At 69.1% G+C, this 56,028-nt stretch carries 53 protein-coding genes, 3 tRNA genes and 1 other RNA gene (2 of these 57 only partly in view); 30 read left to right on the top strand and 27 right to left on the bottom strand.

Annotated elements, in window-relative coordinates; genetic code table 11:
- The 3 genes in view from Adu01nite_RS35930 to bagB are tightly spaced (at most 45 nt apart) and all read left to right on the top strand, a layout consistent with a single transcriptional unit that may run on beyond the window.
- Positions 1–381 carry the end of an Rv0361 family membrane protein gene (locus tag Adu01nite_RS35930; RefSeq protein WP_203733761.1) on the top strand. Its footprint begins 510 nt before the window's first position, so 381 of the gene's 891 nt are visible here — the last part of the coding sequence; the start codon falls outside the window, past its left edge; the stop codon is at positions 379–381.
- 23 nt (positions 382–404) lie between these two features.
- A complete protein-coding gene (gene bagA, locus Adu01nite_RS35935; RefSeq protein WP_203733762.1) occupies positions 405–1,361 on the top strand; it encodes an ATPase BagA in 957 nt (318 codons plus the stop codon).
- 45 nt (positions 1,362–1,406) lie between these two features.
- Positions 1,407–2,546, top strand: a complete 1,140-nt coding sequence (gene bagB / locus Adu01nite_RS35940; protein WP_203733763.1) for an ArsA family ATPase — start codon at positions 1,407–1,409, stop codon at positions 2,544–2,546.
- Positions 2,547–2,548: 2 nt separating this feature from the next.
- On the opposite strand, the gene Adu01nite_RS35945 is transcribed toward bagB, so the two are convergent.
- Positions 2,549–2,851, bottom strand: coding sequence for a WhiB family transcriptional regulator (locus tag Adu01nite_RS35945; RefSeq protein WP_203733764.1), 303 nt, complete (start codon positions 2,849–2,851; stop codon positions 2,549–2,551).
- 316 nt (positions 2,852–3,167) lie between these two features.
- On the opposite strand from Adu01nite_RS35945, the gene Adu01nite_RS35950 reads away from it, so the two are divergent.
- Positions 3,168–5,585 carry a transglycosylase domain-containing protein gene (locus Adu01nite_RS35950; protein ID WP_203733765.1) on the top strand — a complete coding sequence of 806 codons (2,418 nt, stop codon included), beginning with the start codon at positions 3,168–3,170 and terminating at the stop codon, positions 5,583–5,585.
- Between the two features lie 93 nt (positions 5,586–5,678).
- Here Adu01nite_RS35950 and Adu01nite_RS35955 read toward each other — a convergent pair whose 3' ends face one another.
- Positions 5,679–6,719, bottom strand: a complete 1,041-nt coding sequence (locus tag Adu01nite_RS35955) for an ISAs1 family transposase (protein ID WP_239132973.1) — start codon at positions 6,717–6,719, stop codon at positions 5,679–5,681.
- A gap of 44 nt (positions 6,720–6,763) precedes the next feature.
- Positions 6,764–7,051 (bottom strand): hypothetical protein, encoded by a 288-nt coding sequence (locus tag Adu01nite_RS35960; protein ID WP_203733767.1) that lies wholly within the window; start codon positions 7,049–7,051, stop codon positions 6,764–6,766.
- A 762-nt stretch (positions 7,052–7,813) separates the two neighbouring features.
- Between Adu01nite_RS35960 and Adu01nite_RS35965 the strand changes: the two genes are divergently transcribed.
- Together Adu01nite_RS35965 and Adu01nite_RS35970 are read left to right on the top strand one after the other, a co-directional pair.
- On the top strand, positions 7,814–8,671 hold the full coding sequence (locus Adu01nite_RS35965; RefSeq protein WP_203733768.1) for a helix-turn-helix domain-containing protein: 858 nt from the start codon (positions 7,814–7,816) through the stop codon (positions 8,669–8,671).
- Between the two features lie 39 nt (positions 8,672–8,710).
- On the top strand, positions 8,711–8,920 hold the full coding sequence (locus Adu01nite_RS35970; RefSeq protein ID WP_239132950.1) for a DUF397 domain-containing protein: 210 nt from the start codon (positions 8,711–8,713) through the stop codon (positions 8,918–8,920).
- A gap of 149 nt (positions 8,921–9,069) precedes the next feature.
- Here the strand turns inward: Adu01nite_RS35970 and Adu01nite_RS35975 are convergent, their stop codons facing one another.
- Positions 9,070–9,525, bottom strand: a complete 456-nt coding sequence (locus Adu01nite_RS35975; protein ID WP_203733769.1) for a GatB/YqeY domain-containing protein — start codon at positions 9,523–9,525, stop codon at positions 9,070–9,072.
- A 25-nt stretch (positions 9,526–9,550) separates the two neighbouring features.
- Here Adu01nite_RS35975 and Adu01nite_RS35980 point away from each other — a divergent pair, with 25 nt between their 5' ends.
- The 3 genes from Adu01nite_RS35980 to Adu01nite_RS35990 all read left to right on the top strand — a co-directional run bounded on the left by Adu01nite_RS35980 (position 9,551) and on the right by Adu01nite_RS35990 (position 12,124).
- On the top strand, positions 9,551–10,447 hold the full coding sequence (locus Adu01nite_RS35980) for a metallophosphoesterase (RefSeq protein WP_203733770.1): 897 nt from the start codon (positions 9,551–9,553) through the stop codon (positions 10,445–10,447).
- Positions 10,448–10,519: 72 nt separating this feature from the next.
- Positions 10,520–10,596 (top strand) — tRNA-Pro (locus Adu01nite_RS35985).
- A gap of 487 nt (positions 10,597–11,083) precedes the next feature.
- Positions 11,084–12,124 (top strand): hypothetical protein, encoded by a 1,041-nt coding sequence (locus Adu01nite_RS35990; protein ID WP_203733771.1) that lies wholly within the window; start codon positions 11,084–11,086, stop codon positions 12,122–12,124.
- A gap of 60 nt (positions 12,125–12,184) precedes the next feature.
- Here the strand turns inward: Adu01nite_RS35990 and Adu01nite_RS35995 are convergent, their stop codons facing one another.
- The 3 genes from Adu01nite_RS35995 to Adu01nite_RS36005 form a co-directional block, all read right to left on the bottom strand.
- A complete protein-coding gene (locus Adu01nite_RS35995) occupies positions 12,185–12,484 on the bottom strand; it encodes a hypothetical protein (RefSeq protein WP_203733772.1) in 300 nt (99 codons plus the stop codon).
- 79 nt (positions 12,485–12,563) lie between these two features.
- On the bottom strand, positions 12,564–14,762 hold the full coding sequence (locus Adu01nite_RS36000; RefSeq protein WP_203733773.1) for a putative bifunctional diguanylate cyclase/phosphodiesterase: 2,199 nt from the start codon (positions 14,760–14,762) through the stop codon (positions 12,564–12,566).
- Between the two features lie 5 nt (positions 14,763–14,767).
- Positions 14,768–15,928 (bottom strand): FIST signal transduction protein, encoded by a 1,161-nt coding sequence (locus tag Adu01nite_RS36005; protein ID WP_203733774.1) that lies wholly within the window; start codon positions 15,926–15,928, stop codon positions 14,768–14,770.
- A gap of 92 nt (positions 15,929–16,020) precedes the next feature.
- On the opposite strand from Adu01nite_RS36005, the gene pyrE reads away from it, so the two are divergent.
- Positions 16,021–16,539: an orotate phosphoribosyltransferase gene (pyrE, locus tag Adu01nite_RS36010; protein WP_203733775.1), complete on the top strand. Its 519-nt coding sequence runs from the start codon at positions 16,021–16,023 to the stop codon at positions 16,537–16,539.
- On the opposite strand, the gene cutA is transcribed toward pyrE, so the two are convergent.
- The 3 genes from cutA to Adu01nite_RS36025 are packed head-to-tail and all read right to left on the bottom strand — an operon-like array spanning position 16,536 to position 19,188.
- The gene (cutA, locus tag Adu01nite_RS36015; RefSeq protein ID WP_203733776.1) at positions 16,536–16,865 is read right to left on the bottom strand and encodes a divalent-cation tolerance protein CutA; all 330 of its coding nucleotides are present in this window, start codon (positions 16,863–16,865) and stop codon (positions 16,536–16,538) included. The genes pyrE and cutA overlap by 4 nt on opposite strands.
- Positions 16,862–17,914 carry an aspartate-semialdehyde dehydrogenase gene (locus tag Adu01nite_RS36020; RefSeq protein ID WP_203733777.1) on the bottom strand — a complete coding sequence of 351 codons (1,053 nt, stop codon included), beginning with the start codon at positions 17,912–17,914 and terminating at the stop codon, positions 16,862–16,864. Before Adu01nite_RS36020 ends, cutA begins: the two co-directional genes overlap by 4 nt.
- Positions 17,915–17,922: 8 nt before the next feature.
- Entirely contained in the window at positions 17,923–19,188 is a 1,266-nt protein-coding gene (locus Adu01nite_RS36025) for an aspartate kinase (RefSeq protein ID WP_203733778.1), read from the bottom strand.
- A 169-nt stretch (positions 19,189–19,357) separates the two neighbouring features.
- On the opposite strand from Adu01nite_RS36025, the gene Adu01nite_RS36030 reads away from it, so the two are divergent.
- The 4 genes from Adu01nite_RS36030 (at position 19,358) to Adu01nite_RS48195 (ending at position 23,431) form a co-directional block, all read left to right on the top strand.
- A complete protein-coding gene (locus Adu01nite_RS36030; protein WP_239132951.1) occupies positions 19,358–20,137 on the top strand; it encodes a hypothetical protein in 780 nt (259 codons plus the stop codon).
- Between the two features lie 185 nt (positions 20,138–20,322).
- A complete protein-coding gene (gene leuA, locus Adu01nite_RS36035) occupies positions 20,323–22,053 on the top strand; it encodes a 2-isopropylmalate synthase (RefSeq protein WP_203733779.1) in 1,731 nt (576 codons plus the stop codon).
- A 101-nt stretch (positions 22,054–22,154) separates the two neighbouring features.
- Positions 22,155–22,835, top strand: a complete 681-nt coding sequence (locus Adu01nite_RS36040; protein ID WP_239132952.1) for an HNH endonuclease family protein — start codon at positions 22,155–22,157, stop codon at positions 22,833–22,835.
- Entirely contained in the window at positions 22,835–23,431 is a 597-nt protein-coding gene (locus Adu01nite_RS48195; RefSeq protein ID WP_239132953.1) for a hypothetical protein, read from the top strand. The genes Adu01nite_RS36040 and Adu01nite_RS48195 overlap by 1 nt, the downstream gene beginning before the upstream one ends.
- Positions 23,432–23,696: 265 nt before the next feature.
- Here Adu01nite_RS48195 and Adu01nite_RS36050 read toward each other — a convergent pair whose 3' ends face one another.
- From Adu01nite_RS36050 to ffs, 9 genes are all read right to left on the bottom strand, one after another.
- Entirely contained in the window at positions 23,697–24,734 is a 1,038-nt protein-coding gene (locus Adu01nite_RS36050; RefSeq protein ID WP_203733780.1) for an ABC transporter ATP-binding protein, read from the bottom strand.
- Between the two features lie 17 nt (positions 24,735–24,751).
- Complete coding sequence (locus Adu01nite_RS36055; RefSeq protein WP_203733781.1) at positions 24,752–25,792, bottom strand: ABC transporter ATP-binding protein; 1,041 nt, start codon at positions 25,790–25,792, stop codon at positions 24,752–24,754.
- A 12-nt stretch (positions 25,793–25,804) separates the two neighbouring features.
- A complete protein-coding gene (locus Adu01nite_RS36060) occupies positions 25,805–26,806 on the bottom strand; it encodes an ABC transporter permease (RefSeq protein ID WP_203733782.1) in 1,002 nt (333 codons plus the stop codon).
- Between the two features lie 119 nt (positions 26,807–26,925).
- Positions 26,926–28,701 carry an ABC transporter substrate-binding protein gene (locus Adu01nite_RS36065; protein WP_239132954.1) on the bottom strand — a complete coding sequence of 592 codons (1,776 nt, stop codon included), beginning with the start codon at positions 28,699–28,701 and terminating at the stop codon, positions 26,926–26,928.
- Positions 28,702–28,774: 73 nt separating this feature from the next.
- On the bottom strand, positions 28,775–29,779 hold the full coding sequence (locus Adu01nite_RS36070; RefSeq protein WP_203733783.1) for an ABC transporter permease: 1,005 nt from the start codon (positions 29,777–29,779) through the stop codon (positions 28,775–28,777).
- A 398-nt stretch (positions 29,780–30,177) separates the two neighbouring features.
- Positions 30,178–30,771, bottom strand: coding sequence for a recombination mediator RecR (gene recR / locus Adu01nite_RS36075; protein ID WP_203733784.1), 594 nt, complete (start codon positions 30,769–30,771; stop codon positions 30,178–30,180).
- Between the two features lie 4 nt (positions 30,772–30,775).
- Positions 30,776–31,081, bottom strand: a complete 306-nt coding sequence (locus tag Adu01nite_RS36080) for a YbaB/EbfC family nucleoid-associated protein (RefSeq protein ID WP_239132974.1) — start codon at positions 31,079–31,081, stop codon at positions 30,776–30,778.
- A gap of 179 nt (positions 31,082–31,260) precedes the next feature.
- Complete coding sequence (locus tag Adu01nite_RS36085) at positions 31,261–34,500, bottom strand: DNA polymerase III subunit gamma and tau (protein WP_203733786.1); 3,240 nt, start codon at positions 34,498–34,500, stop codon at positions 31,261–31,263.
- A gap of 73 nt (positions 34,501–34,573) precedes the next feature.
- Positions 34,574–34,670, bottom strand: an RNA gene (gene ffs, locus Adu01nite_RS36090) — signal recognition particle sRNA small type.
- Positions 34,671–34,752: 82 nt separating this feature from the next.
- Between ffs and Adu01nite_RS36095 the strand changes: the two genes are divergently transcribed.
- Positions 34,753–34,840, top strand: a tRNA-Ser gene (locus tag Adu01nite_RS36095).
- Positions 34,841–34,911: 71 nt separating this feature from the next.
- Here Adu01nite_RS36095 and Adu01nite_RS36100 read toward each other — a convergent pair.
- Positions 34,912–35,253 carry an STAS domain-containing protein gene (locus tag Adu01nite_RS36100; protein WP_203733787.1) on the bottom strand — a complete coding sequence of 114 codons (342 nt, stop codon included), beginning with the start codon at positions 35,251–35,253 and terminating at the stop codon, positions 34,912–34,914.
- Positions 35,254–35,977: 724 nt separating this feature from the next.
- Positions 35,978–36,067: transfer RNA gene (locus tag Adu01nite_RS36105), tRNA-Ser, on the bottom strand.
- A gap of 116 nt (positions 36,068–36,183) precedes the next feature.
- Between Adu01nite_RS36105 and deoD the strand changes: the two genes are divergently transcribed.
- The gene (gene deoD, locus Adu01nite_RS36110; protein ID WP_203733788.1) at positions 36,184–36,900 is read left to right on the top strand and encodes a purine-nucleoside phosphorylase; all 717 of its coding nucleotides are present in this window, start codon (positions 36,184–36,186) and stop codon (positions 36,898–36,900) included.
- Positions 36,901–36,996: 96 nt separating this feature from the next.
- Here deoD and Adu01nite_RS36115 read toward each other — a convergent pair whose 3' ends face one another.
- From Adu01nite_RS36115 to Adu01nite_RS36125, 3 genes are all read right to left on the bottom strand, one after another.
- Positions 36,997–37,449: a nucleoside deaminase gene (locus tag Adu01nite_RS36115; protein ID WP_379130473.1), complete on the bottom strand. Its 453-nt coding sequence runs from the start codon at positions 37,447–37,449 to the stop codon at positions 36,997–36,999.
- Positions 37,450–37,528: 79 nt separating this feature from the next.
- A complete protein-coding gene (locus tag Adu01nite_RS36120) occupies positions 37,529–38,059 on the bottom strand; it encodes a tRNA adenosine deaminase-associated protein (RefSeq protein WP_203733790.1) in 531 nt (176 codons plus the stop codon).
- 371 nt (positions 38,060–38,430) lie between these two features.
- Complete coding sequence (locus Adu01nite_RS36125; RefSeq protein WP_203733791.1) at positions 38,431–38,832, bottom strand: hypothetical protein; 402 nt, start codon at positions 38,830–38,832, stop codon at positions 38,431–38,433.
- A gap of 103 nt (positions 38,833–38,935) precedes the next feature.
- On the opposite strand from Adu01nite_RS36125, the gene Adu01nite_RS36130 reads away from it, so the two are divergent.
- Positions 38,936–39,679: a M23 family metallopeptidase gene (locus Adu01nite_RS36130; protein ID WP_203733792.1), complete on the top strand. Its 744-nt coding sequence runs from the start codon at positions 38,936–38,938 to the stop codon at positions 39,677–39,679.
- Positions 39,680–39,749: 70 nt separating this feature from the next.
- Here Adu01nite_RS36130 and Adu01nite_RS36135 read toward each other — a convergent pair whose 3' ends face one another.
- Complete coding sequence (locus Adu01nite_RS36135; protein WP_239132955.1) at positions 39,750–40,886, bottom strand: outer membrane protein assembly factor BamB family protein; 1,137 nt, start codon at positions 40,884–40,886, stop codon at positions 39,750–39,752.
- A 124-nt stretch (positions 40,887–41,010) separates the two neighbouring features.
- On the opposite strand from Adu01nite_RS36135, the gene Adu01nite_RS36140 reads away from it, so the two are divergent.
- Positions 41,011–41,967, top strand: a complete 957-nt coding sequence (locus Adu01nite_RS36140; protein ID WP_203733793.1) for a prephenate dehydrogenase — start codon at positions 41,011–41,013, stop codon at positions 41,965–41,967.
- A gap of 35 nt (positions 41,968–42,002) precedes the next feature.
- On the top strand, positions 42,003–42,572 hold the full coding sequence (locus tag Adu01nite_RS36145; RefSeq protein WP_203733794.1) for a DinB family protein: 570 nt from the start codon (positions 42,003–42,005) through the stop codon (positions 42,570–42,572).
- On the opposite strand, the gene mtnA is transcribed toward Adu01nite_RS36145, so the two are convergent.
- Positions 42,569–43,531: an S-methyl-5-thioribose-1-phosphate isomerase gene (gene mtnA / locus Adu01nite_RS36150; protein ID WP_203733795.1), complete on the bottom strand. Its 963-nt coding sequence runs from the start codon at positions 43,529–43,531 to the stop codon at positions 42,569–42,571. The two genes, Adu01nite_RS36145 and mtnA, sit on opposite strands and share 4 nt — an antisense overlap.
- Positions 43,532–43,562: 31 nt before the next feature.
- Between mtnA and Adu01nite_RS36155 the strand changes: the two genes are divergently transcribed.
- The 10 genes from Adu01nite_RS36155 to Adu01nite_RS36200 all read left to right on the top strand — a co-directional run bounded on the left by Adu01nite_RS36155 (position 43,563) and on the right by Adu01nite_RS36200 (position 54,929).
- Positions 43,563–44,621, top strand: a complete 1,059-nt coding sequence (locus Adu01nite_RS36155; RefSeq protein WP_203733796.1) for a PHP domain-containing protein — start codon at positions 43,563–43,565, stop codon at positions 44,619–44,621.
- Positions 44,622–44,647: 26 nt separating this feature from the next.
- Positions 44,648–46,318, top strand: a complete 1,671-nt coding sequence (locus Adu01nite_RS36160) for a DUF885 domain-containing protein (RefSeq protein WP_203733797.1) — start codon at positions 44,648–44,650, stop codon at positions 46,316–46,318.
- Positions 46,319–46,823: 505 nt separating this feature from the next.
- Positions 46,824–47,900, top strand: a complete 1,077-nt coding sequence (locus Adu01nite_RS36165; RefSeq protein WP_203733798.1) for a hypothetical protein — start codon at positions 46,824–46,826, stop codon at positions 47,898–47,900.
- Complete coding sequence (locus tag Adu01nite_RS36170) at positions 47,887–50,826, top strand: sensor histidine kinase (RefSeq protein WP_203733799.1); 2,940 nt, start codon at positions 47,887–47,889, stop codon at positions 50,824–50,826. The genes Adu01nite_RS36165 and Adu01nite_RS36170 overlap by 14 nt, the downstream gene beginning before the upstream one ends.
- A complete protein-coding gene (locus Adu01nite_RS36175) occupies positions 50,823–51,290 on the top strand; it encodes a roadblock/LC7 domain-containing protein (protein WP_203733800.1) in 468 nt (155 codons plus the stop codon). The genes Adu01nite_RS36170 and Adu01nite_RS36175 overlap by 4 nt, the downstream gene beginning before the upstream one ends.
- On the top strand, positions 51,287–51,748 hold the full coding sequence (locus Adu01nite_RS36180; protein WP_203733801.1) for a DUF742 domain-containing protein: 462 nt from the start codon (positions 51,287–51,289) through the stop codon (positions 51,746–51,748). The genes Adu01nite_RS36175 and Adu01nite_RS36180 overlap by 4 nt, the downstream gene beginning before the upstream one ends.
- Positions 51,726–52,352 carry a GTP-binding protein gene (locus Adu01nite_RS36185; RefSeq protein ID WP_239132956.1) on the top strand — a complete coding sequence of 209 codons (627 nt, stop codon included), beginning with the start codon at positions 51,726–51,728 and terminating at the stop codon, positions 52,350–52,352. The genes Adu01nite_RS36180 and Adu01nite_RS36185 overlap by 23 nt, the downstream gene beginning before the upstream one ends.
- Positions 52,353–52,446: 94 nt before the next feature.
- The gene (locus Adu01nite_RS36190; RefSeq protein ID WP_203733802.1) at positions 52,447–53,331 is read left to right on the top strand and encodes a hypothetical protein; all 885 of its coding nucleotides are present in this window, start codon (positions 52,447–52,449) and stop codon (positions 53,329–53,331) included.
- A gap of 207 nt (positions 53,332–53,538) precedes the next feature.
- Entirely contained in the window at positions 53,539–54,567 is a 1,029-nt protein-coding gene (locus Adu01nite_RS36195; protein WP_203733803.1) for a UDP-N-acetylglucosamine 2-epimerase, read from the top strand.
- A gap of 11 nt (positions 54,568–54,578) precedes the next feature.
- Complete coding sequence (locus Adu01nite_RS36200; RefSeq protein ID WP_203733804.1) at positions 54,579–54,929, top strand: nuclear transport factor 2-like protein; 351 nt, start codon at positions 54,579–54,581, stop codon at positions 54,927–54,929.
- Here Adu01nite_RS36200 and Adu01nite_RS36205 read toward each other — a convergent pair.
- Complete coding sequence (locus Adu01nite_RS36205; RefSeq protein ID WP_203733805.1) at positions 54,926–55,669, bottom strand: dienelactone hydrolase family protein; 744 nt, start codon at positions 55,667–55,669, stop codon at positions 54,926–54,928. The genes Adu01nite_RS36200 and Adu01nite_RS36205 overlap by 4 nt on opposite strands.
- Before the next feature lie 88 nt (positions 55,670–55,757).
- On the opposite strand from Adu01nite_RS36205, the gene Adu01nite_RS36210 reads away from it, so the two are divergent.
- On the top strand, positions 55,758–56,028 hold the start of the coding sequence (locus Adu01nite_RS36210; protein WP_203733806.1) for a TetR/AcrR family transcriptional regulator. It continues 287 nt past the right edge of the window; 271 of the gene's 558 nt are visible here — the first part of the coding sequence; its start codon is at positions 55,758–55,760; its stop codon lies off the right edge, out of view.

Raw genomic sequence — 56,028 nt, forward strand, 5'->3', positions numbered from 1 at the left:
GGCGGCGCGGTCTCCGCCTACTTCCTGCTGCGCGACGCCGACAACCCCGGCGCGGCCGACCCGGCCACCGCGGTCAGCCGCTTCCTCACCGCCGTCTACACCCAGCAGGACGCGGCCGCCGCCGACGACCTGGTCTGCCGGGAGGCCCGCGACAAGACCAAGCTCACCGACCGGGTGGCCGAGATCCGCAGCTATTCGGACGGGTACCAGGACCCGGTCTACCGGTGGGAGGACCCGACCGTGGCCAGCTCCGGCGAGGACCGTGCGGTGGTGTCGGTGCAGCTCACGCTCACCACCGCCGACGAGAAGACGGCCAAGCAGGATCTCGAGTTCACGGTGATCCGCAAGACGGGCTGGCTGGTCTGCGAAGTAGCCGGCTGATCGACCGTCGTACCGTGGGTGTCATGGGTGAGCACGTCAACAGCAGATGGCCGGCACGGCTGCATGTCGTCACCGGCAAGGGCGGCACCGGCAAGACCACGGTGGCCGCCGCGCTGGCGCTCGGCCTCGCCGCGAGCGGGCGCCACACCCTGCTGGTCGAGGTCGAGGGACGGCAGGGCATCGCCCAGCTCTTCGAGGTCGAGCCGCTGCCCTACAAGGAGCTCCGGATCGCCCAGGTGCCCGGCGGCGGTGACGTGCGCGCGCTCGCCGTCGACCCGGAAGAGGCCCTCCTGGAATACCTGGACATGTTCTACCACCTGGGCGCGGCCGGCCGGGCGCTGCGCAAGGTGGGCGCCATCGACTTCGCCACCACCATCGCCCCCGGCCTGCGCGACGTGCTGCTCACCGGCAAGGTGAAGGAGGCGACCACCCGCTCGCAGGACGGCAGGCGGATCTACGACGCCGTGGTGCTGGACGCCCCGCCCACCGGCCGGATCGGCCGGTTCCTCAACGTCACCGCCGAGACGGCGAAGCTGGCCAAGATGGGCCCGATCAAGACGCAGAGCGACGGGGTGGCCTCGCTGCTGCGCTCGCCGATCACCTCGGTGCACGTGGTCACCCTGCTCGAGGAGATGCCGGTGCAGGAGACCCTGGACGCGATCGCCGAGCTCCAGGCGCTGAACATCTCGGTCGGCCGGATCATCGTGAACAATGCGCGCCCGGCGCTGCTCACCGCGGGCAAGGTGACCAAGGCCGAGCTCAAGCGCGGCCTGGCCGAAGCCGGGTTGCCGACCGACGCGGCCACGGTCAACGGCCTGGCCACCGAGGCGAAGGCCTACCTGACCCGGCGTGACCTGGAGGAATCGCTGCGCGCCGAGCTGGCCGAGGCCGGTCGGCCGGTGGTCGAGCTGCCGCTGCTCCCGGCCGGCATCGACCGCGCCGGGCTCGACGAGCTGGCCGCGTTGCTCATGCAGGCGTGACCCGATCTACAGGCCGCGGCGGTTACGCCTCAGTACGCTCGAAGGGTGCCCCTAACGCAAGACACCCCCCGCCTCGACGTGGACGGTCTGCTCGCTGACCCGTCCACCCGGATCATCGTGTGCTGCGGCGCCGGTGGGGTCGGCAAGACGACCACCGCGGCCGCGCTCGGCCTGCGCTCGGCCGAGGTGCACGGGCGCCGCACGGTGGTGCTGACCATCGACCCGGCCCGCCGGCTCGCCCAGTCGATGGGGCTCAGCGAGCTGGACAACACTCCCCGCCAGGTCAAGGGCATCGACGTGGCGAGCGGCGGCGAGCTGCACGCGATGATGCTCGACATGAAGCGCACCTTCGACGAGGTGGTGCAGCAGCACACCACGCCGCAGCGTGCCGCCGAGATCTTCGCGAACCCGTTCTACCAGGCCATGAGCTCGACCTTCGCCGGCACCCAGGAGTACATGGCGATGGAGAAGCTGGGCCAGCTCCGGGCCACCGACGAGTGGGACCTGATCGTGGTGGACACCCCGCCGTCCCGGTCGGCGCTCGACTTCCTGGACGCTCCGGCCCGGCTGTCCCGCTTCCTCGACGGCCGGATGCTGCGCATGCTGCTCGCCCCGTCGCGCGCCGGAAAGAGCATGTTCAGCCTGGTCACCGCGTCGTTCGGGCTGTTCTCCCGGGCGGTGCAGAAGATCCTGGGCGCGCAGCTGCTGACCGATCTGTCGGGTTTCGTGGCGGCGCTCGACTCGATGTTCGGCGGTTTCCGGCACCGGGCCGACGAGACGTACCGGATCCTGCAGGACCCGCAGACCTCGTTCCTGCTGGTGGCGGCCCCGGAGCGGGATGCCGTCCGGGAGGCCGCGTATTTCGCGGAGCGCCTGGTGGCCGAGCGGATGCCGCTGGCCGGCCTGGTCCTCAACCGGATGCACGACTCGGCGGCCGGTTCGCTGTCCGCGGAGGAGAGCGAGGTCGCCGCGGACGCCTTGACGGCGGCCGGCGACCAGGCGATCACGGCGGATGCGCTGCGTGTGCACGCCGCGCTGGTGCGGCAGACCGAGCGGGAGGCACGCGTGGCCAGGGACTTCACCGACGCGTTCCCCGCGGTCGCATCGGTGGCGGTGACGGCGCAGCCCGCCGACGTTCACGATGTCGACGGGCTACGGACGATCGGCGCGTTGCTTGCCGGTTGAGCTCAGCGGGTCGGGACGAGCACCTTGTCGGCGTTCTTCTCCCGCAGGGCGGCCTCGAACATCTTCCGCCAGCTCGCCACGTGCGGGTGGCGGCGCAGCAGTGCTCGCCGCTCCCGTTCGGTCATACCGCCCCAGACGCCGAACTCGATCCGGTTGTCCAGGGCATCGGCGAGGCACTCGTAGCGGACCGGGCAGCTGCGGCAAATCCTCTTCGCCACGTTCTGCTCGGCGCCCTGCACGAACAGCGCGTCAGGGTCGCCACTCTGACATGCCGCCATGCTCGGCCAGTCGCTGATCATCCCCATCTGTACACGTCCCCCCTTGCGTTCACCCCCTGACGTCGGCGTGCTTATGTCCCCCCAAGCAGCGCAGACGTCGTGCGATAGCTCGCCGGACCATCATGCTCTGTAGTCAGTCGATTACGCAACGTTGTCCCTCAAATACGTACAGGCCGGGCCTACCGGTCTTACCTGGCCTTCTGCGCAAAGACGGCGGCGGAGATCTCCCGAAACACCGGCCCGAACCGGCCCTGACGAGGCACAATCTTTCTGGGCGAAGCATGAGGTTCTCGAAGGGCGACCCCGTGCCGCCTTCGCGTACCCTGCTCAGGTGACCTCCTGGATGCGCAGACGCGATCACAACATCTTCGCTAACGCGACGTCGTTGCTGATCTGCGGTTTACTCGCCGGCGTCGTTGTTGCGGCCGCCGCCTTCCCGGCCGCCGCCATGTCCGGCCTGGCCGCCAAGGCCGGCGGACAGACGTTCTCGAGCCTGCCCAGTGAGCTCAAAGACTTCAGCTCCCCGCAGATCACCCGCATCTATGCGTCCGACAACAAGACGCAGATCGCGCAGTTCTACGACGAGTTCCGCAGCGACGTCCCGCTGAAGGACATGTCGAAGTACATGCCCGCGGCGATCATCGCGGCCGAGGACCGGGAGTTCTACCACCACAACGGCGTCGACCTCAAAGGCGTCGCCCGCGCGATGGTCAGCAACAACAACGGCAAGTCCAAGCAGGGCGCCTCGACGATCACCATGCAGTGGGTACGGATGTCGCTGGCCTACTCGGCGACCAACCCGCAGGAGGTCGTCGACGCCACCAAGGACACGCCCAAACGCAAGATCACCGAGATGAAGTACGCGATCCAGGTGGAGAAGGAGCTCTCGAAGGACCAGATCGTCGAGCGCTACCTGAACATCGCGCCCTTCGGCAACCAGGCGTACGGCGTCTTCGCGGCCAGCCAGATCTACTTCAACAAGAAGCCCAAGGACCTCACGATCGGCCAGGCGTCCATGCTCGCCGGCATGGTCAAGGCGCCGACCAGCTTCAACCCGACCAGCACCGAGGGTTACGACCAGATCCTCCAGCGCCGCAACAACTACGTCATCCCCGGCATGGTCGAGATGGGCGTCATCACCCAGGCCGAGGCCGACAAGGCGATGAAGGAACCCATCCCGCGCCAGGTCAAGCCGATCGGCAACGGCTGCGTGTCGGTCGCCAAGAACGCCTGGGGCTTCTTCTGCGACTACTTCTACCGCTGGTGGATGGGGCGCGAGGAGTTCGGCGAGACGGCGTACGACCGGGAGCGTCGCCTCAAGAGCGGCGGCTACCGCATCACCACGACGATGGACATCAAAGCCCAGGACGCGGCCCGTAAGAACATCAACGACAAGATCTCGGACAAGGACAAGAACGCGCTGCTGGTCGCCGCGGTCGAGCCGGGCGACGGCAAGGTCCGCGCGCTGGCCGCCAACCGCCGCTACAAGCTGGACGACTCGGCCAACCCGCAGAACAAGCTCTCCTCCGACCCGAAAAAGGCGAAGAAGGGCGTCCGCGGCACCTACCCGAACACGACGAACCCGTTGCTCAGCGGCGGCGGCGACATCACCGGCTACCAGGCCGGCTCGGTGTTCAAGATGTTCACCATGGTGGCCGCGCTGGAAAAGGGCTACCCGCTGGGCTACACGATCAATGCCCCGGTCCGCTACAAATCGGGCTACATCATCAACTCCAGCAACCCGTCCGCCTGCCCCGGCACGCACTTCTGGTGTCCGGGCAACGCGGGCGAGGGCGAGGCCGGCGTCTACAACATGTGGACCGGCTTCGGTAACTCGGTGAACACGTACTTCGTGCCCCTGCAGGAGCGGGTCGGCGCGGAGAACGTGGTGGCCGTGGCCAAGCGCTTCGGCGTGCAGTTCCGCGTCTCGTACCCGGATGCCACGTTCGCCAACGACCCGGTCTCGGCCAACCAGTGGGGCGCCTTCACCCTGGGCGTCTCGGCGTCAACCCCGCTGGACATGGCCAACGCGTACGCAACGCTGGCCGGCGACGGCATGTACTGCGAGCCCACCCCGATCGAGCAGATCGCCACCCAGGAGGGCGAGAAGCTGGACATCGGAAAGTCGCACTGCATCCGGGCAACAAGCAAGGACGTGGCCCGAGCCGCCTTGGACGCGGCCCGCTGCCCGGTAGGCGACTCGGCCCAGCTGGGCCAGTGCCACGGCACGACGGCCGGCCAGACGCACGGCGAGGTGAAGCACCCGGTGTTCGGCAAGACCGGCACCACCGACAACGACAAGACGGCGGCGCTGATCGCCGGCACCACGTCGCTGGTGGTAGCGGGCTACTTGGTAAACCCCGACTACCAGGACCACTCCGACCGCATGTCCCACGGCATCGTGAACCCCGCGGTCTGGAACACGCTGGGCGACTTCATGGACGGCAAGCCGAAGGTCCAGTTCAAGACGCCGGAAAACAAGAAGATCGCGGTAGGCGACCAGCGCTCGATCCCCGACGTAACCTGCGACTCGATCGACAGCGCCCGAAACCGCTTAGAGGGCGCCGGCTTCGAGGTGTCCGTAGGCGGCGAGGTCGATTCATCCTGCCCCGCCGGCACCGCGGCAGGCACCGACCCGAGCGGCCGCACCATCAAGGGCGGCGTGGTCATCATCCAGAAGAGCAACGGAAAGCAGAACCAGCCCCCACAGCCGGGCCAGCCAGGCCAGCCAACCGTCACCCCAACAAGACCAAGACGCTGACCGACGCATAAGAAGGGCGGGGCCGCTGCGGCCCCGCCCTTCTTGTGGTCTCCACGATGCGGCCCCAAGTTGCCTACCACGGCCGTTTCAACATCATCCGGTGAGTCCGAGGATGGTGAATGGCCTGGTCATGTTGCGGTTGGCCCAGCGGGTGGCTTCGGTGATGTCGGTGCGGCCGGCCAGGCGTAGGGCGTTGATCGCGAGGTTTCTGAGGGAGGCCAGTACGCGTGGTCCCGAGCGGGTGCGGATTCGGGAGTTGTCCTCGCGGTAGCAGGTATCGCGGATGAAGTGCAGGGTTTCGATGGACCACTGGCCACGGTTGAACGCGGCGATCTCGGCAGGTCCGGCGGCCTCGGCAGGGTGGCTGGTGACGCCCAGTTGCGCCGCGGCGGATTGCTTGCCGTCGCTGGCGGTGACGTAGCGTTCGATCAGCCAGACCTGGTTGACGTGCGGGAACGGTAGGCCGGGTGGTGCGGGAAGGACTCGGATGGTGCGGCGGGTGCTGCGGCCGTGGCCGGTCTGGGTGCTCTCGTGACCGATCGGGGTGGTAGCCCAGGGCAGGGCGTCGAAGGCGTTGAACAGGGCTGCCCGGTTCTCTTTGACCGGCAGCACGAAGTGGCCGCCTTGCTGGTGGATGAGGTCGGCGGTGGCTTTGACGGTGTGCAGGGCGTCGGCGGTGACGGTCGCCTCACGCAGATCGAGGGTTTCCAGCAGAGCGCGGGCGGTTTCTGGTTCGCGGGTCTTGGCGCCGTCGGTCGGCGCCTGGGCGATGATCACGGCGGCCGGGTCCGGGCCGGGCGTACCGGCCAGGGCGGACAGCAGATGCAGTTGCTCGCCGTCGGCGTCTATGGCACCGCGGACGGTCTTGCCGTCCAGGCGCACCTGTGTCGGTGTATCACTGCTGGTGGGAGTCTGTTCGCTGGTGCTGGTGCGCTGGGCGGTGGTCCACTCGGAGATCACCACGTCCAGGACGTCGCCGTCGGTGTCGGTGCAGACCCGCCACAGCGTCGAACGTGACGGCCGCCCGGCGGGCCGGGCCTCGACTCGCCGGTACAGGCTGTTGAGGATGTCGGCGGGGACGTCGGCGACCCAGCCGCTGATCGCGGTGTATCCCTTCCACGCCGACGCGGGCATCGTCACTCACCGCCACTATCGATCATGAAACGGCCGTGAGTTGCCTACCAGCCCTTGGGGAGGAGTTCGTGCAGCGCCGCGGCCGTACCCAAAGCCGTGAAAGTGCCGACGAGCAAAGCAATTGTGGGGCCGCTGGACCAGCCGATTGCGGTCGCCACGGCACCACCGATAAGCGTCACGAACAGTATTAACTCGTTGCGTGTGATGATGCCTCCAGCCTGACCGGCCGCGGGGCTATCCAAAGGCGAGCTGCCGGCCGCTGCAACGAAACGAGTCTTGAGATGGACGCGCTCCGCGATCCCGCCCTCCATCTCCAGCTCTATCTCAACCACCGTGCCTCCGCGACGCCACTCTTGGTCCGCACACAGTCGCTGGTGACCGGCCGCGGAAGTCGTGACGCTCAGGCCGGCGGGAGAGGACTGAGTTCCTGCGGCGATCCAGGGTTTGTCGACGGGATCTGTCTTGGCGTCAACACGAGGATCTGAATCGGCCGGGCGATCTCCCTCAGCCGGCAGAATTTTGGTGTCGGATCTCCTCACTCGAGTCAGAGACCGACGCGGAACGGAAGCGAGAAGCGCACCCGCCGCAAGGATTGTTCGAGTCGTAGCGAGTACTTGACTGTCTTTGGCCTGTTCAGACTGCTCTTGCGTCGCTACGTTTGACATGTCGGAATCCTTATTCTGGTTCACAGCGGATGGGGACGAATCGACACGAGGCGGTCCGCTGGCAGGCGGACCGCCTCCATTGCCGGTACCGAAGCCCGGCGTTCTTGGCGGGCGCGCGTAGCGCGTGTTCGAGGTCGGCGACTCAGGCGATCGGCCCGCCAAGATTTTGTTCTCGGTCTTGGCGAGTGTTCACTCTCGTCTCCAGTAGGGCGCTAGGCTAGATCCACTCGTTGGACCACAAAAGGAGACTCCGTGTAACTACGCGTAGCCTAATCATGACTGATCGTTTTGGCAATTGCCAGAGTCGGTTGCCACATGGTCTTGCCAAAGGCATTTGCCACGTGGCATCTAGACAGCTAGCATGTGGCTTGCGGCATGCTGACACCTAGCCGTGGCCATCGTCGGTCGCTGAGCCAGGAGGTTGCGATCATGCCCGGTCATCCTGGGCCACTGGTTCGCCGCCGCCAACTGGGGACAGCACTGCGCCAACATCGAATTGACGCGAAACTCAGCGTGCGAGAAGCAGCTGAGAAGCTGCTCTGCTCGCCATCGAAGATCAGCCGGATTGAGTCTGCGCAAAGAAACATTTCCCAGCGCGATGTGCGGGATTTGATGGACCTTTACAAGGTTCGCGATCCCGCCGTGCGCAGGAACCTCATGAAGCTCGCCGAGGAAAGCCGGCAGACAGCCTGGTGGACTGAATTCAATCTTCCACCGGCGCACGAGCGATTCATCGGCCTCGAAGGTTCCGCTGCGACGATATTGGATTACCAGATTGGAGCGTTGCCAGGACTACTGCAAACTCCGGAGTACGCCGCGGCCGTGATCCGCGCTTGGTCGGACGACCCCGATGTCATTCAGAACATCGTGAACGTCCGCATTACGCGGCAACGGTTCTTGGGAAAAGAGACTGCGCTGAAGTTCGTGGTCGACGAATCGGCCTTGCGTAGGCCGATCGGAAGTCCCGAGGTCATGCGCGACCAGATCCGGAAACTCATAGCGGTCGGGCCCCAGACGGACCTTCAGGTTCTCCCATTCGCCGTGGGCGCACATCAGGGCCTGATCACCGGCTTCAACATCCTGCAGTTTGCCAAATCGATGCCCGCAAGCTCAGCAGTCGACATGTCTGACGTGGTTTACCTCGAAGGCCTCCTCGACTCGGCACTCTTCCTGGAAGATCCGGATGACGTCAAGAGCTACATTCAAACGTTCACCGGACTGCAGGAAAAAGCGTTGAGTAAAGTAGAGACGATAAACTTCCTGGAAGGCATTCTCCGCGACTTGTGACGTCGGCTCGAGTGGACTGGCTCATCATGGAGAATATCGATGGACAACGAAGTTCAGATGCTGCGTGAACTTTCCTGGAAGACCTCTTCGTATTGCACCAATTCCACCTGCGTGCAGGTCGGCATGACGGAAGATTCGGTCGCTATCAGGGATTCAAAAGATCTCGATCAACGACCATTGAAGTACACAAGGGACGAGTGGCGACAGTTCATCGCCGGAGTCAAGGACGGCGAGTTCGACCTCGCCTGAAGCAACACCCATGGCCCACACTACGCGTGCGGCCCTTCGCTACGAATTGCTTGTGTTTCAGGTAGGCCTCGTTCGGAGCTGCCTGCTCTACGCGCGTGAGCCGGGTCCGGCCGCTGGTGCGGTTGGGGACGGCTCACGCGCGTACTGAATCAGGCTCCCAGCTGGCGACGGACCTCGGCTGCCACTCGGCCGCCCTCCGCTCGTCCCGCCACTGCCGCCTGGGCGGCCTTCATGGCCGGGCCCATCTGGGCCTTTCCGGTGTAACCGCCGGCCGTCAGTGCGCCGCCGACCAGCTCGGTGATCTCTGCGTCAGTGAGCTGTTTCGGCAGGTAGCGGTCGATGATCTCGCCCTCGGACTGCTCCTTCGCCGCCTGCTCCGAACGCCCGGCGTCGGCGAAGGCCGTCGCTGCCTCGCGGCGCTTCTTCGCCTCCTTGGTCAGCACGGCCAGCACCTCGTCGTCGGAGAGGGCACGTGCCTCGCTGCCGGCCACCTCGGCGTTGCGGACCGCGGACAAGGCCATCCGCAGCGTGCCGGTGGTCAGCTCGTCGCGGGACTTCATGGCGGTGTGCAGATCCTCGTTCAGGCGGTCTTTCAACGTTCCCATGGGGGGAGAAACTACTCTTGCCGTCATGCGTAAGCGCCCCTTTATCGGCCTGGCCGCAGGTGTCGTCGCGGCCGGGGCCGCCACGTTCGCCTATTCGTCGCTCGTCGAGCGGAACATGTTCACGCTGCGCCGCTTCGATGTGCCGGTGCTGGAGCCGGATGCCGAACCGCTGCGCATCCTGCACATCTCCGACCTGCACATGATGCCGTCGCAGGCGCGCAAGCAGGCCTGGGTGGCCTCCCTCGGCGGCACCGACCCCGACCTGGTCGTGGTCACCGGCGACAACATGTCCGACCCTGGGTCGGTGCCGGGGGTACTGCGGGCCCTCGACCCGTTCCTGTCGGTGCCGGGGGCGTTCGTCTTCGGGTCCAATGACTATCGCGGCCCGGTGTGGGGCAATCCGCTGCGGTATGTGCTGCCGTTCGAGCGGGAGTACGTGCAGGGTGTCGACCTGCCGGCCGAGGAACTGCGGGACGCCTTCACCGACGCGGGGTGGGCCGATCTGAACAACGCCCGCACCGTCATCAAGGCCGGTGGGCGTTCGATCGAGCTGGTCGGGGTGGACGATCCACACGTGGAGCGGGACGACTACGACTCCGTCTCCGGTCCCATCTCCGGCGGTGCCGACCTGCACATCGGCGTCACCCACACGCCGGCCACCCGGGTGCTGGACGCGATGGCTTCGGACGGCTTCTCGCTGCTCCTCGCCGGCCACACGCACGGCGGGCAGGTGTGCGTGCCGTTCTACGGGGCGCTGACCACCAACTGCGACCTGCCGCACTCAATGGCCAAGGGCCTGCACCGCTGGCCGGGCTCCGACGCCTGGCTGCACGTCTCGGCCGGCCTGGGCACCCACCCGACCGCCCCGATCCGCTTCGCGTGCCGCCCGGAGGCTTCGGTGCTGACGTTGATACCGCGCTGACCTGCGGTTTCACCCCAAGGGGGATACCGATTTCGCTGAGCGCCGGGCGTCGGATAGTATTTCCTGGCAGCTCGGGGTGTGGCGCAGCTTGGTAGCGCGCTTCGTTCGGGACGAAGAGGCCGTCGGTTCAAATCCGGCCACCCCGACCAAGAGTTTTGCCACGTCAGGACCGGACTTCCGCTTCAGGAAGCCGGTCCTGACGTGTTTCAAGACCAAGAAATTCCGAATCGTACGCGCACGCCCCGTCCCCAACCGCAGCGTCGGCGAGACCCGGCTCACGCGCGAAAGCAGGCCGCGCTGAGCTCCGTTCAGGAGTGGCACAGCATCGATCGAAAAGACCGGATGCGTCCCGCTCTGGACAGCAGTTCTGCGATGTCCAGTTACCTCCGTAACGGCGCCCTGCTCGCGGCTGCCGGCCTGCGCTGACCGCCGCCGCACCCGCCTTTCCGAACGACCAGATCACCTTCAGCGTCGACGCGCACGCCCGCTTCGACGCATGCCCTGGCCGCCTTCATGGAGATGGCCGACGGCAACCTGGCCGTCGCCGACGCCAATCACTGGTAGGGAATCGCGGTCGCACCCTCAAGTGTGGGTAACGGCAACCGATTAGCTCCCAGGACTACCCCTGGAGAGCCGATGAACTGCACCAACTGTGGTTCGCCCCTGGAGCGGCCGACTGCGTACTGCGGCACCTGCGGTATGGAGGTGTTTGCGGCCGGTCCGGAGGCGGCCCGGAATCTGCATGCCGAGCCGCATCTCGTGCCGCTTGAGTTCTCCGCGCCTGCCTATGCCATGTATGCCCCGGCACCGGGCGTGTTCGGCACGCCGCGGCCGTACGGGCCGTCCGGTGGGCTTCCGTTCGGCACCGCCCCGATCTTCTCGCCGCCGAGTGCCGTCGCGGTCGCGGACGCCCCACCCAGCGCCGTCGCGGTCGCGGAGGCGCCTCCCGGCGACCTCTCGGTCGAGGTTCCGCTCAGTGACTTCTTGCCCGAGAACGTTCCGGTCTCGCCGGCGCCGGCCGGGATGCCGCTCGATCTCGTCCCGGTCTCGCCGCCGCCCAGCGGGCTTCCCTTCAACCCCGCCGGGATTCTGTTCGACGACGCCCGGGTTTCTCCGCCCGCCGCCTGGTTCACGGTCGACGACTCCCCGATCTCGCCACCACCGGCCGGACTCACGTTCGACAACGCTCCGCTCTCGCCACCACCCGCCGGGATCACGCTCGACGTGCCGCCGGACTGGCCGCCATTTGGCAGTCCGATGCCGGGTCCTCCCTCACCGGAGACGCTCGCCGACCTGGAGCTTGTCGAGTTCGGGCTCGCCCGGCTCGGGCTCGAACACGACGGTGGCGGCGTTGCTGTCCTGGAGCACGCCCCGCCGCTGGATCCGTTCGCCGACCAGCAGACGCTGGAGTTCCCCGCCATCCAGGTCGAGGAGCCCGAACCGGCCGAAGCCATGGCGCTGGTGGAAACGGCGCCGGCGGTGAAGGAAGCCACCGACGTTCTCAGCATTGTTGGGTTTGTGCTGGCTGCGGTGGCTGTGCTGTTCTTTCCGACCGGCGTCATTGCTGTTGCCTGGGGCTTTCTGGCCGAACGGCGCGGTGAGCGGCTCGGCACGATGGCGATCAACGTTGCGGCCGGCTGCACCGTGGTCGGTGTGGTGCTGCACGCGCTTTCCTGAAAAGCAGAAGACCCGGGGGACGGCTTTACGCCGTACACCCCGGGTCGTTGAATGTGGGCTTCAGAGCGCCAGCTGCGGTCGCACCGGGACGGTGGTCACCGCTGGGCCGACGCTTCGGCCGGGGAGTTGCTGCTGCGGCACCGCGTACGGGCCGAGCATGGTCTCGACTGCGGGGGCGATCGCCGGGCGGCCGTTGAGCTGGATGAGCCGGGCGGCGCGGGCGAGAGAGCCGGTCTCGCCGTCGCGGAAGCCTTCCCGGTAACCCTTCTCGTAGCGCTCGCCTCGGCCGAGAGCTCGGCCGAGGGCGAAGCACGAGGAACCGGCGAGTGCGATCAGGAAGAACAATGCGAAGGGTGTCACGGAAATGTTCCTTCCGAGTTATTAGCACCAATTAGGCGAAAAGTACCCCAAAAGGATCTTCCATGTTGTAGCGCGGAGATCAAGTACGCGGACGGGTGACTCGATCTTCGACGAGCTGCGTGAGCAGGCGCGCGGGCAGTTCCTCGGGGTCGGTCGGGCGGCACAGGTGGTAGCCCTGGCCGTAGGCGCAACCCAGCCCGCGCAACGCCTGCAGCTGCGCGGCGTTCTCGATCCCCTCGGCCACCGTGCGCAGGCCGAGGATCTGCGCCAGCTCGACGATCGTCCGCACCAGCGCCAGGTCCTCGCCGGTCAACTCGGCCCGCGCGATGAATGCCCGGTCGATCTTCAGCTCGTCGACCGGCAATTCGCGCAGGTAGGCGAGCGACGAATAGCCCGTACCGAAATCGTCGATGGACAGCTGCACGCCGAGGCCGCGCAGCGTGTGCAGGGCCGCCTTGCCCAGGTCGGGCTCGCTCATCAGCACCGACTCGGTCAGCTCCAGCGTCACCGCACTCGACGGCAGGCCGGCGATGGCCAGGGCCCGCATCACGCTGTCGGCGAACCGGGGATGCACCAGCTGATGCCCGGAGACGTTGACGTTCAGCCCGAGGTCGGGGAACTCCCGCCGCCAGCGCGCCACCTGCTGGGCACTGGTCTCCAGCACCCACTGGCCGATGTCGACGATCAGCCCGAACTCCTCGGCGATCGGGATGAAGTCGACCGGCGAGACGAACCCGCGGGTCGGGCTGTGCCAGCGGATCAGCGCCTCGACGCCGGCCGGGCCGCCGTCGCCCAGCCGGATCAGCGGCTGGTACTGCAACCGGAACTCGCCCTCGCGCAATGCTCGCTGCAGGTCGCCGCGCAGACTCAGGTGGTCGAGCGCCTCGGAGTGCATGAACGACTCGTAGACCCGGACCCGGCCCGGACCCTCCTTCTTCGCCCGGTACATCGCGACGTCGGCGTTGTGCAGCAGCGACTCGGGCTTCTCCACGGCCTCCCGGGAGATGGCGATGCCGACGCTGGCGCCGATGAAGATCTCCCGGCCGGCCACCCGGAACGGCTCCTTGATCGCGGAGACGACCCGCTCGCCGACGATGGTGGCGGCCTCGCGCGGGGAGTCGTGCAGCAGGGCGGCGAACTCGTCCCCGCCGAGCCGGGCGGTGGTGTCGCTGGCCCGTACGCAACCGCGCAGCCGCCGCGCGACCAGCGCGAGCAGCTGATCGCCGGCTTCGTGGCCGAGGCTGTCGTTGACCGCCTTGAACCGGTCCAGGTCGATGAAGAGCACGCTGGTCGGGTCGGTCGAGGTGCCCCGGGACGCCAGCACCCGGTTGAGGATCTTGAGGAAGAGCGCCCGGTTCGGCAGGCCGGTGACCGGGTCGTGGTGGGCCTCGCGGACCGCCTCGACGGTCCGCGCGTCGGTCAGCGCCAGGCTCACCTGCTGGGCGAACGCGGCCAGCTGATCACGCTGCTCGGTGTGCTGCTCGGTGCCGCCGGGCAGGTGCGCGACCAGGCAGCCGGCCATCTCACCGGTCACCCGCACCGGAGCGGCGATCGCGGTGCCGGTCGAGTCGGGCCGGATCAGCACCGAGCCGGCCGCCATCGCGGCCCGCGCCGCCGACTCGTGGGCCGGCTCGCCGTCGGTGCCGCCGCAGGTCGACGCGACGCTCAGCCGGCGGTCCTGGCCGCCCTCGGCGAGCAGCAGCGCCACCGTGGCACCGTCGAGCAGTTCGGCCGCGCCACTGGTCACCGCGTCCAGGATCTCCGGCAGCGGCCGCCGGGCCGAGATCGCCCGCTGGATGGTCAGCAGCGACTCGACCAGCCGCTGCCGGGTCTGCGCGCTGGTCGCCTGCCGTTCCTTCTCGGCGCGCAGGTGCCGCTCGGCGGCCAGCACCCGGATGCTGCGCAACGCCAGGCCGAGCACCTGGGCCATGCCCTGCAGCATCTGCCTTTCCTCGGGGCCGAACGGTTCGTCCAGCCGGGCCACGATCAGCGCGTCCGCGTGCTCCACGCCCAGCGGGCACGGCACGGCGTAGAGCTCACCGCGGCCGATCACGTCGAGCAGGGTCTCGCCGGCCGCCACCGCGCGCAGGCGGGCTTCCGGGACGGCCGGGCCGAAGCCGTACGCGCCCAGGACCTTGCCCTCGCGCACGACCGCGCCCACCTCGGCCTCGACCATCTCGACGGCCCGCTGGACCGCATGGGTGATCGCCGTTTCCTCGTTCTCGGCCGCGTTGACCGCGGTGAAGAACTCGGTGAGCAGGTGCGTCGACCAGTTCATCCGCTTCAAGCCAGGGCCAAGGTGACGAGGGTGAGGTGATGGAGGCCGCTGGCGCCGCGGATCCGGGCGACCTCTCCGCCGGTGTAGAAACCGGCGAACGGCGCGCCGTGGAGAGCCTCCCGCATGACCGCGATCTCCTCGTCCATCCCGCCCTCGACCAGGCCGGCCCGGCGGCCGGCGCAGTCGAAGGCGAGCACGCCGAGCGGGGCGAGGCCGTCGAGCCGGGCGAGTGCCTCGGTGCACGACCAGGATGCGCCGTCGAGCAGCGCCTGCCGGTCCGCCTCCATCAGCCAGACCTGCGCGCCCTGCGGGATGTCGGCGGTGCCCCAGACCGAGCGTTCCTCGTCGTCCCCGGCGTGGATCACCCGGATGTCCTCGCCGTTGCGCCGGGACAGGCCGAGCGGCTGCAACGGCCGGCCGCGGTCGAAGAACTCATCGGCCGTGCCCTCGAAGTTGTTGCGCCGCAGCAGCACGTCCAGGGCCGGCTCCTCGTCGAGCTGGTAGATGTGCGCGCCCTTGCTCTTGGTGACGATCATCGGCGGTTCGATCCGGCGCCAGCCGTGCGCGATGCCGATGCCGACCGGCCCGTCCGAGCCGAGCGCGAGCCCGACCACCGAGTTGGTCAGCACCTCGTCGCCGTAGAACTGGAAGGTCTGCTCGAACTTCCGGTCGTCCGCGCTGAACCCGCCGACCAGCGGAACGGTCGCGCCGATGCCCGAGTAGGCGCCCCGGATGATGTCGTGCGGATGGCCGGTCAGCCCGTCGCAGAGCAGGACCAGCACCTTGTGATCGTCGTGCAGGCCACGCAGCGACTCGGCGACCGCGGCGCCGGCCGCGCGCGGATCGGACTCGCTGATGTGCGCCGCCCGGGTGTGCACGGTGAAGCCGTCGCCGCCGAGCGCGGCCACCGAGACGCCGCCCACGGTCATCCCGGAGTTGCCGAGCTCGCCCATGGTGGTGCAGCCGACGATCGCCGCATCCGGGCCGGCCTCGGCCCGCACCCCGGCGAGCAGCGCCCGCAGGTCGTGCGCCACCGAGCAGAAGACCACGACCGCCTTGGGCGCTCGGCCGCCGATCGCCTCCACGACGGCCTCGGCACCGGCCTTCGCGGAGTCCGCGGCGCTGCTCTGCCCGGCGCCGAACCAACGGTGCGGGATGCTCTGCATGATCCTATGATCGGCACGGTTTGTCGGTTGCTGAGTGGTTGCGTGTGGGGTGCTGTCATCCGTCCCCGGGCCGCCTGCCAGGCTTGGACCTTGTGACTTCCTCTGAAGACCTGGCCCGGCGGGTCCGCGACGTCAGCCGGCTGACCGGTGAGTTCGTCCTGCGGTCCGGCCGCACCGCGACCGAATATTTTGACAAGTACCAGTTCGAGGCCGACCCGGAGCTGCTCGACCAACTGGCCGAGCGGATGGCCGTGCTGATCCCCGAGGGCATCGAGGTGCTGGCCGGGCTGGAGATGGGCGGCATCGCCGTGGTGACGGCGCTGGCCCGGCACGCCAAGCTGCCCACCGCGTTCATCCGCAAGCAGGCCAAGCAGTACGGCACCGCCCGGCTGGCCGAGGGTGCCGAGGTGGCCGGTCGCCGGGTGCTGGTGGTCGAGGACGTCGTCACGTCCGGCGGCCAGGTGGTCATCTCCACCGGCGACCTGCGCAAGCTGGGTGCGCACGTGGACCACGCGCTGTGCGTGATCGACCGTCAGGAGGGCGGCTCCGCGGCCCTGGCGGCCGAGGGCATCACCCTTCGGGCGCTGCTGACCAGGGAAGACCTCAGCTAACTCCCGGTCTCTTTGAAGACCCAGTCGAGGTACGCCGGGTTTCCGGCCACCACCGGCATGGCCAGTACGCACGGAACGTCGTACGGATGCTCGGCGTTCGCCCGCTCGATGATCTTGTCGACCAGCTCCGCACGGGTGTGCAGGGCGACCCGGGCCTCGGGGTCGTCCTGCACCGCGCCGTCCCAGCGGTAGATCGAGCGGATCGCCGCGACCTGCTGCCCGCAGGCGGCGAGGCGCTCCTCGACCAGGCGGCGGGTGAAGCCGGCCAGCCACTCCGGGTCGGCGGCGGTGATCACGACCTCGACGACACCGGTGGCGGCGGTCATTTCATTTCCGCGGCGATCAGCTCGGCGATCTGCACGGTGTTGAGCGCGGCACCCTTGCGCATGTTGTCGCCGGTCACGAAGAGATCGAGCGCGCGCGGGTCGTCCATCGCCCGGCGGATGCGGCCCACCCAGGACGGATCGGTGCCGACCGCGTCGATCGGCATCGGGAACTCGCCGGCCTCCGGGTCGTCGACCAGGATCACCCCGGGGGCGCCACGCAGCGCCTGACGGGCACCGTCCGCGTCGACCTCAGAACCGAACACCGCGTGTACGGCTATCGAGTGGCCGGTCACCACCGGCACCCGGACGCAGGTGGCGGAGACCTTCAAGGCCGGCAGCCCGAGGATCTTGCGGGACTCGTTGCGCAGCTTGAGCTCCTCGGACGACCAGCCGAGCGGCTCCTGGACGCCCGACCAGGGCACCACGTTGAGCGCGAGCGGCGCCGGGAACGGGCCGAGATCGTCGCCGACCGCCTGCCGCACGTTGCCCGGCCGGGAGCCCAGCGAACGGTCGCCGGCCACCTTGCTGAGCTGGTCGTGCAGGGTGTCCACACCGATCTGACCCGCGCCCGAGGCGGCCTGGTAGGAGGCGAGCACCAGCTCGCGCAGGCCGTACTCGCGGTGCAGCGGCGCGATCGCCATGATCATCGCCATCACCGTGCAGTTGGCGTTGGAGACGATGTTGCGCGGGCGGTCGCGCACCGCTTCCTTGTTGACCTCGGGCACGACCAGCGGCACGTCCGCGTCCATCCGGAAGGCCGCCGAGTTGTCCACCACGGTCACGCCGCGGGCAGCCGCGATCGGCGCCCACTCGCGCGACACGTCGTCGGGCACGTCGAACATGGCCACGTCGACGCCGTCGAACGCCTCCGGGGTCAGCTCCCGCACGGTCAGCTGCTCACCGCGGCAGCTCAGCTCCTTGCCGGCACTACGCGCGGTGGCGAGCAGCCGGATCTCCCCCCAGACGTTGCGCCGGGAGGAGAGCAATTCGAGCATGACGGTACCGACGGAGCCGGTGGCTCCGACGACGGCGAGCGTGGGCTGCGCCATCGGGACTCTTACCGCCCGGTGCCGGCGTACACCACCGCCTGCTCGCCGCCGCCCAGCTCGAACTGGTCGTGCACGGCCCGGACCGCGGTGTCGAGGTCGGTGTCGCGGCAGACCACCGAGACCCGGATCTCCGAGGTCGAGATCATCTCGATGTTGACGCCGGCCTCACCGATGCAGGCGAAGAAGGAAGCGGCCACGCCCGGGTGCGAGCGCATGCCCGCGCCGATCAGCGACACCTTCCCGACGTGGTCGTCGAAGAGCAGGCTCTTGAACTTGATCTGCTCCTTGATCCGGTCGAGCGCGGTCATCGCGACGGCGCCGTCGGCCTTGGGGAGCGTGAACGAGATGTCGGTGCGGCCGGTGCCCTCGGTCGACACGTTCTGCACGATCATGTCGATGTTGATCTCGGCCTGCGCCACGGTCTCGAAGATGCGACCGGCTGCGCCCGGCTCGTCGGGCACCCCGACGATCGTGATCTTGGCTTCGCTCCGCTCGTGCGCGACCCCGGTGATCAATGCTTGCTCCACGTCAGGGTCCTCCATCGATCCGGTGACGAGCGTGCCTTCTTTGTTCGAGTACGAAGAGCGTACGTGGATCGGCACCTTGAAGCGGCGGGCGTATTCCACGCATCGCAACATCAGCACCTTCGCCCCACCGGCCGCCAGCTCGAGCATCTCCTCGTAGGTGATCTGCTTGATGTGCTTGGCGTCCGGGACGATCCGCGGGTCGGCGGTGAAGACGCCGTCGACGTCGGTGTAGATCTCGCAGACGTCGGCGTGCAGCGCCGCCGCCAGGGCGACCGCCGTCGTGTCCGAACCGCCGCGGCCCAGCGTGGTGATGTCCTTGGTGTCCTGCGAGACGCCCTGGAAGCCGGCCACGATGCAGATCGCGCCCTCGTCCAGCGCCGAGCGCAGCCGGCCGGGCGTCACATCGATGATCCGCGCCTTGCCGTGCGTCGAGGTGGTCAGCACGCCGGCCTGCGAGCCGGTGTAGGACCGGGCTTCGTAACCCAGGTTGTGGATCGCCATGGCGAGCAGCGCCATCGAGATGCGCTCGCCGGCGGTCAGCAGCATGTCGAGCTCACGACCGGGCGGCAGCGGGCTCACCTGGTTGGCCAGGTCGAGCAGCTCATCGGTGGTGTCACCCATCGCCGAGACGACGACCACCACGTCGTCGCCGGACTTGCGGGCGGCCACGATGCGCTCCGCCACCCGCTTGATGCGCTCGGCGGTGGCAACGGACGAGCCACCGTACTTCTGCACCACCAGTGCCACGGGTAACCATTCCTTCGGTTTCTGCCAAACGCCCGGTCAGGGCAATCGCCACCACATTAGCCGCGCCCCGGCGCGAGACCGACAGCCGATCCCAGGATTCGGCCTATAACCGGCGACACGCCAGTGCACGACAACGACCGGTTCGGCCCGCAGAGGCGAGAATGTCTCGGTGCGCCCACACTTCCTGTCGCTGTCCGCCGCCCTGTTGCTGGGCTGCCTCGCGGCCTGCGGCGGAAGCCCGGAGGCCGCGCCCACCACGTCCGCCTCGGCCACGCCGACCGGCGACGACACCGCTCCGCAGGCACGGGTCGACCTGGCCGCCAAGGCCGCGCTGGCGCAGGACAAGGCGTACGCCGCGCTCTACACGCTGGACGACGACGGCGACGGGCGGCAGCACAACGTGGTCGCCACCATCGCCGCCGACGGCACCTGGCGGGTCGATGTGAGCGACGCCATGCTCGGCAGCACCACCGACGTCTCGATCGTCTCGACCGCGGCCGGGCTCTACCAGTGCACGGTCGCCTCGGCGTCCAACCCGGTCATCCCCAGCTGCGTGAAGGTCGCGGCGGCCGGCAAGCGGGTGCCGAAGGACAACTCGCCGCAGGTGGAGCGGTTGTTCCGGCAGTGGCTGCCGGTCTTCCGCGACCGGCAGGCGGCGCTGTCGGTGACCGAGGTGCAGCCACTCTCCGGCGCGCAGGGCACCTGCTACTCGATCGACTCGATCGCGGCCTCGATCAAGGCGCCGGTCGACATCGGCATCTACTGCTACGCGGCCGACGGTGTGCTGACCGCGGCCCGGGTCGGTTTCGGCGTGCTCAAGCTGGTCAGTCAGGTGGCCGGCCCGAAGACCGTGCCGCTGCCCGGCCCCGAGTCGCCCGGCCCGGCGATGGGCCAGGATGCGGTGGCGCCGCCGGTCGAGCTTCCATCGACCGTGGCCTCACCGGCCTGAGCACGGGCTTCCCACGATCCGGGCGTAGCATTAGCGACGTCCGAGCTGATCACGTAGGGTGATTTTCGACATGTGGCAGACGCTCCTCCTTCGCTGCCGCGACGAGGCTTGATCCCAGGCCGGCACCTCGTCGCGGAGTTGACGCGCGCCGCCTGCTCGGTTCGTCTCCCGTTTGGAGCAGTCACATGTCCACCGACAATCCCTTTGCCACGCAGCGGTCCAGCGCGATGCCCTTCCAGCGGTACGCGTCGTACCAGCAGCAGTTCAAGATCGACCTGCCGGATCGGCAGTGGCCGACCAAGGTGACCGAGACCGCCCCTCGCTGGTGCGCGGTCGACCTGCGGGACGGCAACCAAGCTCTGATCGACCCGATGTCCCCCGAGCGCAAGAAGCGCATGTTCATGCTGCTGGTGCAGATGGGCTACAAGGAGATCGAGGTCGGCTTCCCGGCGGCGTCGCAGACCGACTACGACTTCATCCGCCAGCTGATCGAGCAGGACCTGATCCCGGACGACGTCACCGTCCAGGTGCTGACCCAGTGCCGCGAGCACCTGATCGAGCGCACCTTCGAGTCGCTGCGCGGCGCCAAGCGGGCGATCGTGCACTTCTACAACTCGACGTCGGTGCTGCAGCGCCGGGTGGTCTTCGGGCTGGACAAGGACGGCATCACCGACATCGCCACCAGCGGCGCGCGGTTCTGCCAGAAGTACGCCGAGATCCACACGCCGGACACCGAGATCTTCTACGAATACTCGCCGGAGTCCTACACGGGCACCGAGCTGGAGTACGCGCTGGAGGTCTGCTCGGCCGTCATCGACGTGATCGACCCGACCCCGGCCCGGCCGCTGATCATCAACCTGCCGGCCACGGTCGAGATGGCCACCCCCAACGTCTACGCCGACTCGATCGAGTGGATGCACCGCCACCTGCCCCGCCGCGAGTCGGTGGTGCTGTCGCTGCACCCGCACAACGACCGGGGCACCGGGGTGGCCGCCGCCGAGCTGGGCCTGCTGGCCGGCGCCGACCGCATCGAGGGCTGCCTGTTCGGCAACGGCGAGCGCACCGGCAACGTCGACCTGGTCACGCTGGGCCTGAACATGTTCGCCCAGGGCATCGACCCGATGATCAACTTCACGCAGATCGACGAAATCAAACGGACCGTCGAGTACTGCAACCAGCTGCCGGTGCACGAGCGTCACCCGTACGTGGGCGACCTGGTCTACACGTCGTTCTCCGGGTCGCACCAGGATGCGATCAACAAGGGCTTCGCCTGGCTGAAGTCCGATGCGGACGCGGCCGGCGTGCCGGTCGACGAGTTCACCTGGGGCGTGCCCTACCTGCCGATCGACCCGAAGGACGTGGGTCGCAGCTACGAGGCGGTCATCCGGGTCAACTCGCAGTCCGGCAAGGGCGGCGTGGCGTACATCATGAAGGAGGAGCACAAGCTCGACCTGCCGCGACGTCTGCAGATCGAGTTCTCCGGAGTGGTGCAGCACCACACCGACGAGGAGGGCGGCGAGGTCTCCCCGCAGCAGATGTGGGACATCTTCGCCGGCGAGTACCTGATCGAGCACCAGATCGCTGCCGCCTTCAAGATCGAGGGCTACAGCACGGCCACCGTGGACGGCAAGGTCGAGATCGACCTGGAGGTCTTCCACCGCGGCGTACGCCGTCCGCTGCTCGGTGTCGGCAACGGCCCGATCGACGCGTTCGTGCAGGCGGTGGCCCCGCTGGGGGTCCAGGCCCGGGTGCTGGATTACCAGGAGCACGCGATGACCGCGGGTGGCGACGCTCAGGCCGCGGCGTATGTCGAGGTCGAGGTCGGCGACCGTACGGTGTGGGGCGTCGGCATCGACGCGAACATCGTGAGCGCCTCGATCAAGGCCGTGACCAGCGCCATCAACCGCGCTCGCTGATTTTTCGGACCATCCCGCGCGTCGCTCACCGGCGCGCGGGATGATCCACCCACGGGTGATCGACTCGGGCACATCGGGCACATCGGCTTTAGTCTGAGGGCGTGCCCCCTCATGCTCCTCGATGGACCCTGTTCCTTGCCGCCGCCGCCCTGACCCTCGCCACCACCGCGTGCGACCAGGTCAAGATCGATGTCGGCCCGTTCCCCACCGAAACCGCCACCACCGCTGCGCCCGGCTCCGGGTCCGGGTCCGGCTCGGCCGGCAATGCTTCCGCGGAGCTCGCCAAGCTCAAGGTGGCCGTGGCCGGCAAGATGACGGGCTACAGCCGGGAGAAGTTCCCGCACTGGAGCAGCACCGGCAGCAACTGCGACACCCGCGATTCGGTGCTCAAGCGGGACGGCACCAAGGTGAAATTCTCCGGCTGCAACGTGGTGGCCGGCACCTGGAAGAGCGTCTACGACGGCAAGACGATCACCTCGCCGACCGCGGTGGACATCGACCACGTGGTGCCGCTGGCCAACGCGTGGCGGTCCGGCGCCGCGGCGTGGACCACCGATCAGCGCAAGGCCTTCGCCAACGACCTCGACGATCCGCAGTTGGTCGCGGTGTCGGCGTCGTCCAACCGCTCCAAGGGCGACCAGGATCCGTCGACGTGGAAGCCGACCGACACCAGCGCGTGGTGCGCGTATGCGGAAGACTGGATCGCGGTGAAGACCAAGTTCAAGCTGACGGTCACCACCAAGGAGAAGTCCGCCCTCGCCGACATGCTGGAGAAGTGCTGATGAGCGACCCCGCTCCCACCGGCTCCGCCGCCACCGAGCCGACCGCGTCCATCCGGCCGGCCGCCCCCGACGCCGCAGCCGTTGAGCCCGCAGCTGCTGCTGCGCCCGCGGCGGCCACCGCCGCGGCTGCCACCGCCGCGGCTGCCACCGCCGCGGCTGCCACCGCTTCGGCAGCCGCAGCCAAAGCTGCGGCTGCTGCCGAAAGCGCCGGGCCTGGTGCCGCCGGGCCCGCTGCCGAGGCGGCCGGCACACCCCCTGCCGCCGATACCGCCTCGCCGGCCGCAACCGCTGCGGCCACGGCGACCGACTCGGAAACCGACAAATCCGATAAAGGCGACACCTCCGCTGCGCCGGCCCTCACGACCAACATCACGGCGGGCCAGGGCGGGGTCATGACCGACGAGGTCGGCGTGGTCACCGGCGATCTGACGCTGAAGACCGAGGTCAGCGGCAACGACGTGGTCGTGCGGGTGCAGTACCAGGAAGCCGAGGAGTGGTACGTGGTCACCGGCGCCAAGGCCACGATCAAGGACCCGGCCGACGCCGCGGCGATCCATCAGATCGTGGTCGGCATCCTCAATCGCCCGGAGGAATGAGCTGGCCGGCGCGGCCCATTTGGCTGCGCCGATCGGCACCACGCCGGGCTGAGCCGGCCGGCGTCGCTTGGATTCGCGGCGCATCCGGTCCGGGAGGACCTGCGCGTACCTCGGTCTGCGGGTCGTTGTCCGGTTCAGCGCTTATCGGAAGCACGCGCCGGAGGCGCGCTGCTTGGCATGCGGGTCGTGAGAGCTTGCGCACCCGTCGGGCCGGGGGCTGCCCTGGTCCGGCGGGTGCGATTCGCTGCGTACCTCTGAAATTGAATTAAGCGGGGGTTGAGGCCGGACGCCGACCCACCACCTGCTCGTCCTCGACGATCGGGAAGTGACACGCCGTCTGGTGGGACTCCGGGTCCTCCAGGCGGGTGACCAGCGGGGGTTCCTCCGTCGCGCAGATGTCCTGCGCCTTCCAGCAACGCGTGCGGAAGCGGCAACCGGACGGCGGGTTGATCGGGCTGGGCACGTCGCCGGTCAGCAGCACGCGCTCGCGCTGCGCCCGATCGCGCCGAGCCGGATCCGGCACCGGGACCGCCGACATCAGGGCGACCGTGTAGGGGTGGCGGGGGTTCTTGTACAGCTCGTCGCGCTCGGCGATCTCGACGACCTTGCCGAGGTACATGACCGCGACCCGGTCCGAGATGTGCCGGACCACCGACAGGTCGTGGGCGATGAAGACGTAGGTCAGGTCGAACTCGCGCTGCAGGTCGTCGAGCAGGTTGACCACCTGGGCCTGGATCGACACGTCCAGCGCCGACACCGGCTCGTCCGCGACGATCATCTTGGGGCGCAGGGCCAGCGCGCGGGCGATGCCGATGCGCTGACGCTGGCCGCCGGAGAACTCATGCGGATAGCGGTTGTAGTGCTCCGGGTTGAGCCCGACCAGCTCCAACAGCTCCTGCACGGCCTTCTTGAGGCCCTGCGGGGTGGGAATGCTCTGGATCTGCAGCGGCGCCGCGATGATCGAGCCGACCGTGTGCCGCGGGTTCAGCGACGAGTACGGGTCCTGGAAGATCATCTGGACGTCGCGGCGCAGCGGTCGCATCTGCGAGAAGGACTTGTGGCTGATGTCCTTGCCATCGAAGACGATCTTGCCGGCGGTCGGCTCCAGGATCCGGGTGAACAGCCGGCCGGTCGTGGACTTGCCACAACCGGACTCGCCCACCAGACCCAGCGTCTCGCCGGACCGCACCTGCAGGTCGATCCCGTCGACCGCACGCACGGCGCCGACCTGCCGCCGGAACAGACCCTTCGTGATCGGGAAGTGCTTCTCCAGCCCCGACACCTCGAGCAGGTTCTCGCTCATTGTTTTTCTTCCTCCGCTCAGAGGTTCGGCAGAACTTCCTGCTGGAAGATCTTGGTGCGTTCTTCCGGGGGCAGGTGACAGGCGACCAGGTGCGGACCGCCGAGCCCGGCGTCGCGCAGCAGGGGCACGTCGGTGAAGGACCGGTTGCCGTTGCGCCCGGCGTAGGGGCACCGCGGGTGGAAGGCGCAGCCGTCCGGGAGATTGATCAGGCTGGGCGGGGTGCCCTTGACCGGCGTCAGCCGATCGCGGACGTCCCGGTCCAGACGCGGCATCGAGCCGAGCAGACCCCAGGTGTACGGGTGCTGCGGCTGCTGGAACACGTCGAGCGCCGGGCCCTTTTCAATGATCTTTCCGCCGTACATGACCAGGACCTCGTCGGCGAGCTCGGCCACCACACCCAGGTCATGGGTGATCATGATGACCGCCGAGCCGAACTCCTCCTGCAGGTCCCGGATCAGGTCGAGGATCTGCGCCTGCACGGTCACGTCGAGCGCCGTGGTGGGCTCGTCCGCGATCAGCAGCTGCGGGTCGTTGACCAGGGCCATCGCGATCATCGCGCGCTGCCGCATGCCGCCCGAGAACTGGTGGGCGTAGTCGTGGAAACGCCGCTCCGGCTGCGGGATGCCCACCCGGGCGAGCATGTCGATCGCCCGCTCGCGGGCCACCTTCTTGTTCACCCCGGGGTGGTGCACCCGGTAGGCCTCGACGATCTGCGACCCGACCGTGAAGTACGGGTGCATGGCGCTCAGCGGGTCCTGGAAGATCATCGCCATCTTGCCGCCGCGCAGCAGACGAACCTTCTCGTCGGTCGCGGTGATCAGCTCTTCGTCGTCGAGCCAGATCTCGCCGGTGACCTTGGCGTTGCTGCGGGTGCGGTGCAGGCCCAGGACGCCGAGCGAGGTGACGCTCTTGCCGGAGCCGGACTCGCCCACGATGCCGAGGGTCTGCCCCTTCTCCAGGGTGAACGACGAGCCGGAGACCGCCTGGACGATGCCGTCGTCGGTCTCGAAGCGAATGGTGAGGTCTTTGACCTCGAGGTATGGCCGCTCCTTTGACATTTGGTGGCCCCCTCAGCCCAGCCGCACGCGCGGGTCGATGACGCCGTAGAGCAGGTCGACGATCAAGTTCATGATGACGATGAAGAACGCGGCGAACAGGGTCACACCGAGGATGGTCGGCAGGTCGTTGGTGCGAATGCCGTTCAGCGCCCAGTAGCCGAGGCCGCGCAGATTGAAGACCGCCTCGGTGAGGATCGCGCCGCCGAGCAGCGCGCCGAGGTCAAGACCGAAGACGGTGACCAGGGGGGTCAGGCCGGAGCGGAGGCCGTGCTTGCCGATGACCGTACGCTCCTTCAAGCCCTTGGCCCGGGCGGTGCGAATGTAGTCCTCGCCGAGGGTCTCGAGCATGTTGGCTCGGGTCAGTCGGGCATAGGTGGCGGCGAACAGGAACGCCAGCGTCACCCATGGCATGAGCAGACCGGTGAACCATTTAACTGGATTGTCGAAGAACGGGGTGTAATCCGCGTTCGGCAACCATTCCAGGCCGTACACGAAGATGGTCAGCGCGAGCAGACCGGTGAAGTAGATCGGCAGCGAGACGCCGGCCAGCGCGATCGTCATCACCGACCGGTCCCAGATCGATCCACGCCGCAGCGCGGAGATCACGCCGAAGATCACGCCCATCAGCACCCAGATGATGGCGGCGCCGATCGCGAGGGAGACGGTGACCGGGAGGGCGTGGATCAGGATCGGCCACACCTCCTGGTTGGTCTTGAAGGTGTACCCGAGGCAGGGCGCCGAGCAGTGCGTGATGTCCGGGCCGTTGGCGTAGTCGCGGCCGGCCACGATGCCCTTCAAGAACTTCCAGTACTGCACGATGATCGGGTCGTTGAGCCCGAGCTTCGTCCGGATGCCCTCGACCGCGACCGGGTCGGCCTGCTTGCCGATATAAAGCAATGCCGGGTCACTGCCGGTGGCCTTCGGCACGAGGAAGAAGACGCCGAAAGTCACGAGCGTGACCACAAGCAGAGTCACAACGGCGTTGATCAGCCGCCGGATGAGGTATGCCACCACGACTTTCGGCCGGATACCGTGCGGGTGCCGAGTCCTTGCGAACCCGGCACCCGCTCGGCGGGGGCGGCCTTCACCTGCCCTTCGATTTACCCAACGGTGCTACAGCGAGCGGAATGGAATTACTTACCGTCGCTGACGCCGAGGGACGCGAAGTCCACCATGGCCAGGCCAGAGTGGAAGTACACGTTCGTCAGCCGCGGGTTGTAGTAGTTGAGCGCCTTGTCGAACACGAACGGCAGGTAGTAGAAGCCGTCCATGACCTTCTTGTTGGCTTCCTGGTAGTCGGTGCCGGCCGCGGTGGCGTCCTTCTCCGCGAGACCCTTGGCGAACAGGTCGTCGATCGCCTGGTCCTTGATCTCGGGGAGGTTGTAGTTGCCGTTCGCGACGAGGAACTTGCTCGACGCCAGCGGGGCGAGGTATCCGTAGCCGGTGGGGAAGTCAGCACCCCAGCCGGCGATCATGATGCCGTAGCCCTTCTTGTGCACGTTGTTCGGCGAGCCGACAACGGTGGCGATCTGCGAGCCGTCGTACTGCTCGATCGTCGCGTTGATGTTCACGGCCTTCAGCGCCGCCTGGAGGGCGGTCGCGGTCGCGATCTCGGCCGGCTTGTTGTTCCGGACCGCGATCTTGGTCGCGAAGCCGTTCGGCTGGCCACAGGCGGTCAGCGCTTCCTTGGCCTTGTCGGCCTGCGGCTTGCCCTGGGCCCGACCGTACGGGTCGTAGCTCTTGTCGGCACCGAGGATGTTCGGGGGCAGCATGTTGGTCGCGATGTCGCCACCGGCCACCGGGCCGCCACGGGCGGTCTGCAGCGTGGTCGGGTCGGACGCGTAGACGACCGCCTTGCGGCACTCGATGTTGTTGAACGGCGCGACGTTCTGCGAGATCGCGGCGTAGCGGATGAAGCCGTTGTTCGGGTTCGCCGCGTTCGCCTTGAGCTTCTCGTCGGTCAGGATCTGGGTGCGGGCCTGGGTGGCCACACCGCTCTGGCTCGCGTCCATGTCGGCCGTGCCGGCCAGCAGGCGGGAGTCCATGTCCTCAGCGTTCGTGGTGATCGTGAGGGTGATCTTGTCCGGCAGGGCCTTGCGGACCGTGTCGGTCGAGGCGTCCCAGTTGGTGTTGCGCACCAGGGTCGCGCCCTTGCCCGGCTCGATGCTCTCGAACTTGTACGGACCCGAGGAGGCCGGGGCCAGGCCGTACTTGGCGCCGGTGTCCCGCTTCTGCGGAACCGGGGCGCCGCCCGGCAGGGCCAGCTCGTACGGGAAGTTCGCGTTGGCGTTCGCCAGCTTGAAGATGATCGTCGAGTCGTCCGGCGTCTCGACGGTCTTCAGACCCAGCTTGTTCGGGTCGGTGTCCTTGTACGGGCCGGGGTACTTCTGGCCCTGGTCCAGCTCGTCGGTCAGGTACAGCGGGCCGCCGGGGACGACGTCCTGAGCGAAGATGCGCTCGATGCCGTACTTGATGTCCTTCGAGGTGATCGCGGCACCGTCGTCGAACTTCAGACCGCTCTTCAGCTTGAAGGTGTAGGTCTTGCCGTCCGCGCTGACCTCCGGCGCGGCCGAGGCCAGGTCCGGGGTGAGGATGAGGCCGTCGGCGCCGGGCTTCGGCGTGTAGGTCATCAGGGTCCGGCTGTAGAGCCGGTTCATGTTGATCGTCCAGGCGTAGTACGAGATCGCCGGGTCGAACGAGTCAGCGTCCTGGGGGCTCCACAGGTTGAGGGTGCCGCCCTTCTTGTCGCTGGCGTTGACGACCTTGGTCGCCGACGCGTTGAACGCCGCACCGGTGCCCGAGGAACTGTCGTCGCTCTTGTTGTCGTCGGAACCGCCACCGCATGCGGCGGTCAGCCCCAATGTGAGTGCGGCCGTCGCGGCCAACATCACCTTCGTCTTGCCTGCCACCTAAACTCCTACCTTCTTGAACGGCGACCTGCGGGAGTCGCCGAGATTCATGCGATGGAACAGCTTCGACTGCTCAGCGGGCCTTCGGATCGAGTGCATCGCGCAGACCGTCGCCGAACAGGTTGAACGCCAGCACGGTAATGAAGATCATCGCGCCCGGGATGATCATGAACATCGGGTCATACCGATAGAACTGAAGCGCGTCCGAGAGCATGCCACCCCAGGATGGGTAGGGCGGCGGGATGCCGACGCCGAGGAAGCTCAGGGCCGCCTCGGTGAGGATGTTGGTAGGAATGATCAGGGTCGTGTAGACGAGGATCGGCGCCGCCAGGTTGGGCAGCATCTCGCGGAACAGGATCCGCGGCGACCGTGCGCCCAGGCTCCGCGACGCCTCCACGAACTCGCGCTCACGCAGCGAAAGAGTCTGACCACGAACGATGCGACCGATGTACGGCCAGCCGAAGAAGCCGATCACCACGATCAGCACGATCGTTCGGGACCATCGGGTATTGAACCCGAGCATCGACTGCGGCAGCACCGACACCAGCGCGATCGAGAACAGCAACTGCGGGAAGGCCAGCAGGAAGTCCATGATCCGGCTGATCACCGAGTCGACCCAGCCGCCGAGGAAGCCGGCGCTCATGCCGAACAGCACGCCGAGAATCGTCGACAGGAAGGCCGACAGGAAGGCGACGGTCAGCGTGGTCTGTGCGCCGTAGACGATGCGACTGAAGATGTCGCGACCGTTGACCGGCTCAACCCCGAGGAGGAAGTCCTTCGAGATGCCACCGAGCTTGCCGAGCGGCAGGCTGAGGGTCGGGTCGATCTTGTCGTTGTGGTACTCGTCGAACGGGTGCCCGAGCAACTTGATCAGCAGCGGGGCGAGAATCGCGATCGCGATCAGGACGAGGATGACGATGCCGCCGCCGACCGCGACGCGGTCTTTCTTGAGGCGTCGCCAAGCGATCTGCTTCAGCGACCGACCGGCGATCGCTTTCTCGCTTGTGTCTCGCTCCTGAGCCGCGTCGGCGGTGGGCGTCGACTCATCATGGAGCGACGTCTCCGGGCCAAGCGACATCTAGCGCCGGTCCTCTCCCGGTGACCGGCGCAAAGCGGGCAGCTCACAGCCAGCAGCGCGCCAGCGAGGGGCGGGCCGAAGGCGATGGCTCCCGCAGCGTCCGGCAACCGATCGGTTGTCTCGTGCCTCGAGTGCCGACCCTCGTCGCGGCGGTCAGATGAGCCCGCGCCACGAAGGCACTCGACGGCGGGGGTGCCGCCATCGCAAGGAACATTCACCTAATGCGGTGCCTCGGTCAAGTTAACCGACCGCACACGGATGGTTCCGTGTCTCCCTCGTGATGTGGCTGTGACCTATGGCACCGACCAAACGGAAACTACCGCGTCAGACGGCTCGGATCTAGTTAATCCGGACTAAATCCCATGCGTGGCGTTACAGGCAAGTTACGCGGCGTCGATCTAAATAGCTCTGCGTCCCTCGAATGCACGACCGAGAGTGATCTCATCGGCATATTCGAGGTCGCCACCCACCGGAAGACCACTTGCCAAACGGGTGACCGAGATCCCCATCGGTTTGATCATCAGACCGAGGTAGGTGGCCGTCGCCTCACCTTCCGTGTTCGGGTCTGTGGCGAGAATCAACTCCTTGACCTCGCCGGTGCCCACCCGCAGAAGCAGCTCGCGGATGCGCAGATTGTCCGGCCCGATGCCCTCGAGCGGATTGATCGCCCCGCCCAGCACGTGATAGCGCCCGCGGAACTCACCGGTCCGCTCGACCGCGACCACGTCCTTGGGTTCCTCCACCACGCAGAGCACCTCATTGGTGCGGCGAGGGTCCCGGCAGACCCGGCACTGCTCCGACTCGGCCACGTTGAAGCAGGTCGTGCAGAAGCGAACCAGCTCCTTCACCTTCCGCAGGGCGGTGGCGAGCCGGTTGACGTCGGCCGGGTCGGCCGAGAGGACGTGGAAGGCGATCCGCTGGGCACTCTTCGGGCCCACGCCCGGGAGTCGGCCCAGCTCGTCGATCAGGTCCTGGATGGCGCCTTCGTACACCGGCTCAGAACCCCAGCATGCCGAGGTCGAGGCCGCCGGTGACCGCGCCGCGCTTCTCCTCGGCGAGCTCCCGCTGCGCCTCCGCGGCGTTCCGGAAGGCGGCGGTCACGAGGTCTTCCAGCGACTCGATGTCCTCCGGGTCGACGGCCTTCGGGTCGATCCGCACCGACTTGACCTCACCGAGCCCGGTCAGCACCACGGTGACCAGCCCGCCGCCGGCGTTACCGGTCAGCTCGGCGGCGGCCAGATCGGCCTCGGCCGCAGCCGCCAGCTGCTGCATCTTCTGCGCCTGGGCCATCAGATTCTGCATGTTCGGCTGTCCACCGGGCCGCATTGCCACCGCTCCTCGAAGTAGAAGTCACCGGGTCTCGAGCCTTATCGATACCCAACCCGGCGGCCAACGCCAATCGCGCCGATCGCCGCCCAGCGTAACCGCCCCACCGCCCACACCGGCCACACGCCACCCACGGGCCGCCGCCCCGCCAGCGCTCAGCTCTCGCCGATCTTTTCCGCGCCGAGGAGTTCCTGCAGGAGTCTCATGGCCTGTTGTTCGCCACTTTCGCGGGCCGTCTTCTCGTCGAGCACATCGTCGAGCGGCTCGTCGCCCTCATCGAAGCCCTCGTAGCTCGGCCGGCCACCGGCCTTCCCCGGGCCACCGCTCTTCGCCGAACCGCCGGCCTTGGGCGGACCGTCGTACTCCGGGTCGTAGGGCGCTTCCTCGGCGGGCGAGCCGTCGGCCCACGGGCTGTTCGCGGCCGCGGCCGGCGGGGTCGCGGCGCGCCCTCCGTTGGCCTGCCGGGCGGCCGCAGCAGCGGCCGCGGCCCGCGCCGCCGCCAGCCCGCCTCGCGGCGCCTCCGCCGCGGCTGGACGGGCCGCCGGGGCAGCCTTGTCGGGGCGGGCCGGGGCGGCTGGGGCGGCTGGGCTGCTCGGGCGGGCCGCCGAAGCCGAGCCGTCGGGGACCGATCCACTCGGGCCGGCCACCGTGGCCGAGTTACCCAGCCCGCCGCTCGACGCCGATCCGCTCGGACCGGCCGCTGGAGCTGAGCCGTTCGAGCCGGCCGCGGACGCCGAATCACTCGGATGAAGGTCCGCCGAGCCGGCCGGCGCTGAGCCGGCCGCGCCGGCCCCGCCAGTCGCGCCGGCCCCGCCAGTCGCGCCGGTCGCCGACGGCGGAGGGCCGGTCTCACCGTGAGCGGAGGTCGCCGGACCGGCGTCATCTCCCGCATTGACGCTTCCGGCTGCATCAGAGGCGCCGCCGGCATCACGGGCGACCGCTGCTGAGGGAGCGCCCGCCAGGGGCTCCGCTGCCGACCGGTCGCCGCCGACTGCGCGGACCTCCGGCCAATCCTCTTCGTCGTCGACCGCCTCGGCGGCCGGTGGAGCCGTCGAGGTCGCCGAGCCGCCCGGTTTGGCCGGCTCCGGCCAGCCGTCGTCGTCGCCGCCGGACGGCGACTCGGTCTCCTGGCGGCGGGTCTGGGCCGGGCGGGCCGCCGCAGCCTGCGGCTGCTGGGCACCGGGCGCGATCGGAGCCGGCCGGCCGGGGCGAACGCCGGCCCGCTCCGGGGCTTCGTTGCGGGCGGGCTCGCGGGCGGCCGAACCGTTCCGGGTGGAGCCACCGCGCGGGGCCGGAGCCACCGGGACGGCACCGCCCTCGCCGGCCGTCTCGCAGCGGACGTCCCAGCGTTCGCCGAGCTCCTCGTACAGCGCGCGGGACACCTCGGGCGCATTCTGCCCGGCCATCTCGGCAAGCCGCGTGGAGCGGAAGGTCAGTACCAGGGTCCGGCCGTCGAAGTCGCGCACGACCGCATCGATCAGCAGGGCGGCCAGGCGTTTGTTCTGCCGGCGGATCGCACCAACGATCTCGGACCACCGCTCACGCACCGACGCGGCGGTCAGCTGACCGGGAACATCCGCGACGGCAGCCGCACCCGGCTCCTCCGGCGTGTCCGGCAGCACACCCTCGGGCTCAACGCGGCGTGAGCGCTCGGGCTGGGGAGCCGGAGCAGCGACGGGAGCAGGAGCGGCGGCGGGTGCCGGATCGGGCGTGGCGGCAGGCGCCGGTGTGGCGGCAGGCGCATTCGCGGGCTCGACGCGTTCCGCGCGCGCCGACTCGCTCTCATAAGGCTCAGGCTCGTCGTCCCACGGCGGTTCGTCGTCGTAGTACTCAGGATCGGCTGTCGACGCACCGCCCGGGGTCGCCCCGGCCGCCGACGCGGAAGCGGTAGCCGCCGCCGGGGGAGAAACACCCGTCGGAGCCGGCACCGTCGGGGCAACAGGCGCCGCCGGGGCTTCCTCGACCGGGCGAGCCGCCTCCGGTGCAGCAGCCGGTGCAGCCGATGCGGCCGGGGCGGAAGCACCGCCGCCCGGCACGGCCGGCCGACGACCAGCGGTGGCCGTCGGTGACTTCCGGCTGGCCGCCGCGGCCGCAGCTCGCGCCGCCGAAAGCCCACCGCGGCCACCCGCCTCGCCCGGCGGATCAGCGGCAACCGCAGGCGCAGCGGAAACCGGCGCAGCCGAAACCGGCGCGACCGGCCCCGCAGCGACAGCGGGAAGAGGAGCGTCACCGCCGAGGGTGAGCCGCCGCTCCATGCGCTCCAGCCGCTGCAGCAGCGCCCCGGTCGAATCCTCGGCCCCCGGCAGCAGCATCCGCGCCGTGACCAGCTCGAGCAGCAGGCGCGGCGCGGTGGTGCCACGCATCTCCACCAGGCCGTTGTGCACGATGTCGGCGCAGCGCGAGAGGGTGGCCGGCCCGAGCCGGTTGGCCTGCGCGCTCATCGCCTCCAGCTGATCGGCCGGCCCGTCGATCAGGCCCTTGCTGACCGCGTCGGGCACCTGCTGCAGGATGATCAGGTCGCGGAAGCGCTCGAGCAGGTCGGAGGCGAAGCGGCGCGGGTCGTGGCCGGCCTCGGCGACCCGGTCGATCGTCTGGTAGGCGGCGGCGCCGTCACCGGCGGCCAGGGCGTCGCACATCTCGTCGATCAGGGCGACGTCGGTGACGCCGAGCAGGGCGACCGCGCGGGTGTAGCTGACCCCGTCGGGGCCGGCGCCGGCGATCAGCTGGTCGAGCACCGACAGCGTGTCCCGCGCCGAACCGCCGCCGGCCCGGACCACCAGCGGGAGCACGGCCGGCTCGACGTGCACGCCCTCGGCCTCGGTGAGCTGCTGAAGGTAGGGCCGGAGCACGGCCGGCGGGATCAGCCGGAACGGGTAGTGATGGGTGCGCGAGCGGATGGTGCCGAGCACCTTCTCCGGCTCCGTCGTCGCGAAGATGAACTTCACGTACTCCGGGGGCTCCTCGACCAGCTTGAGCAGCGCGTTGAAGCCGGCCGACGAGACCATGTGCGCCTCGTCGATGACGTAGATCTTGTAACGGCTGTTGGCGGGCGCGAAGAACGCCTTCTCCCGCAGCTCACGCGCATCGTCGACGCCACCGTGCGAGGCCGCGTCGATCTCGATGACGTCGATCGAGCCGGCGCCGTCGTTGGTGAGCGAACGGCACGAGATGCACACCCCGCACGGCTCCGGCGTGGGGCCCTGCTCGCAGTTGAGCGACCGGGCCAGGATGCGGGCGCTGGACGTCTTGCCGCAGCCGCGCGGGCCGGAGAACAGATAGGCGTGGTGCAACCGGCCACTGCGCAGTGCCTGCGACAACGGCTCGGTGACGTGCTCCTGGCCGATGACCTCGGCGAAGGTCCGTGGCCGGTACTTGCGGTACAGAGCGAGTGTCACTCCTACCCCTCCTCAACGACGGCGCCATTGTCCGTCGTGGGTACGACAAGAACAAAGTCGCGGAAGGGTGGAAACGAAGGACCCCCCGTGCACCCGTCAGAGCCCGCTTATCCTTGCTGCCTTCCGGCCCTGGGGAGGTTCACGAGATGCACGCCGCACGAGGGGCTGTTCCGAAGCCTACCTAACCCCGGATCACTCGCGCGCGCGGACCCGCACGCAACCCGGCCGCCGGATGTCTGTATCCTGGCCGACGGAGGATTCGCCTAGTGGCCTAGGGCGCACGCTTGGAAAGCGTGTTGGGATAAAACCCTCACGAGTTCGAATCTCGTATCCTCCGCCAGCAAGCCAGCATGCGAAAGGCCGGACCCGTCGGGTCCGGCCTTCTTCGTTGCTGAGGTCAGAGCTGGAGCCTCAGAGCTGGGATGCGGCGATCGCATCGTCGACCTCCGGGAAAATCGCGAAATATCGGCTCAGGCCGACTGTCTCCAGCAACTGGACCAGGAACGGATTCGCGCCGGCGAAACTGAGCCAACCGCCACGCGCTGTGATCAGCTGCTTACTGGTGATGAATGTGCTGAGCCCGACCGAGTCGCAGAATTTCAGATCGGTCAGGTCGACAACTATTCGCGGCACCGGACGTTCCAGGAGATCAGCCAGCGTGGCGCGGAGTTTCTCCGAAGTCTCGGAGTCCAGCTCGCCCGCCAGATGCAGCACCGCGACGTCGCAGCGATGATCGGTAACAGTGGCCCGCATAGGACAAAACGCTAGATCCACCCGGCTGATTGCCGTCGGACAAGAGGTCCGACCGGGCCCGGGAACACGAACGGGCCGGACCTCTTTCGAGGTCCGGCCCGTCGGAAAATCGGCTGGCCTGTGGTGTCAAGCGAGCGGCACAGCCGGCCCAAGGCGCGTCAGATCTCGCGCCACTGCCAGCGTGGACCACGCCACGCGTCTGCCAGGATCAGGGCGGAAGCCTTGCCTGGACACTGTTGCACCTTCGACTTGCCCTGAGGGCCGCCCATCTGAGCTTCGACTTCCCACATGGCGCCGTCGGTGCGTACATAGACGTCACGGCGTGCGATCCGGACGTCACCATTCCACCAGTGATGCTCAACTCTCACATGTCAAATCTAGGACAATCGAGAGGCATCGGCGTAGGGCAATCTTGTGAAAACTTCTCGCCAGCCGGTTGGAACCGCATTGTCTGATCCGGTGGATTTTCGCCCCGTGACTTGCGCAACACCCAGGGTATTAGGGCGGTTCCCCCTTCGTCACGCCAAGTAATCAATCCAGTTGAGGACGAAGGCCTCTAGACGCCGAAACGATTGCGTTACGTGCATGACATCTGATCATGGAGAACGACCGAACGGCCGAGGAGCGGTCCGGCCGTACGGATGAACGATCTTCAACCACCGAGAGTGATTGCCGATCGAGCAACAAAAAGCCCGGCGGTTCCAGATGGAACCACCGGGCTTGATGGCGGTGGTGAAGGGATTTGAACCCTTGGAGGGCTTGCACCCTCACACGCTTTCGAGGCGTGCTCCTTAGGCCGCTCGGACACACCACCGCGAAGAAGATTACAGGAGTCCCATGGGGCTCCGCCGCCGGGTTACCCATCACCCGGGCAGACAGCGCTGACCTGGCAGGATCGGCGGCATCTACCAACCGAGCAGAGGAGCTGGCATGAGCGTGCACATCGGCGGGCAACCGGGCGACATCGCCGAGCGGGTCCTGCTCCCCGGCGACCCGATGCGGGCCAAGTGGATCGCGGAGAACTTCCTGCAGGACGCCAAGTGCTACACCCAGGTCCGCGGGATGCTCGGCTTCACCGGCACCTACCAGGGCATTCGCGTGTCGGTGCAGGGGTCCGGCATGGGCATGCCGTCGGCGTCGATCTACACCCACGAGCTGATCAACGAGTACGGCGTCAAGTCCCTCATCCGGATCGGATCGTGCGGCGCGCTCGCGATGGATCTGCAGCTGGGCGACGTCATCGCCGCGATCGGCTCGGCGACCGACTCGAACATGAACCGGTCCCGCTTCGACGGCCTGATCGACTATGCCCCGGTCGCCGACTTCAGCCTGCTCCGCACGGCGGTCGAGGTGGCCGAGCGGCAGGGCACGAGCCTGCGGGTGGGCCCGATCCTCGCCGCCGACGCGTTCTACACCGACCGCCCGGACCTCTACGACGCGCTGGCCGACTACGGCGTCCTCGCGGTCGAGATGGAGTCGGCCGCGATCTACACGATCGCCGCTCGCTACCGCGCCCGGGCGCTGACCATTCTCACCGTGAGTGACCACATCAAGACCGGCGAGAAGATGGACTCGGCCCAGCGTGAGCAGGGCTTCGGCGACATGGTCCGGATCGGCCTGGAAACCGCGATCGCGGACGCTGCCTGAGCGTGCTGCCGCGGCGTCACGCTTGGCGACGCCGCGGCAATTCCAGATGTACGCGTGGCAACTCCCCCAACCGCAGCGAGGCCCGAACCGCGCTGCTCATCGGAAGAAGTCGCGCAACAGCGCCGCGCACTCCCCTTCGAGGACCCCGGAGTAGACCTCCGGCCGGTGATTGAGCCGGCGGTCCCGCACCACGTCCCAGAGCGACCCGACCGCGCCGGTCTTGGGCTCCCACGCCCCGAACACGAGCGTCGACACCCGGGCCAGCACCAGCGCCCCGGCACACATCGTGCAGGGCTCCAGCGTCACCACGAGCGTGCAGCCCTCGAGCCGCCAGCTGCCGACCAGCAGGGCCGCCCGCCGCAGCGCGAGGATCTCGGCGTGCGCGGTCGGGTCCCCGATGGCTTCCCGCTCGTTCCCGGCCGCGGCCAACTCCCGCCCCTGGCCGTCGAAGACGACCGCCCCCACCGGCACGTCCTCCGGAAACGCCGAGGCCACCTCGATGGCCCGGCGCATCCAGGCTTCATGCTGGGGTATCGGGGCGAGACTCACGCTGAGCCGGCCGGGCGTGGACTCGTGGCCCTCGCGTCAAAGGAACGCCGGGCGACTCGCTCGCGGTCGGTGCGCTCGCTCACGCCTCGCGCAGCTCTTCCATCTCGTCGCCGCACCCGATGCGCTGGCAGATCTCGGCGGTGACGTCGGACGGGAGCATGCCCTCCTTGCCGCACAGACCGAGGAGGCGGCTCGAGTTGATCCCGAGGTCGGCGAGCAGCTCCGCGTCGCCGACCGGGTCGGCATCGGGATCGGTCGCCGGCCGGTCGTCCTCATCGTCGTCGTCCGGCGACGACGCGGCGGACGAGGTCAGATCGTCTATCTCCAGGGCCGGCGCCTCGATCTCGCCGAGCAGCACCGAACCGATCCTCGACTCCTCGGCGAACGCCGAGTCGGAGCCGAACACCCGCAGGTCCTCGCCCTCGTCGAGGCGCAATATGGCCAGGTACTGGTCGTCGCTCTCGACGAAGAGCAGCGCCACATCGGCGTCCGGCTCGACGTCGCGGAGCGCGTCCACCACTTCGTCGATGTCGGCGAGGCCGGTCAGGTCCAGCTCGGACGCCGTCCACCCGTTCTTGCCACGGCCGACGGCGGCAGCGAAAGTCGACAAGTTATCCCCCCACGCGACTTTTGTCTTCAGCGAGTGACGGTAGCGGGAAGAACGGCGGGCGCGGCGCGCCACGCCCCCAATCGGGTAGGAAGTCAGTTCGCCAGGCGACGGCGGGTGGCGATGAGCTCGCGGAGGCGGGCTCCGCGAAGACGCTGCGGCTGCGCGGACTCGCGGGCTTTCGCATCCGCGAGAGCCGCGAGCAACTCCAGACGGCGACGGCGACGATCGGGATCGAGCCGTGGCGGTGAGGGGGCCATGAAATCGAGATTGCCGACCGTTGCGGCGTCCGTCAAGGCCAAGTGCGGACGGCAACGAACAGGGCACGTCCGGTCGATGACATTTCGGACTTATCGAGCGGGAGAGTGCCTAGATCACCAGAGCGGCCAGTCGTACGTGGTGATCCACCGGGCGGCCACGAACGCCATGGCTATCGACAGTCCGAGACCGCTCGCCAGGGCGATCCCGACGGCCACCCCGCGGTCGCCGAGGATGCTGAGGACGAACGCCACGATCCACGCGGTGATCGCGGCCACAATCGTCCACCACGCGTACGCCCCGAGGTCGTGGGCGAGGCCGCCGAAGAGCCCGAACCAGAGCAGCGCCGAGCCCAACCCGGCCATCACGCCGGGCGCACCGATCGGGTGCGGCTCCCGGAAGACCGGCCGGGACGGGCCCGGGAAGAGGCCGGACGGCGCCCGGACGGGAGCGGCCGGGCCGAACGGGGGCGGCGGCGGATAGGCGGGCGCCGGCCAGGGATCCTGCCGCTGGGTCACGGGCGATACCTCCGTCTCGGCTGGATCATCTCCCACCAGCCTAATCGCCCGCGGCCCTGCGCACGGGACGGCGGTTCGCGGGGACTTCTGCCAGGATGGCGCGGTGCGTCTGCTCCGTACCCTCGCCGGAACGACCGCCGCCCTGCTGTGCCTGACCGCGTGCGGTGGCACCGCCGGCGGCACGTCGGCCGCCGCCACCCCGCAGTTCGTGGCCCCGGCCGAGTCGGCGTCGACCCCCGAGACGCCGCTGCTGTCGTCGTCGGCCGCGGCGCCGACCACCTCGGCGACGCCCGGCCCCAGCAGGTCGCCGAGCGCGAGTCCGAGCGCGACGACCGCCACGGTGAAGTACGTCTTCCCGGTCAAGGCGTCGAATGTCGCGTTCCACCCGACCCACTCGAAATACCCGGCGACCGACATCTTCGCCGACTGCGGCGAGACGGTGGTCGCCACGACCAGCGGCGTCGTGCTCGAGGTCAGCCTGAAGGACCTGTATGTGGAGGGTGCGGCCGACGGTCCGAACAACGGCGGCATGTCGGTGTCGCTGCTCGGCGACGACGGCGTCCGCTACTACGGCTCACACCTGAGCAGGGTGCTGACGAAGATCCGGGCCGGGGTGCGGGTGACGGCCGGGCAGCAGCTCGGCGAGGTCGGCAAGACCGGCAACTCGAGCGGCGTCTGCCACCTGCACTACGGCATCTCGCCGCCGTGCGCGAAGGTCGGCGACTGGAAGGTGCGGCGCGGCGTCGTCTGGCCGGCCACATACCTGACCTCATGGCGCAAGGGCGGCCAGAAGAGCCCGGTCGCCACCGTGAAGTCCTGGAAGAGCGCGCACAACTGCAAGGCGTAGAAGAAGTAGTGGCGCGCGGGGCCGCACCCTCGCCCAAGAGATGCGGCCCCGCACTGCCGGGAAAAAGGTCCTAGCTGAATTGAGCGAAGCGCTTCTGGAGGCGGCCGTCCACCGCGGTGAAGGCACCACCCATCGCGACGCTCCCCAACTCACTGTTGCTGGCCAGGGCGAAGACGCCCTCGACCCCGTTGGCGTCGGCGGTCCAGTCGAGCAGCCGGCCGTCGGCGGCGGCGAGGGCGGCGAGCTTGACCCGGTTGTCGGCGCCGTCCACGCAGGTGCCCTGGGTTCCGGTGCGGGCGGTGCTGCAGGCCCGGTCGAAGTGGCCGCCGGCGTAGACCACGCCGTCGAGCACGGTGATCGCCTGCGCATCCCCGTCGAACGTCGCCGACCAGCGCAGTTGCCCACCCGGCGTGTACGCGCTGACCCGGCCCCCGTGCCCGCCGTGCGCCGAGTAGACCCCGTCGGCGTCGACCGCGAGCGCGTAGGTGATGACCGGTGGCTGGGGTTTGAAACCGTTGACCACGGCGGCCGATCGCGGATCGAGCGCGACCAGCCGGTCGTACCCGGAAAGGCCGTTGATCTTGTGGAATTTGCCGCCGACGTAGACCCGGCCGGCCCCGGTCGCGATGGTCTCGACCTGATCGTCGGCGGTGGGTCGCCAGGTCGGGTCGAGCGCGCCGGTGGTGAGGTTGAAGGCGGCGAGCCGGGCGCGGGCCTGGCCGTCCACCGCGGTGATCGCGCCGCCCAGGTAGAGGCGGTTGCCGGCGAGCGCGATCGCGTAGGGCCGGCCGTTGATCGCGTGTTTGAAGGTGCTGTACACGACGCCGCGGGCCGCGTCGACCCGGGCCAGGCTGTCCCGCTTCTGCCCACCGATCGTGCCGAAGTCGCCGGCCAGGAAGACCGATCCGCCGCTGACCACGAGCGCCTTGACCCGGCCGTCGGCGGCGGGTGCCCAGGGCAGCAGCGCGCCGGTGCGGGCGTCGACGGCGGCGAGGTGGCTGCGGGTCACCTGCTTGCCGCGGACGATCGCGGCGGTGAAGTCGCCGCCGAGGTAGGCGACCTTCCCGGCGTAGGCGATGGTGAGGACGGTTCCGTTGAAGCTGGGCATGCTGTCCGACGTCTGCGCCTGGGCGGGCGCGGCCACGGCGGCGAGGGCGAGCGCCGCCACGGCAAGTCCGATGGTGAGTGTTTTCCCCCGGTAAGTCACGTGATAACCGTATTTGCCGTAGATCAACACAGATAGCCGCGAAACGGACAGAAGCCGCAGGTAGGACGGCTGATACCGGCCCTGACCGAACGGCTGATCTTGGACGGTATGCGACAGTTCCGGGGTGAACGTGGCGGTCATCGGACTAGGGCTCATCGGCGGGTCGCTCCTGAAGGCGCTGGCCGGGCGGAACGGGCATGAGGTGACCGGCTACGACGCCGACCCGGCCACCCGGACGCTCGCGGGCGACGACGGATACAAGGTCGCCGGGTCGGTCGCCGAGGCGATCGCGGGGGCGGAGCTGGTCGTCCTCGCCGTACCCCTCCCGGTGTTGCCCGGAGTGATCGCCGAGCTGGCTGGTTACGACGGCCTGGTCACCGACGTGACCTCGGTGAAGGGACCGGTGCGCGAGCTCGCGCACGGGATCCGGCGCTTCGTCGGCGGGCATCCGATGGCCGGCAAGGAGACCTCCGGCTTCGCGGCCGCCGATCCGGCCCTGTTCGAGGGCTGCGCGTGGGTGCTGTGCCTCGAACCGGGCGAGACCGGCCTCGACGACTGGCTGACCGCGGCCGCCCTGTTCACCGCGATCGGCGCCCGGGTCGTCCCGGCCACCGCGGCCGAGCACGACCGGGCCGTCGCCGCGATCAGCCACGTGCCGCACCTGGCCGCCGCCGCGATCGCCCGCCGACTGGTCGGCAATCCGCTGGCCGCGACGCTGGGCGCCGGCTCGTTCCGGGACGGCACCCGGGTGGCCGCGACGAGGGCCGAGCTGATCGCGGCCATGTGCGGCGGCAACGCGCCCGCCGTACGCGAAGTGCTGTCCGCTGTTATCGACGACCTGCAGCAGCGGCTGGCCGAGCTGGACGACGCCGACCCGGTCGCCGCGCTGATCCCGGCCCTTCGAGAGGCGGGCGACGCGCGCCGGGCCTGGCCGCCCCGGCCGGGTGCGGCGGCCGAGGAGCCGGCCGGGGTCGCGGAGCTGCTCGCGCTCGGGCGGGCCGGCGGCTGGGTCACCGCGGTCGCGGAAAATCATGTCACCATCTCGACGATGCGGCCAGAAAGTGACCGCATTGGTTCCTAGGGTCTTCTACAACAACGAAGAACCGAGGAGATGAGATGCCCGCACAGGTCGGCATGGTCAGCAACGAGCAGGAGGGCCTGCTCGGGTACCTCGCCCAGATGCGTTACGTGATCCGGCTGACGGCGTACGGCCTCAGCGAGGAGCAGTTGCGGGCCACCCCCACCGCCAGCTCGCTCAGCGTCGGTGGCCTGATCAAGCACGCTGCCTCCACCGAGGAGGGCTGGCTGTCGGTCATCCGGCGCGAACCGCAGACACCGGATTACGTCAAGTACGCGGAGAATTTCAAGCTCGCCGACGGCGAGACGATCGACGACGTGTTCGCCCGCTACGACCGGGTCGCCGAGCAGACCGAGAAGACCGTCACCGAGCTCGGCGATCTGAACTTCGAGATCGAGGTCGACGGTTCGCCGTGGAACCGCAAGGACATCAGCCACTGGAACGTCCGGTGGATCCTGCTGCACCTGATCCAGGAGACCGCGCGGCACGCCGGGCACGCCGACATCATCCGTGAGTCGATCGACGGCGCCAACGCGTACCCGTTGATGGCCGCCGCCGAAGGCTGGCCGGAGTCGCCGTGGATGAAGCCCTGGTCCAAGGAGAGCTAGGGGCGGTTGCCCTTGTCGAGGCGGATCACCCGGCGGTCGGTGACGATCGCGGTGACCAGGTCGCGCGGCGTCACGTCGAACGCCGGGTTGACCGCCTCCGACCAGGGCGTCACCTCGGCCGAGCCGCGGTCCTCGATCGGCACCACGTCGCCGCTCGGCGTGCCCAGATCCACCGTCGACTCCGGGGCGACCACCACGAACGGCAGGCCGGCCCGGCGGGCGCCGAGCGCATGCGAGTAGGTGCCGATCTTGTTGATCACGTCGCCGTTCGCGCAGATCCGGTCGGCGCCGAGGATGACCGCGTCCACCTCGCCCCGGGCCATCAGGAACGGCCCGGCCGAGTCGACCGCCACCCGATGCTCGATGCCCCACCGGCCCAGCTCCCACGAGGTGAGCCGGGCACCCTGCAACAGCGGCCGCGTCTCGCTGGCGATCACGCCGGCGAGCGCGCCCCGCTTGTGCAGCTCACGCACCACGCCCAGGGCGGTGCCGAGCTCGACCGCGGCCAGCCCGCCGGTGTTGCAGTGGGTCAGCAGCCGCGGGCGCTTGCCGCAGAGCTCGACCATCAGGTCGGCGCCGCGCTTGGCCATCGCCTGCGATGCGGCGAGTTCCTCGTCGCGCACCCGGCAGGCCTCGGCCAGCACCGCCTCCGGCCCGTGCGGCAGGAGGGCCGCCGCGCGCTGGGCGCCGCGAGCCAGATTTACCGCCGTCGGCCGGGCGTGCTCGATCCGGGTGACCGCCGCCGCGAGGGCGGCCGGGTCGTCGGCGTGCACCCGGGCGGCCAGGGCCACCCCGAACGCGCCTGCCACGCCGAGCGCGGGCGCGCCCCGGACCGCCAGTGACTGGATCGCCGTGATCAGCGCCGGCACCGTGTGCAGGCGCAGGATCCGCACTTCCTTGGGGAGCACCGTCTGATCGATGATCTCGACCGCCCCGTCCACCCAATCGATCGTCCGCACGGGCCGAGCCTAACCGTCCTAGTCTTTCCGGATGGAGTCTCGTGATCCGGTCGCCGACCTACGACGCATTGCCTTCTATCTGGAGCGGGCGAACGAGGCGACCTACCGGGTGCGCGCGTTCCGGTCGGCCGCCGCGACGATCGCCGCGCTGCCCGCCGACGAGCTGGCCGAACGGGCCGCGGCCGGCACGCTGGCCAAGCTGTCCGGGGTCGGCGACGTCACCGCCCGGTGCATCGCCGAGTCGCTGGCCGGCGAGGAGCCGGTCTACCTGCGCCGGGTGGCGGCCACCGCGGGTACCGACCTGACCGCCGCGGCCGCGGAGCTGCGAGCGGCCCTGCGCGGCGACTGTCACGCGCACACCGACGCCTCCGACGGTGGGTCGCCGATCGAGGAGATGGCGCTCGCGGCGGTCGAGCTGGGGCACGAATACCTGGTGATCACCGACCACTCGCCGACCCTGAGGGTGGCCAACGGGCTGAGCCCGGCCCGGCTGCGCCGCCAGCTCGACCAGGTGGCCCGGGTCAACGACGCGCTGCCGGACGGCTTCCGCATCCTCACCGGCATCGAGGTCGACATCCTCGAGAACGGCTCGCTCGACCAGGAGGACGAGCTGCTCGCCCGGCTCGACGTGGTGGTCGGCTCGGTGCACAGCAAGCTGCGCGACGAGTCGCCGCGGATGACCAGGCGGATGCTGGCCGCGATCGAGAACCCGCATCTGGACATCCTCGGCCACATGACCGGGCGCAAGGTGCCGGCCGGTGGCGAGGGCGACAAGGGGCACCGGGCCGGCCGCACCCGGCCGCCGAGCACCTTCGACCTCGACAAGGTGCTCGCCGCGGTGCTCGAACACGGCAAGGCCATCGAGATCAATTCACGGCCGGACCGGCTCGACCCGCCCAAGCGGATGCTCACCGTCGCGGTCGAGGCCGGTTGCCTGTTCAGCATCGACACCGACGCGCACGCCCCGGGCCAGCTCGATTGGCTGGGCAACGGCTGCGAGCGGGCGGCGCTGTGCGGGGTGCCGGCCGAGCGCGTGGTCAACACGTGGCCGATCGAACGCCTGCTCGAATGGACGGCGGGGCACAAGTGAGGCCACCGGTCCCGTAGGGTCGCTTTGTGGGACGAATTGACGACCTCGCCGACCGCTACGTCGAAGACTGGGCGGCACTCAATCCGACGGGGGCGACCTATGTCGGCATCGCCGGTCACGACGACAAGACCGATGACCTATCTCCCGAGGGCTACGAGGCCCAGGCCGAGCTGACTCGGCGCACCATCAACGATCTCGACGTCATCGAGCCGGAGCACGAGTCCGAGCAGGTGGCGAAGGACGCCATGATGGAGCGGCTCGGTCTCGACCTGGCCACCTACGACGCGGGCTACACGAAGAGCGCGATCAGCGTGATCACCAGCGGCCTGCACGGGCTGCGCGGTGTCTTCGACGTGATGGCCACCGACGGCGAAGAGGCGGTCGCCAACATCGCGGCCCGGCTCAACTCCTTCGACCGCGCCATCGAGCAGTACAAGACGACCCTCCGCGAAGAGGTGGAGGCCGGCCGGGTGAGTGCCCGCGCGCAGCTGCTGGCGGTCGCCGAGCAGTGCGACGCGTGGACCGATCCCGCTCGCGACGACTTCTTCCACGGTCTGGCGCGCCGGCTCAAGGCGAAGGGCGCGCTCGCCGCCGAGCTGGAGCGGGGAGCGAGCGCTGCCACCGCAGCTGCGGCCGGTTTCGCGACGTTCCTCCGCGAGGAGCTGGCGCCGCGCGGCCGCGAGAAGGAGGCGGCCGGCCTCGAGCGGTACGAATTGGCCTCGCAATACTTCTTGGGCGCCAAGGTCGACCTGCAGGAGACCTATCTCTGGGGCTTCGCCGAGCTCGACCGCCTCGAGCGGGAGATGGATGTCTGCGCGGTCGCGATCGCCGGCTCGGGCGCCTCGGTGGCCCAGGCGGTCGACCTGCTCGACGCCGACCCGGCTCGCAAGATCCCGGGCAAGGAAGCCTTCCGCGACTGGATGCAGGCGCTGGCCGACAAGGCGATCGCCGAGCTGAACGGCACCCACTTCGACATCGAGCCGGCGGCTCGCAAGATCGAGTGCTGCCTGACGCCGACCAGCGACGGCGGCATCTACTACACCGGCCCGAGCGAGGACTTCTCCCGTCCCGGCCGGATGTGGTGGGCGGTGCCGGAGGGCGTCACCGAGTTCTCCACCTGGCGCGAGGTCACCACGGTCTATCACGAGGGCGTGCCCGGCCATCACCTCCAGGTCAGCCAGACCCTGCTGCGGGCCGACACGCTCAACCGCTGGCAGCGACTGCTCTGCTGGTGCTCGGGGCACGGCGAGGGCTGGGCGCTCTACTCGGAGCGGCTGATGGACGAGCTCGGCTACCTGGACGACCCGGGCGACCGGCTCGGCATGCTCGACGCCCAGGCGCTGCGCGCGGCCCGGGTGATCGTCGACATCGGCATGCACCTCGAGCTGGAGATCCCGCGGGACAACCCGTTCGGCTTCCACCCCGGCGAGCGCTGGACGCCCGAGCTGGGCTGGGAGTTCCTGCGGGCGCACACCCGGATGTCCGACGAGGTGCTGCGCTTCGAGTGGAAGCGTTATCTCGGCTGGCCGGGGCAGGCCCCGTCGTACAAGGTCGGCGAACGGATCTGGATGCAGGCGCGTGAGGAGACGAAGCAGCGCAAGGGCGCTGATTTCGACCTCAAGACGTTCCACCGTGATGCGCTCAACCTTGGCTCGCTCGGCCTCGACCCACTGCGCAAGGCACTCGCCCGTCTCTGATCAAATCGGGCTTTTCTCTGGATCAAACCGGAGAAAAGCCCGATTTGTCTTTCCGGATGCATTCGCAAATGACAATGCGTCGCTTTCCGCAATCATCTGACTACGCTCGGTCAATGGCGCTCCGAGGCATAATCGTTACCTATTGCGAATCTCGTATCTTTTCGAGAACCCGCTCTCCCGATACCATCTCCGCGGTGGTCAGTCGGGTTTTGGAACCGCCCTGCGCTGGGACTTCGTCCCGTGCGACGGCCTTTTGAGACGCGCGCTACAACCAACGACGGCAGCGGTCGCATCCCCCGATCAGCCGAGAGAATTCTGACCCTTGGAAAGACTCTTCCTGAGGAATTCTCGGATAGATTGGCCCGGATCCGTGCGCTTATCCGGCTACGGACAGTAGCCGTCACCACGGCTCACGCGTGTTGCAGGCGGAGGAACGAAAGCAATGAACAGCCGGCGAACCCGTTTACGTTCCGCTCTTGCGGTAATTTTGACGGTTTTGGTACTTGTGCCGACCGCCGTCCTCTTCGGACGGGTCTGGCAACAGAACTCGGACGCCCGCTCGCAGACCGACCTCGAGAAGCAGGGCGTGGAATACATCACCGCCCTCGCGCCGCTGGTCAGCGCGCTCGCCGAGTCGCAGTCCTCGGCCCTGCAGGGCATCACCGCCCCGCCGGAGTCGCTGGCCACCGCCGTCGCCAAGGTAACGGCCGTCGACACGGCCGTCGGCGATGACCTGAAGACGAAAGAGCGCTGGACCGACCTCCAGGCGAAGATAGCCAAGCTGAACAAGACCACCGGCGGTCCGGTCGCCATCCTGCAGGCGCACACCGAGGTGACCGACCTCGCCCTGGCGCTCTACGACGCGGTCCGGCGCAACTCGGAGCTGAACCGCGACCCGGACAGCGACCTGTCCAACCTGCAGCAGGCGGCGGCCGTCGACATGCCGGCCACGGTGATCCGGGTGAGCCGGATGGCCGACTTCGCGCAGGCCCTGCCGCTCGTCACCGGCCAGGCCCGCACCACGATCGCGATCCAGTTCGGCCAGGAGGTGCTCGCCGTGCAGGACTCGGTGAACGCCCTGACCGGGAGCCTGCAGGCCGCGGTCGACAACACCAGCAGCCCGACGCTGAGCGGTGGCCTGGTCACCACGCTCGACTCGTTCCGCCGCGGCGTCGAGTCGATGACCCGTGGCGCGAACCCGGGCGGTACCCCGAACGTCGCCACCATGTCGACCGCGCAGACCGCCCTGCAGACCGCGCTGAACGCGCTGGCCGGGGTCACCCTCAAGGAGATGGCCAACCTCCTCGACGACCGGTCGAGCTCGCTGAACTACCGGCGCGGCGAGGCCATCGCGATGGGCCTGCTGGCCGTCCTGCTCGTGCTCGCCGCCCTGGTGCTGCCGATCCTCGGCCGCCGGCGCGACACCGAGGAGGCGGCGTCCGGCCCGTCGACCGGCGTGGGTGAGTCGACCCGCGACATCCCGACGAACCGGCCGGCCGCACCCTACGGCGGGCAGTACGACCTGACGCCGGCCTTCGGCGACAACGACCCACGGCGGGAGCGATCCGGTGCTCTTCGGTAAACTCCGAATCCTGGGCAAACTCGCCCTTCTTGTTCTCGTACCGCTGCTCGGTGTCGTGGCGCTGAGCGTCCCGATCATCGTGACGCGTATCAGTGACGCGCAGGACGCGCAGAAGACGTCGGACGCCGTCCAGCTCGCCACCCGGGTCAGCACTGCCGTGCAGGAGCTTCAGGAGGAACGACTCCTCTCGATCGGCTTCCTGTTCGGCCTGATCCAGCAGCCCGAGCTGGCCGTGCAGAGCGCCCGGGCCACCGACGCGGTGGCGCGGGTCAGCGACGGCGGCGACCAGCCGGTCAGCAAGGAGCTGCGCCGCGCCCTGCGCAGCGCGTCCCGGCTCGACAACACCCGGCAGAACGTGCTCAACAACGCGATCCGGCCGGACGTCCTGGTCACCGAGTTCACCGACGTGATCACGCCGATCATCAACGGGCTGGCGCTCTCCTCGACCGCCGACCTCACCACCAGCGTCGGCCGGCAGGTGTTCGCACTCGAGCAGGCGCTGCGTACCGACGACATGATCAGCCAGGCGTCCGGTTACCTCACGGTCGCCACGATCACCAAGAACGCCGGCTTCGTCAGCCTCTTCTACTCGACGCTGGTGCAGCTGCAGCAGGTGATCTCGAACGCCGAGTCGTTCTTCACCGACGCGCAGTACAAGCTGTACCTCGGCGCCCAGGACGCGTTCTCCGCCCGGGTCGGCTCCGACTTCCTCACCGAAGCCGCGACCAACCCGGCCACCGCGGTGCAGCAGCTGCAGATCAAGACGCTGTTCCCGTCGCTGCGGTCGGTGCTCGTGCTCGGTGGCTTCGTGGAGAAGCGGGTCGCCGCGGACGTGAACACGATCGCCACCAACAACCGGGACACCGCCCTCCGGGACGCCTTCCTCATCGGTGGTGGCTCGTTCCTCCTGCTGCTCATCGTTATCGCGCTGAGCATCTTCATGGCCCGCGCGGTGGCCCGGCCGCTGCGCCGCCTCACCGGCTCCGCCGACCGGATCGCCCGCGCCGCCGAGGCCGAGCTGGAAAGGGTCGCCGACGACGACGCGGAATCGGTCCGCCCGATCCGCCTCGACCCGGTCGATGTCGAGGCCCAGGACGAGATCGGCGACCTGGCCCGCGCGTTCGACCGGGTGCAGACCACCGCCGCCCGGCTGGTGGAACGCCAGGTGCTCGGCCGCCGCAACGTCGCCCAGATGTTCGGGCACGTCGGACGGCGTACCCAGAACCTGGTCGGCCGCCAGCTCGCCCTGATCGACAACCTGGAGCGCAAGGAGACCGACAGCGAGCGGCTCGGCGACCTCTACCGTCTGGACCACATGTCCAGCCGTCTCGGCCGGAACGCGTCCTCGCTGGTCGTGCTCTCCGGTGGGGCCGGGGCGAACGAGCACATCGCGCCGCTGCCGCTCTCCGACGTCGTCCGGCTCGCCCTCGGTGAGATCGAGGACTACACCCGGGTCGACGTCGAGGTTCCCGAGGAGATCGTGGTCATGCCGGCCGTCCTGGCCGACCTGACCCTGGTGCTCGCCGAGCTGATGGAGAACGCGACCGCGTTCTCCCCGCCGCAGACCCGGGTGCTGATCTCGGCGACCGAGCTGCGCGGCGGTGCCCGTCTCGCGGTGATCGACAACGGCCTCGGCCTGACCCCCGAGCGGCTGGCCGAGGAGAACTCCCGGCTGACCCGTCGTGAGCGCCTCGACCTGGTGCCCACCGAGGTTCTCGGCCTGTTCGTGGTCGGCCGGCTCGCCCGCCGGCACGGCATCGAGGTGACCCTGACCGACACCCCCGGTGGTGGCGTCACGGTCTGGGTCGATCTGACCCCGACCCACCTGATCTCGCGGGTGCCGAGCAGCACGTCGATGCCGCCGTCGCCGTTCGACGCGGTGCCGGGCGCGGCCCCGAGCTACCACACGGCCGAGTTCGCCCGGGTGGTTGCCGGTTCCGCGGCCCGGTCCTCGGTGCCCGGCAGCCAGCTGCCGTTCGACCCGAACGTGCTCGAGCGGGCAACCCGCACGCTCGAGTCGGGGCACTCGTGGAACGCCTTCGCCGCCCCGGCCCGGTCCGAGACCGGTCCGGCGCTGACCGCGCCGTCGGCCTACGACGCCGAGCCGGTCTACGACGCGGAGCCGGTCTACTCGCCGACCACCGTCTACCAGCAGCCGGTTGCCCCGCAGCCGGCGTACGACCTGGGTGCGCCGGTGGCCGGCCGGGTGCCGGCCTCGCTGCCGGAGCTGCCCGCGGCCGGTCCGTCCGCGTGGAACCAGCACCCGCTGGAGGCGCCGCAGCCGTCCTGGGACAACAACCCGGCCGAGGCCGCGCCGATGATCCCGCGCCAGCGCAACGGCGAGCAGTACCCCTACGAGGCCCCGCACCCGTACGAAGCCCCGCACCCGTACGAGACTCAGGCCCCGCAGGCGTACAGCCAGCCGACCTACCAGCAGCCTTACCAGCAGCCGGAGCCGTACGCACAGCCCCAGGCGTACCCCGAGCCGGAGCCCTACCAGCCGTATCAGCCGGCCGAGACGCCGGCGCCGCCGGCCGAACGCACCGGTGAGCCGCTCCGGCGCCGGGTTCCCGGCAGCCAGCTGCCGACCGAGACCGGCCGGCCGGCGCCCGCCGCTCCGCCGTCCCAGGACGACGCGACGGCCGCCCGGGCCGCGTTCGACGCCTTCGAAGCCGGCGTCAACCGGGCCCAGTGGGACGTCGCCGAGACCCAGATGACAGCCCCGCCGTCGGCCGGTCATGCACCCCTCGCCCGCCGGGTTCCGGGGGCCACCTTGCCGCGGGACGCGCACAACACGCCGCCCCCGCCTGCTCCGGCACCTCCGCTCGATCCGGATGCCGCACGAGCACTCATGGAGCAGTTCGAGTACGGAGTCGCACTCGCACTGAATGAAACTCAGCCACAACACGAGGGACAACCGCGATGACTTCCCCCTACACGGAAACCGGCAACGGTCAGAGCTACGGTCAGCCCCAGCTGAGCGCCGAGGCGAAGACTTTCAACTGGCTGCTGGACTCGTTCACCTCCGGCACTGCGGGTGTGATCGAAGCCATCGCCGTCTCCTCCGATGGCCTCCTCATGGCGATGTCCGCGATCAAGGACCGGCCGAACGCCGAGCGCCTGGCCGCGGTCGTCTCCGGTCTGACCAGCCTGGCCGGCGGGGCGGCGAGCTGGTACAGGCTGGGCGCTCTCAACCGGGTCATCATCGACATGGCCGAGGGATACCTCCTGGTCACCGCGATCAGCGCCGGCTCGGTGCTGGGTGTCATCGCGGACCGGTCGGCCAACCTCGGCACCCTTGCCTACGAGATGACTCTGTTCGCGACGCGCGCCGGCGGTGCGCTGAGCCCGCGTTTGATCGCTGAGTTGAAGAACGCCGTTCAGCAATGAGTTACTCGGACCCCGACGACCCGGCGCCACCGGCTCGGCCGAGCGTCCGACCCTTCCTGCAGTCTGGCCCGCACGCGGCCGGCGGCTACCGCCCGACACCCGGGCGCGAGATGTCGCCGGCCGACGAGCAGACCACGACACTGCGTCCGTTCGTCATCACGTCCGGACGTACCGACGGCGCCGATCCCGACATCGGGATGGAGACCCAGGTGACCGTCAACCACGCCGCCGCACCTGTGCGGCTTTCGCCGGAGATGCGCGCGATCGTGGCGCTCTGCGGCGACCCATTGTCCGTGGCGGAGATCTCCGCCCGGCTGCGCCTGCACCTGGGCGTCACCCGAATCCTCGTCGGGGACCTCCGGGCCGCCGGCCAACTGGATGTCCACGTGCTGGACAACGACACCCCCGACCCTGAGACCATCATGCGAGTGATCCGTGGACTTCGAGCAATCAGCTGACCGCGCCCGCGGCTCCGCCCGCGTGGGCAACGACCGGCCGAAGAAGGCCCCGGTCCCGGTGAAGATCATCGTGGCCGGCGGCTTCGGTGTCGGAAAGACGACAACGGTGGGAGCGATCTCCGAGATCGCCCCACTCACCACCGAGGCGGAGATGACCGCGGCAGCGGTCGGCATCGATGACCCGGGTCAGGCGGTCACGAAGACCACCACCACGATCGCGATGGACTTCGGCGTCCTCACGATCGACCAGACATTGAAGCTCTACATCTTCGGCACGCCCGGCCAGCCCCGGTTCGCGTTCATGTGGGACGACCTCATCAAGGGCGCTTTGGGCGCGTTGGTAGTGGTAGACACGGCGCGGATCGACGACTGCTACCCGGCGGTGGACTATTTCGAGCGGGCCGGACTGCCCTTCGTGGTCGGTGTGAACACCTTCAACGGCCAGCAGACGTACAGCCTCGAAGAGGTCCGCTGGGCGCTCGCCGTACGCGAGGACGTCCCGGTGCTGTCGTTCGACGCCCGTTTCCGGGCGTCGGTGCGCGACGCCCTGCTCGTGGTCCTCGATCAGGCGCTCGACAAGGCCATCCGGGCACAGCGTACGTAGGGTGTCGGTCTCCTCGCACAGATCGAGGTTTTCAAATCGGCCTTCGAGCGGGCAGAGTGGTGGTGGGCTCTCCCCGTAGAGGAAGGACGGTGACGTGCGAGGCGGATTGGACGATGCGCTCGACAAGCTCGCGCGCCGTGATGAGCTGCGCCGACGCGCTTCCGGGGATACTTCCGGCCCGTCACCGGCAATTTCCGAGCTGGTCGAGGCGATCGCGGCCGTCGTGGCCCGTCACCCGCAGCTGGGCGTGACCGTCGGCGCCGAGGGCGCCGGCGAACCGGTTCTCCTGCACTTCTTCTTCGCCGAGGGCCAGGTCCAGGTCTCCGCGGACACCGCGGTGCCCACCCCCGAGGCGGCGCCGGCCGCCCGGCACGCCGACTTCGACATCGACATCGACGACGCGGTGGTCGAGGAGTCATATTTCGCCCCGGCTTCGCCGGCTCCCAGCCACGACGACCAGGACCGCTACGGCCCGCTCAATTACGGGTACGCGGAGAGCCACGCCCCCGCCGAGACGTATTACCCCGACTCGGACACGGCCGAGCGCCGCTACGGATCGTTCGACCGTCCCCCGGGCGAACCGCAGCACTACGCCCACGAATCGCAGGCCGCACAGGGCGTCGGTGAGGACTCGCGCGACCTGGGTGCCCGGATGCGCGACCTGGGCATGGCGTCCCGCGGCGCCGCCCCCGAGTACCCGGAGTACCCGCCGCACCCGTTCGCGGCCACCCCGCCGCCACCGGTGCCGCCGCAGGCTCAGGAGACGACCCGCCGCATCCACGCCGAGTCGTTCGGCAACGGCGCGGGCAGCCACATCCCGCAGCAACCGCAGCCGCAGCGCGGAGGCATGCCGACGCCGCTGCCGAAGCCGATTCCGCTGAAGGTGGAGCGCCCGGAGGAGACCGAGATGGCGGCCCGCCGGCTGGCGGCGCTGCTGCGCGACGACCCGTCGCTGCTCAACCAGCCGCCTCCCGCCTAGGCGCGATTCTCACGCTCCGTGGTGTCGGCATTGCCCGTCGACACCACGCTCAGTATTGCCCGGATGCCCGATCTTCGCCGGTTATGCCCGGCCTGAGATGTCTGGGTTAGGCCGTTCGGACACACAAAGTGATGTGGCCTTGATTCACCCTCCGTGACTGCATAGCGTTCCCCCAGTTCCTGCCGAGCTGGTCCGGAGAGAGAATCCATGTCGCTGCCCGAAGTCCACCTCGCCGGTGGCACGTGTGCCGAGGCCATCCGCCTCGTCCCGGTTGCCGCCGCCATGCGCGCCCAGGGCCTGCTCGCCCCGGTCCTGCTGGCCGGCGGTGCCGACCCGACCGACGTGTCCCGCACCTACATCTCGCTCGGCCTGGCCTCCGACGAAACGCTGTCGGCGGGCGCCGACCTGGCCACCGCGGTCGGCCGCTACGACAAGCTGTGGGCGGCCCGCACCCCGGCCGCCGTGCTGGTCAGCGGCGACAACCTGGCGGCCGCGCTGGCCGCGTACTGGCGGCGCATCCCGGTGCTGCACATGGACGCCGGGCGGCGCTCGGGCACCCCGATGGCCGACGGCGTCGACGCCGACCGGCGACTGCTCGCCCAGGTCACCACCGTGCACCTGACCGCGGCGCCGCTGACCGCGATGAACCTGCTCGACGAGTCCGTGGTGGCCGGCGACGTGCTGCTCACCGGCGGCACCGCGGTCGACGCGGCCCGGATGATGACGGCCCGGCTCCGGGCGGCCGGCACCCCGCGCCCCCACCGGGTGCTGCTGGTCGGCGTGGACGACGCGCACGACAAGCCGGTCCGCGAGGCGATGCTCGACCTGGCCGCCCGCTACCACGACCTGGACGTGATCGGCGCGAAGGTGTCCACCCCGGACCGGGCGCGGCTGGTCGCGGCGGCCGACCTGGTGCTGGCCGACGACTTCGACCTGGCCGAGGAGGCGCTGGCCGCCGGGGTTCCGGTGCTGGTGCCGGGCGACGGCCGCGGGCTCACCGAGGCGCTGCACGCCGGGAGCGCCCGGCAGGTCGACCCGACCACGCACGCGCTGGTCACCGAGATCTCCGCGCTGCTGGACAGCCGGTTGCGGCGGGACTCGATGTCCGCCAACGGCAGCCCGTACGGCGACGGACTCGCGGCCGGTCGCATTGCCCAGGCCACCGCCGCCCTGCTCGGCCACGGCCAGTTCCCCGACCCGATGCCCGCCCGGCCGCAGGCCGGCGTCGCCAGCTGAAGGAGCCCCTCATGGACGTCGTCGGTTTCTGGGCCCGGTCGTGGATCAATGGCGACCAGTCCGCGGTGCGCAAGCTGCTCGCCCCGGACGCCGAGGTGGAGTGGAACCTCGACGCACCGGTGGATGACGAGGAGTTGTTGCAGGTCCAGCATCGGATCTCGGCCTTCGCCGACTCGGTCACGATGACCGGGCGCACGGACGCCGAGGACGGCGCCGCGATCGTCTACGACCTGACGGCGCCGTTCGGCACGGCCCGGATGATCGAGTTCCTGGCCGTCACCGACGGCCGGATCACCGAGGTCCGCCAGGTGTACGACGTGACCTCGACCGACCGCTACTTCCCGGGCCTCTACGCCAACTAGATCCGGTCGAGCAGCGCGAACAGTTCGACCCAGTGCCGCTGCTCGCCCTCGGCGTGGAACATCGCGGTATCGCTCATCGTGAAGCCGTGCGGCGCACCCTCGTACACCTCGGACGTGTAGGTGACGCCGGCCTCGTCGAAGGCGGATTCGAGCGCCTTGATCTGATCGGCGGTCATCGAGCTGTCGTTGTCGGCGTGCCCGAAATAGACCTCGCCGGTGATGGCGCCGACCGACAGGTGCGGGCTGTCCGGCGTGTCGGTGACGACGCCGCCGGCGTGGAAGCTGGCCAGCGCCTTGATCCGGTCGGGGTAGGCGGTGATCGCCCGCAGCCCGTTCCGGCCGCCCATGCAGTAGCCGACCAGCACCACCGGCTCGGCCGAGACACCCGGCTGGGCGGCGAAGAAGTCCAGGTAGGCGCCGGTGTCGGCGACGATCCGCTCGCCGGTGAGGGCCTGCATCATCGGGCCGAGCCGGCCGAAGGCGGCGTCGCGCTTCGCGGCGTCGGTCAGCTCCTCCGGGGTGATCAGCGGGCCGCTCGCGCTGCGGTAGAAGAGGTTCGGCACCAGCACGGCGTACCCGCGCTCGGCGATCCGCTCGGCCATCTCGGCGAGCCTCGGCCGCAGGCCGAAGGCATCCATGAAGAACAGGACGCCGGGGAAGGGTCCGTCGCCGTCCGGCTTGACGAGGTACGCCTCCGCGGTGCCGTCCGGGGCCGGGATCTGCACTTCGGTGGTCTGCATCTGGGCCTCCTGCGCCACATCATCGTTGATCAAGGGCAACGTAGCACCAACCGGGGATGCTTCCCCGGTCTGTCGTAACCTGTCCCCTATGCCCCATCGTCTGCGCGCGGACGCCGAGCGCAACCGCACCGCGCTGCTGTCCGCCGCCCGGGAGGTGTTCGGCGAACAGGGTCTCGACGCGTCGCTCGACGAGATCGCGCGGCGGGCCGGCGTCGGCAACGCCACCCTGTACCGCCGCTTCCCCACCCGGCGCGACCTGATCGCCGCGGTCTTCGCCGGTCAGATGACCGCCTACGTCCAGATCGCCGAGTCGGCCATGCTCGAGTCGGATCCGTGGGCGGCGTTCGCCAGCTACCTGA

Source organism: Paractinoplanes durhamensis, from assembly GCF_016862175.1.
Taxonomy (GTDB): domain Bacteria; phylum Actinomycetota; class Actinomycetes; order Mycobacteriales; family Micromonosporaceae; genus Actinoplanes; species Actinoplanes durhamensis.

What these genes read in the sequence shown, in the direction of transcription:
- bagA (WP_203733762.1), top strand. Translation starts at nt 405, where the DNA reads ATGGGTGAGCACGTCAACAGCAGATGGCCGGCACGGCTGCATGTCGTC.
- Adu01nite_RS35945 (WP_203733764.1), bottom strand. Translation starts at nt 2,851, where the DNA reads ATGGGGATGATCAGCGACTGGCCGAGCATGGCGGCATGTCAGAGTGGC.
- Adu01nite_RS35950 (WP_203733765.1), top strand. Translation starts at nt 3,168, where the DNA reads ATGCGCAGACGCGATCACAACATCTTCGCTAACGCGACGTCGTTGCTG.
- Adu01nite_RS35955 (WP_239132973.1), bottom strand. Translation starts at nt 6,719, where the DNA reads ATGCCCGCGTCGGCGTGGAAGGGATACACCGCGATCAGCGGCTGGGTC.
- Adu01nite_RS35965 (WP_203733768.1), top strand. Translation starts at nt 7,814, where the DNA reads ATGCCCGGTCATCCTGGGCCACTGGTTCGCCGCCGCCAACTGGGGACA.
- Adu01nite_RS35970 (WP_239132950.1), top strand. Translation starts at nt 8,711, where the DNA reads ATGGACAACGAAGTTCAGATGCTGCGTGAACTTTCCTGGAAGACCTCT.
- Adu01nite_RS35975 (WP_203733769.1), bottom strand. Translation starts at nt 9,525, where the DNA reads ATGGGAACGTTGAAAGACCGCCTGAACGAGGATCTGCACACCGCCATG.
- Adu01nite_RS35980 (WP_203733770.1), top strand. Translation starts at nt 9,551, where the DNA reads ATGCGTAAGCGCCCCTTTATCGGCCTGGCCGCAGGTGTCGTCGCGGCC.
- Adu01nite_RS35990 (WP_203733771.1), top strand. Translation starts at nt 11,084, where the DNA reads ATGAACTGCACCAACTGTGGTTCGCCCCTGGAGCGGCCGACTGCGTAC.
- Adu01nite_RS36000 (WP_203733773.1), bottom strand. Translation starts at nt 14,762, where the DNA reads ATGAACTGGTCGACGCACCTGCTCACCGAGTTCTTCACCGCGGTCAAC.
- Adu01nite_RS36005 (WP_203733774.1), bottom strand. Translation starts at nt 15,928, where the DNA reads ATGCAGAGCATCCCGCACCGTTGGTTCGGCGCCGGGCAGAGCAGCGCC.
- cutA (WP_203733776.1), bottom strand. Translation starts at nt 16,865, where the DNA reads ATGACCGCCGCCACCGGTGTCGTCGAGGTCGTGATCACCGCCGCCGAC.
- Adu01nite_RS36020 (WP_203733777.1), bottom strand. Translation starts at nt 17,914, where the DNA reads ATGGCGCAGCCCACGCTCGCCGTCGTCGGAGCCACCGGCTCCGTCGGT.
- leuA (WP_203733779.1), top strand. Translation starts at nt 20,323, where the DNA reads ATGTCCACCGACAATCCCTTTGCCACGCAGCGGTCCAGCGCGATGCCC.
- Adu01nite_RS48195 (WP_239132953.1), top strand. Translation starts at nt 22,835, where the DNA reads ATGAGCGACCCCGCTCCCACCGGCTCCGCCGCCACCGAGCCGACCGCG.
- Adu01nite_RS36050 (WP_203733780.1), bottom strand. Translation starts at nt 24,734, where the DNA reads ATGAGCGAGAACCTGCTCGAGGTGTCGGGGCTGGAGAAGCACTTCCCG.
- Adu01nite_RS36055 (WP_203733781.1), bottom strand. Translation starts at nt 25,792, where the DNA reads ATGTCAAAGGAGCGGCCATACCTCGAGGTCAAAGACCTCACCATTCGC.
- Adu01nite_RS36070 (WP_203733783.1), bottom strand. Translation starts at nt 29,779, where the DNA reads ATGTCGCTTGGCCCGGAGACGTCGCTCCATGATGAGTCGACGCCCACC.
- Adu01nite_RS36080 (WP_239132974.1), bottom strand. Translation starts at nt 31,081, where the DNA reads ATGCAGAATCTGATGGCCCAGGCGCAGAAGATGCAGCAGCTGGCGGCT.
- Adu01nite_RS36100 (WP_203733787.1), bottom strand. Translation starts at nt 35,253, where the DNA reads ATGCGGGCCACTGTTACCGATCATCGCTGCGACGTCGCGGTGCTGCAT.
- deoD (WP_203733788.1), top strand. Translation starts at nt 36,184, where the DNA reads ATGAGCGTGCACATCGGCGGGCAACCGGGCGACATCGCCGAGCGGGTC.
- Adu01nite_RS36145 (WP_203733794.1), top strand. Translation starts at nt 42,003, where the DNA reads ATGCCCGCACAGGTCGGCATGGTCAGCAACGAGCAGGAGGGCCTGCTC.
- Adu01nite_RS36155 (WP_203733796.1), top strand. Translation starts at nt 43,563, where the DNA reads ATGGAGTCTCGTGATCCGGTCGCCGACCTACGACGCATTGCCTTCTAT.
- Adu01nite_RS36175 (WP_203733800.1), top strand. Translation starts at nt 50,823, where the DNA reads ATGACTTCCCCCTACACGGAAACCGGCAACGGTCAGAGCTACGGTCAG.
- Adu01nite_RS36180 (WP_203733801.1), top strand. Translation starts at nt 51,287, where the DNA reads ATGAGTTACTCGGACCCCGACGACCCGGCGCCACCGGCTCGGCCGAGC.
- Adu01nite_RS36195 (WP_203733803.1), top strand. Translation starts at nt 53,539, where the DNA reads ATGTCGCTGCCCGAAGTCCACCTCGCCGGTGGCACGTGTGCCGAGGCC.
- Adu01nite_RS36200 (WP_203733804.1), top strand. Translation starts at nt 54,579, where the DNA reads ATGGACGTCGTCGGTTTCTGGGCCCGGTCGTGGATCAATGGCGACCAG.
- Adu01nite_RS36205 (WP_203733805.1), bottom strand. Translation starts at nt 55,669, where the DNA reads ATGCAGACCACCGAAGTGCAGATCCCGGCCCCGGACGGCACCGCGGAG.